The organism is Arthrobacter sp. OAP107 (genome assembly GCF_040546765.1).
In the GTDB taxonomy this organism is placed as follows: Bacteria; Actinomycetota; Actinomycetes; order Actinomycetales; family Micrococcaceae; genus Arthrobacter.
In genome coordinates this window covers 2,729,712-2,786,822 of sequence record NZ_JBEPOK010000001.1, presented here as the reverse complement: position 1 = coordinate 2,786,822, position 57,111 = coordinate 2,729,712, and the positions used below count along the sequence as shown (strand labels likewise).

General features: G+C 63.4%; 53 protein-coding genes and 1 pseudogene (2 of these 54 running past the window's edge). 36 read left to right on the top strand and 18 right to left on the bottom strand.

Features of this window, described 5'->3' with window-relative positions; genetic code table 11:
* Together ABIE00_RS13005 and ABIE00_RS13000 are read right to left on the bottom strand one after the other, a co-directional pair.
* Positions 1-277 carry the 5' portion of an MFS transporter gene (locus ABIE00_RS13005; RefSeq protein ID WP_354260841.1) on the bottom strand. 1,037 nt of this gene lie to the left of the window's left edge, so only the first 277 of its 1,314 coding nucleotides appear in the window; the start codon lies at positions 275-277; its stop codon lies beyond the left edge, outside the window.
* A 95-nt stretch (positions 278-372) separates the two neighbouring features.
* A complete protein-coding gene (locus ABIE00_RS13000) occupies positions 373-1,887 on the bottom strand; it encodes a xylulokinase (RefSeq protein WP_354260839.1) in 1,515 nt (504 codons plus the stop codon).
* Between the two features lie 144 nt (positions 1,888-2,031).
* Here ABIE00_RS13000 and ABIE00_RS12995 point away from each other — a divergent pair, with 144 nt between their 5' ends.
* From ABIE00_RS12995 to ABIE00_RS12965, 7 genes are all read left to right on the top strand, one after another.
* On the top strand, positions 2,032-2,874 hold the full coding sequence (locus ABIE00_RS12995) for a DeoR/GlpR family DNA-binding transcription regulator (protein WP_354260837.1): 843 nt from the start codon (positions 2,032-2,034) through the stop codon (positions 2,872-2,874).
* Between the two features lie 4 nt (positions 2,875-2,878).
* Positions 2,879-3,937, top strand: coding sequence for a zinc-dependent alcohol dehydrogenase (locus ABIE00_RS12990; protein ID WP_354260835.1), 1,059 nt, complete (start codon positions 2,879-2,881; stop codon positions 3,935-3,937).
* Complete coding sequence (locus ABIE00_RS12985; RefSeq protein WP_354260833.1) at positions 3,934-4,593, top strand: class II aldolase/adducin family protein; 660 nt, start codon at positions 3,934-3,936, stop codon at positions 4,591-4,593. Before ABIE00_RS12990 ends, ABIE00_RS12985 begins: the two co-directional genes overlap by 4 nt.
* Positions 4,594-4,770: 177 nt before the next feature.
* Positions 4,771-6,327, top strand: a complete 1,557-nt coding sequence (locus ABIE00_RS12980; protein ID WP_354260831.1) for a sugar ABC transporter ATP-binding protein — start codon at positions 4,771-4,773, stop codon at positions 6,325-6,327.
* A gap of 17 nt (positions 6,328-6,344) precedes the next feature.
* Positions 6,345-7,343, top strand: coding sequence for an ABC transporter permease (locus ABIE00_RS12975; protein WP_354260829.1), 999 nt, complete (start codon positions 6,345-6,347; stop codon positions 7,341-7,343).
* A 53-nt stretch (positions 7,344-7,396) separates the two neighbouring features.
* Positions 7,397-8,470: a substrate-binding domain-containing protein gene (locus tag ABIE00_RS12970; RefSeq protein ID WP_354260827.1), complete on the top strand. Its 1,074-nt coding sequence runs from the start codon at positions 7,397-7,399 to the stop codon at positions 8,468-8,470.
* Positions 8,471-8,701: 231 nt separating this feature from the next.
* The gene (locus tag ABIE00_RS12965) at positions 8,702-8,827 is read left to right on the top strand and encodes a hypothetical protein (protein ID WP_354260825.1); all 126 of its coding nucleotides are present in this window, start codon (positions 8,702-8,704) and stop codon (positions 8,825-8,827) included.
* 216 nt (positions 8,828-9,043) lie between these two features.
* Here the strand turns inward: ABIE00_RS12965 and ABIE00_RS12960 are convergent, their stop codons facing one another.
* Together ABIE00_RS12960 and ABIE00_RS12955 are read right to left on the bottom strand one after the other, a co-directional pair.
* Complete coding sequence (locus tag ABIE00_RS12960) at positions 9,044-9,562, bottom strand: nuclear transport factor 2 family protein (protein ID WP_354260823.1); 519 nt, start codon at positions 9,560-9,562, stop codon at positions 9,044-9,046.
* Positions 9,562-10,218 carry an EthD domain-containing protein gene (locus ABIE00_RS12955; protein ID WP_354260821.1) on the bottom strand — a complete coding sequence of 219 codons (657 nt, stop codon included), beginning with the start codon at positions 10,216-10,218 and terminating at the stop codon, positions 9,562-9,564. The genes ABIE00_RS12960 and ABIE00_RS12955 overlap by 1 nt, the downstream gene beginning before the upstream one ends.
* 82 nt (positions 10,219-10,300) lie before the next feature.
* Here ABIE00_RS12955 and ABIE00_RS12950 point away from each other — a divergent pair, with 82 nt between their 5' ends.
* The 4 genes from ABIE00_RS12950 (at position 10,301) to ABIE00_RS12935 (ending at position 13,529) form a co-directional block, all read left to right on the top strand.
* Positions 10,301-10,462: a MerR family DNA-binding transcriptional regulator gene (locus tag ABIE00_RS12950; protein ID WP_354260819.1), complete on the top strand. Its 162-nt coding sequence runs from the start codon at positions 10,301-10,303 to the stop codon at positions 10,460-10,462.
* A gap of 532 nt (positions 10,463-10,994) precedes the next feature.
* Complete coding sequence (locus ABIE00_RS12945) at positions 10,995-11,444, top strand: cupin domain-containing protein (RefSeq protein WP_354260817.1); 450 nt, start codon at positions 10,995-10,997, stop codon at positions 11,442-11,444.
* Positions 11,445-11,619: 175 nt separating this feature from the next.
* Positions 11,620-13,200 carry an acyl-CoA carboxylase subunit beta gene (locus ABIE00_RS12940; RefSeq protein WP_354260815.1) on the top strand — a complete coding sequence of 527 codons (1,581 nt, stop codon included), beginning with the start codon at positions 11,620-11,622 and terminating at the stop codon, positions 13,198-13,200.
* A gap of 11 nt (positions 13,201-13,211) precedes the next feature.
* Positions 13,212-13,529 (top strand): EthD family reductase, encoded by a 318-nt coding sequence (locus ABIE00_RS12935; protein ID WP_354260813.1) that lies wholly within the window; start codon positions 13,212-13,214, stop codon positions 13,527-13,529.
* Positions 13,530-13,785: 256 nt separating this feature from the next.
* Here ABIE00_RS12935 and ABIE00_RS12930 read toward each other — a convergent pair whose 3' ends face one another.
* Genes ABIE00_RS12930 through ABIE00_RS12920 form a run of 3 tightly spaced genes read right to left on the bottom strand, consistent with a single transcriptional unit; the run spans position 13,786 to position 16,740 of the window.
* Entirely contained in the window at positions 13,786-14,823 is a 1,038-nt protein-coding gene (locus ABIE00_RS12930; protein WP_354260811.1) for an MBL fold metallo-hydrolase, read from the bottom strand.
* Between the two features lie 4 nt (positions 14,824-14,827).
* A complete protein-coding gene (locus ABIE00_RS12925; protein ID WP_354260809.1) occupies positions 14,828-15,613 on the bottom strand; it encodes an SDR family NAD(P)-dependent oxidoreductase in 786 nt (261 codons plus the stop codon).
* 26 nt (positions 15,614-15,639) lie between these two features.
* A complete protein-coding gene (locus tag ABIE00_RS12920; protein ID WP_354260807.1) occupies positions 15,640-16,740 on the bottom strand; it encodes an alkene reductase in 1,101 nt (366 codons plus the stop codon).
* A 160-nt stretch (positions 16,741-16,900) separates the two neighbouring features.
* Here ABIE00_RS12920 and ABIE00_RS12915 point away from each other — a divergent pair, with 160 nt between their 5' ends.
* From ABIE00_RS12915 to ABIE00_RS12885, 7 genes are all read left to right on the top strand, one after another.
* Complete coding sequence (locus ABIE00_RS12915; protein ID WP_354260805.1) at positions 16,901-17,515, top strand: TetR/AcrR family transcriptional regulator; 615 nt, start codon at positions 16,901-16,903, stop codon at positions 17,513-17,515.
* Positions 17,516-17,635: 120 nt separating this feature from the next.
* Complete coding sequence (locus ABIE00_RS12910; RefSeq protein WP_354260803.1) at positions 17,636-19,171, top strand: class I adenylate-forming enzyme family protein; 1,536 nt, start codon at positions 17,636-17,638, stop codon at positions 19,169-19,171.
* On the top strand, positions 19,168-19,989 hold the full coding sequence (locus ABIE00_RS12905) for a fumarylacetoacetate hydrolase family protein (RefSeq protein WP_354260801.1): 822 nt from the start codon (positions 19,168-19,170) through the stop codon (positions 19,987-19,989). Before ABIE00_RS12910 ends, ABIE00_RS12905 begins: the two co-directional genes overlap by 4 nt.
* 45 nt (positions 19,990-20,034) lie before the next feature.
* Complete coding sequence (locus ABIE00_RS12900) at positions 20,035-21,801, top strand: acetyl/propionyl/methylcrotonyl-CoA carboxylase subunit alpha (RefSeq protein WP_354260799.1); 1,767 nt, start codon at positions 20,035-20,037, stop codon at positions 21,799-21,801.
* Entirely contained in the window at positions 21,801-22,670 is an 870-nt protein-coding gene (locus tag ABIE00_RS12895) for an HpcH/HpaI aldolase/citrate lyase family protein (RefSeq protein WP_354260797.1), read from the top strand. The genes ABIE00_RS12900 and ABIE00_RS12895 overlap by 1 nt, the downstream gene beginning before the upstream one ends.
* 44 nt (positions 22,671-22,714) lie before the next feature.
* The gene (locus tag ABIE00_RS12890) at positions 22,715-23,194 is read left to right on the top strand and encodes a MaoC family dehydratase (protein WP_102974557.1); all 480 of its coding nucleotides are present in this window, start codon (positions 22,715-22,717) and stop codon (positions 23,192-23,194) included.
* A 101-nt stretch (positions 23,195-23,295) separates the two neighbouring features.
* Entirely contained in the window at positions 23,296-24,687 is a 1,392-nt protein-coding gene (locus ABIE00_RS12885; RefSeq protein WP_354260795.1) for a class I adenylate-forming enzyme family protein, read from the top strand.
* Between the two features lie 9 nt (positions 24,688-24,696).
* Here ABIE00_RS12885 and ABIE00_RS12880 read toward each other — a convergent pair whose 3' ends face one another.
* The 3 genes from ABIE00_RS12880 to ABIE00_RS12870 form a co-directional block, all read right to left on the bottom strand.
* The gene (locus ABIE00_RS12880) at positions 24,697-25,311 is read right to left on the bottom strand and encodes a TetR/AcrR family transcriptional regulator (protein WP_354260793.1); all 615 of its coding nucleotides are present in this window, start codon (positions 25,309-25,311) and stop codon (positions 24,697-24,699) included.
* A gap of 122 nt (positions 25,312-25,433) precedes the next feature.
* The gene (locus tag ABIE00_RS12875; protein WP_354260789.1) at positions 25,434-26,624 is read right to left on the bottom strand and encodes an acyl-CoA dehydrogenase family protein; all 1,191 of its coding nucleotides are present in this window, start codon (positions 26,622-26,624) and stop codon (positions 25,434-25,436) included.
* A 38-nt stretch (positions 26,625-26,662) separates the two neighbouring features.
* The gene (locus ABIE00_RS12870) at positions 26,663-27,139 is read right to left on the bottom strand and encodes a MaoC/PaaZ C-terminal domain-containing protein (RefSeq protein WP_354260787.1); all 477 of its coding nucleotides are present in this window, start codon (positions 27,137-27,139) and stop codon (positions 26,663-26,665) included.
* A 359-nt stretch (positions 27,140-27,498) separates the two neighbouring features.
* On the opposite strand from ABIE00_RS12870, the gene ABIE00_RS12865 reads away from it, so the two are divergent.
* From ABIE00_RS12865 to ABIE00_RS12850, 4 genes are all read left to right on the top strand, one after another.
* A complete protein-coding gene (locus tag ABIE00_RS12865; RefSeq protein WP_354260785.1) occupies positions 27,499-28,851 on the top strand; it encodes an MFS transporter in 1,353 nt (450 codons plus the stop codon).
* 276 nt (positions 28,852-29,127) lie between these two features.
* Positions 29,128-30,966 (top strand): CocE/NonD family hydrolase, encoded by a 1,839-nt coding sequence (locus ABIE00_RS12860; RefSeq protein WP_354260783.1) that lies wholly within the window; start codon positions 29,128-29,130, stop codon positions 30,964-30,966.
* A gap of 384 nt (positions 30,967-31,350) precedes the next feature.
* Complete coding sequence (locus ABIE00_RS12855; protein WP_354260781.1) at positions 31,351-31,635, top strand: antibiotic biosynthesis monooxygenase family protein; 285 nt, start codon at positions 31,351-31,353, stop codon at positions 31,633-31,635.
* A 387-nt stretch (positions 31,636-32,022) separates the two neighbouring features.
* Positions 32,023-32,613, top strand: coding sequence for an NUDIX hydrolase (locus tag ABIE00_RS12850; RefSeq protein ID WP_354260779.1), 591 nt, complete (start codon positions 32,023-32,025; stop codon positions 32,611-32,613).
* Between the two features lie 99 nt (positions 32,614-32,712).
* On the opposite strand, the gene ABIE00_RS12845 is transcribed toward ABIE00_RS12850, so the two are convergent.
* Positions 32,713-33,066, bottom strand: a complete 354-nt coding sequence (locus ABIE00_RS12845; RefSeq protein ID WP_354260777.1) for an MmcQ/YjbR family DNA-binding protein — start codon at positions 33,064-33,066, stop codon at positions 32,713-32,715.
* Positions 33,063-33,449, bottom strand: coding sequence for an MmcQ/YjbR family DNA-binding protein (locus tag ABIE00_RS12840; RefSeq protein ID WP_354260775.1), 387 nt, complete (start codon positions 33,447-33,449; stop codon positions 33,063-33,065). Before ABIE00_RS12840 ends, ABIE00_RS12845 begins: the two co-directional genes overlap by 4 nt.
* Before the next feature lie 76 nt (positions 33,450-33,525).
* Between ABIE00_RS12840 and ABIE00_RS12835 the strand changes: the two genes are divergently transcribed.
* Positions 33,526-34,116 (top strand): TetR/AcrR family transcriptional regulator, encoded by a 591-nt coding sequence (locus ABIE00_RS12835; protein ID WP_354260773.1) that lies wholly within the window; start codon positions 33,526-33,528, stop codon positions 34,114-34,116.
* Positions 34,117-34,640: 524 nt separating this feature from the next.
* Here ABIE00_RS12835 and ABIE00_RS12830 read toward each other — a convergent pair.
* The 3 genes and pseudogenes from ABIE00_RS12830 to ABIE00_RS12820 all read right to left on the bottom strand — a co-directional run.
* On the bottom strand, positions 34,641-35,957 hold the full coding sequence (locus ABIE00_RS12830; protein ID WP_354260771.1) for an IS110 family RNA-guided transposase: 1,317 nt from the start codon (positions 35,955-35,957) through the stop codon (positions 34,641-34,643).
* A 443-nt stretch (positions 35,958-36,400) separates the two neighbouring features.
* Positions 36,401-36,598, bottom strand: coding sequence for a hypothetical protein (locus ABIE00_RS12825; protein WP_354260769.1), 198 nt, complete (start codon positions 36,596-36,598; stop codon positions 36,401-36,403).
* Positions 36,599-37,141: 543 nt separating this feature from the next.
* Positions 37,142-37,504, bottom strand: a pseudogene (locus ABIE00_RS12820) (AAA family ATPase); the annotation flags it as partial.
* Between the two features lie 186 nt (positions 37,505-37,690).
* Between ABIE00_RS12820 and ABIE00_RS12815 the strand changes: the two are divergent.
* The 3 genes from ABIE00_RS12815 (at position 37,691) to ABIE00_RS12805 (ending at position 41,660) form a co-directional block, all read left to right on the top strand.
* On the top strand, positions 37,691-38,584 hold the full coding sequence (locus ABIE00_RS12815) for a VOC family protein (protein WP_354260767.1): 894 nt from the start codon (positions 37,691-37,693) through the stop codon (positions 38,582-38,584).
* 219 nt (positions 38,585-38,803) lie between these two features.
* On the top strand, positions 38,804-40,168 hold the full coding sequence (locus ABIE00_RS12810; protein ID WP_354260765.1) for an MFS transporter: 1,365 nt from the start codon (positions 38,804-38,806) through the stop codon (positions 40,166-40,168).
* A 184-nt stretch (positions 40,169-40,352) separates the two neighbouring features.
* Complete coding sequence (locus tag ABIE00_RS12805; RefSeq protein ID WP_354260763.1) at positions 40,353-41,660, top strand: NtaA/DmoA family FMN-dependent monooxygenase; 1,308 nt, start codon at positions 40,353-40,355, stop codon at positions 41,658-41,660.
* Here ABIE00_RS12805 and ABIE00_RS12800 read toward each other — a convergent pair.
* A complete protein-coding gene (locus ABIE00_RS12800) occupies positions 41,657-42,592 on the bottom strand; it encodes a LysR family transcriptional regulator (RefSeq protein WP_354260761.1) in 936 nt (311 codons plus the stop codon). The two genes, ABIE00_RS12805 and ABIE00_RS12800, sit on opposite strands and share 4 nt — an antisense overlap.
* Positions 42,593-42,738: 146 nt before the next feature.
* Here ABIE00_RS12800 and ABIE00_RS12795 point away from each other — a divergent pair, with 146 nt between their 5' ends.
* The 5 genes from ABIE00_RS12795 (at position 42,739) to ABIE00_RS12775 (ending at position 48,168) form a co-directional block, all read left to right on the top strand.
* Positions 42,739-44,355 carry an FAD-binding oxidoreductase gene (locus ABIE00_RS12795; protein WP_354260759.1) on the top strand — a complete coding sequence of 539 codons (1,617 nt, stop codon included), beginning with the start codon at positions 42,739-42,741 and terminating at the stop codon, positions 44,353-44,355.
* A 280-nt stretch (positions 44,356-44,635) separates the two neighbouring features.
* Positions 44,636-45,646, top strand: a complete 1,011-nt coding sequence (locus ABIE00_RS12790; protein ID WP_354260757.1) for an ABC transporter substrate-binding protein — start codon at positions 44,636-44,638, stop codon at positions 45,644-45,646.
* A gap of 38 nt (positions 45,647-45,684) precedes the next feature.
* The gene (locus ABIE00_RS12785; protein WP_354260755.1) at positions 45,685-46,464 is read left to right on the top strand and encodes an ABC transporter permease; all 780 of its coding nucleotides are present in this window, start codon (positions 45,685-45,687) and stop codon (positions 46,462-46,464) included.
* The gene (locus ABIE00_RS12780) at positions 46,457-47,326 is read left to right on the top strand and encodes an ABC transporter permease (protein WP_354260753.1); all 870 of its coding nucleotides are present in this window, start codon (positions 46,457-46,459) and stop codon (positions 47,324-47,326) included. The genes ABIE00_RS12785 and ABIE00_RS12780 overlap by 8 nt, the downstream gene beginning before the upstream one ends.
* A 35-nt stretch (positions 47,327-47,361) precedes the next feature.
* Positions 47,362-48,168, top strand: a complete 807-nt coding sequence (locus tag ABIE00_RS12775) for an ABC transporter ATP-binding protein (RefSeq protein ID WP_354260751.1) — start codon at positions 47,362-47,364, stop codon at positions 48,166-48,168.
* A 112-nt stretch (positions 48,169-48,280) separates the two neighbouring features.
* Here ABIE00_RS12775 and ABIE00_RS12770 read toward each other — a convergent pair whose 3' ends face one another.
* On the bottom strand, positions 48,281-48,994 hold the full coding sequence (locus ABIE00_RS12770) for a GntR family transcriptional regulator (RefSeq protein ID WP_354260749.1): 714 nt from the start codon (positions 48,992-48,994) through the stop codon (positions 48,281-48,283).
* Positions 48,995-49,133: 139 nt separating this feature from the next.
* On the opposite strand from ABIE00_RS12770, the gene ABIE00_RS12765 reads away from it, so the two are divergent.
* The 5 genes from ABIE00_RS12765 (at position 49,134) to ABIE00_RS12745 (ending at position 56,877) form a co-directional block, all read left to right on the top strand.
* Positions 49,134-51,128, top strand: a complete 1,995-nt coding sequence (locus ABIE00_RS12765) for a flavin-containing monooxygenase (protein WP_354260747.1) — start codon at positions 49,134-49,136, stop codon at positions 51,126-51,128.
* On the top strand, positions 51,125-52,612 hold the full coding sequence (locus ABIE00_RS12760; RefSeq protein ID WP_354260745.1) for a carboxylesterase family protein: 1,488 nt from the start codon (positions 51,125-51,127) through the stop codon (positions 52,610-52,612). The genes ABIE00_RS12765 and ABIE00_RS12760 overlap by 4 nt, the downstream gene beginning before the upstream one ends.
* A 153-nt stretch (positions 52,613-52,765) precedes the next feature.
* Positions 52,766-54,265 (top strand): 4-hydroxyphenylacetate 3-hydroxylase N-terminal domain-containing protein, encoded by a 1,500-nt coding sequence (locus ABIE00_RS12755; RefSeq protein ID WP_354260743.1) that lies wholly within the window; start codon positions 52,766-52,768, stop codon positions 54,263-54,265.
* Positions 54,266-54,274: 9 nt separating this feature from the next.
* On the top strand, positions 54,275-55,729 hold the full coding sequence (locus ABIE00_RS12750) for an MmgE/PrpD family protein (protein ID WP_354260741.1): 1,455 nt from the start codon (positions 54,275-54,277) through the stop codon (positions 55,727-55,729).
* Positions 55,726-56,877: a flavin reductase gene (locus ABIE00_RS12745; RefSeq protein ID WP_354260739.1), complete on the top strand. Its 1,152-nt coding sequence runs from the start codon at positions 55,726-55,728 to the stop codon at positions 56,875-56,877. The genes ABIE00_RS12750 and ABIE00_RS12745 overlap by 4 nt, the downstream gene beginning before the upstream one ends.
* A 200-nt stretch (positions 56,878-57,077) precedes the next feature.
* Here ABIE00_RS12745 and ABIE00_RS12740 read toward each other — a convergent pair whose 3' ends face one another.
* On the bottom strand, positions 57,078-57,111 hold the 3' end of the coding sequence (locus ABIE00_RS12740) for an FAD-dependent monooxygenase (RefSeq protein WP_354260737.1). Its footprint extends 1,574 nt past the window's final position; the window shows 34 of its 1,608 coding nt (coding positions 1,575-1,608); the start codon falls outside the window, past its right edge; the stop codon is at positions 57,078-57,080.

Below are 57,111 nucleotides of genomic sequence, written 5' to 3'. Positions count from 1 at the left end.
CGATCAGCATGACGCGTTTGGGTCCCCAAAGGTCCGAGAACGCGGCGGCGAGCCAGGATGAGACGGCGACGACGATTCCGTAGACGGTCACCAGGAGGCCCACTCGCTGCACGTCCATGCCGTTGTGGTCCTGGAGGAACGGGGTGAGGTAGTTCGACTCGACGCCGTCTCCGATCATGAACAGGAGGACGCCGACGTAGCCGAGGATCAGGGGTTTAGGGATGCCCAGGCGCTCCCAGAGAGGGTGCGCCGCTTTGGCGGCAGTGGAAACGGACACGTTTCTTCCTTCGTGGTGGGGGCTAGACATGCGGGGCCGAGGGTTCGTGTGAGCACGCCCCGCATGTTGTGGCCTTGGGTGATTGTCTGTTGCGGTCAGTGGGGGACCGCGTCCAGTGCGTTGTACACCGGGGCGAGGGTTTCGTAGAGGTGCTGGTAGACCTTCCACAGCTGCGCATATTTTGCTTCGGCGGCCGGATCCGGACGTACGGTGTCACCTCGCCGGGACATGGCGGCTGCAGCTGCCGGCAGGTCGGCGTGGATTCCCACGGCCACTGCAGCGAACATGGCGGCGCCCAGCGCTGTCGTCTCCGGAGCCTTGCACAGGATGAGGTCTCTGCCCAGGACGTCGGCGACAATCTGGGCCCAGATAGGGCTTCTGGAACCGCCTCCGGTGACGAGGAGTTCGGTTGGTTTATCAGCCACTGCCCGGGAAAGTCCTTCCACCTGCAGCTTCACCTCGAAGGCGACACCTTCGAGGATGGCCCTGTAGAAGTGGGCCTTGGTGTGGGTTCCCGTCCAGCCGATGACCGCCCCGCGGGCGGCGCTGTCCCAGTACGGGGTTTGGGCGCCATGCCAGTACGGAAGGGCGAGGAGCCCCTCGGCTCCCGGACCGATCTCGGTGAGGGCGGCTTCCAAATCAGCAATCTGTTCAGATGCCGGCGTACCCGTCCCAAAGCCGTCCAGGAACCAATTGACAAGGTATGTTCCGGATGAAAGAAACGCCTCAAGGAGATACCCGTTGCCGCTTGCGGCTACGACGGTCCTGTAGTCGCGGTCCCACACGTAGTCCTCGGAGATGGTGCCGCACACCTCAGCGGTACCCATGTTCAGATAGACGCTTCCGGGGGCGATGACACCTGCTCCGACGGCCGCGCATTGGCCGTCTCCTGCGGCCGCGATGACTGGGAGCCCTGCGGGCAGCCCAAGTTCAGCGGCGATCTCATCGGTGACCAGGCCAATTGCAGCGCCGGGGTCGACGATTCGGGGCAGCTTTTCGATCGGCACGCCCACTGAGGCGCACAGCTCCCGGGACCAGGTCCCGAGCACCATGTCAAGCATGCCGGTACAGTCGGCGCTGGCCCGGCTGGAGGCCCACTGCCCTGTCAGGCGCAGGTTCAGGTACGCGGAGACATCGCCGATCCTGTCTGCGGAGTCCAGGGTCACGGCTTCGTGGCGGCGCAGCCAGGCCAGCTTGTAGTAGCTCGGGGTGGTGTCGGCCGGGCGGCCGGAAATCGCATGTACCCGGTCGTTGCCCAGGTCGCGGACCTCGTTTTTTGCCCGGGAGTCCATCCAGACCATGGCTGGCCGGATCGGCTGTTCACCACTGAGGCAGACGAAGGTCTCACGCTGGCAGGTAATGGCCAAGGCGCGGATTCTCGTGGAGCCCAGGAGGGCAGTCACGGCCTTGATGGCCTGTTCGGTGGCTTTCCACCATTCTTCGGCGGATTGCTCGTATTCGCCCGGTGCGGGGTTGCTGAGTGTGAGGTTGCCACGTCCTGTGGCGATCGTGTTGCCTTGCGCATCGACTGCGACCGCCTTGCTGGCTGTCGTGGAGCAGTCAATCGCGATGACCACCTCGTGCTGTTCAGCGGTGGTTGGGGGGAGCATGGTGAAGCCTCGCCTTCGAATGCATGTCGCTCTCGCGAAAGTAGTGACTTACATCATGGCTCCAACAAACTTAACAAGTCAAGTGTTGTATTTGTGATGTTTTTGAGGTTTGCTTGTTTCAACGAAATTCGACGAGGAGTTGAGATGGGACCTGATATTCCGAGCCGGCGCCGCGAGCAGATCGCCCTGTACGTGAGGGAGGCCGGGGCGGTACGCAACGAAGAACTGGCCGAACGATTTGGCGTAAGCCTGATGACCATTCACCGCGACCTGGACGCCCTGTCCAATGAAGGGTGGCTGGAAAAGACCCGGGGCGGTGCCCGTGCCGGTGGTCTGCGTCTTCACGAGCGCAACGTGGCCCTGCGTTACCGCCAAAACACTGCGCAAAAACGTGCCATCGCCAGGGGCGTGATGGCTTACCTGCGCCCGGGCATGACGATCGCGATGGAGGACTCCACGACGACGGCTGCTTTGCTGCCGTATTTCGGGAGCCTTCACCCGATGACTCTCATCACGAATTTCCTGCCGGCCATCAACGCAGCGGCCGCTGATCCCGACATCGATCTCGTGTCCCTGGGCGGGCAGTATGACCGGAATCTTGACTCGTTCGACGGTCCGGCGGTCATAGACCAGCTCGCGCTTCTGAACGCGGACGTGTCCATCCTCTCCGCTGCTTCGGTGCACAAGGGATGGCTGCTGCATCCCTCGCCCGATACGGCCCGGCGCAAGAAGATGCTTTCCGAAATCGGCGAGACCCGCATCCTCATGATCGATTCATCGAAGTTCGACCAGCGGGCGTCATACCGCGTCGGTTCCATCGACAATTTCGACGTCGTCGTCACCGACAGCGGCATCTCGGAGGTGCACCTGGAAGAACTTCGGCAGCTTTCCCCGGAAATTAACGTCGTCGACGTTCTCCCGGAGGACATCACGGCCCCGCCTTTGCTGGGGCTTCCCAACACCTATCCCGTCAGTCAGGAGAACTAACACCATGAACACCATGCGCGCGGCAATCTTCCGCGGCCCAGGGGAACTCGCGATCGAGGAAATCGAGCGCCCAACACCCGGACCGGGCGAAATCTCGGTCAACGTCAAGGCCGCAGCCACTTGTGGAACAGACCTCAAGTCCTACCGCCGGGGCCACCCCAAGCTCTTCCCGGTCCTCCCGGCCCGCTTCGGCCATGAGTTCGCCGGGGTCGTGGAAGCCGTCGGCGCCGGCGTCGAAGGCTTCGAAGTCGGCCAGCGCGTCGTCGCCGCCAACACAGCACCGTGCGGGCGCTGCTGGGCATGCACGAAGCAGCGCCCCAGCCTGTGCGAAAACCTTGAGTTCCTCAACGGTGCCTTCGCTGAGCAGGTGGTCATTCCCGCAGCCATCGTCGCACGGAACACCTTCCACCTTCCCGACTCGGTAAGCTTCGCCTCCGCTGCCCCCCTGGAGCCGCTCGCCACCGTCGTCCACGGCATGGCTGAAACCGGAATGCAGCTCGGAGACACGATCGTCGTCAACGGCTGCGGGCCCATCGGACTCATGTTCATCCGGCTTTCCCGACTGCGGGGAGCAAACGTAATCGCCACCGACCGTTCCGCTGTGCGCCTGCAGCAGGCCAAGGAAGCCGGGGCCGGCCAGGTCCTGGACCTCACAGATCTCGCCACCACGGCTGACCGTTCGGCTGCCGTCCGCGAGCTCACCGACGGCAAACGGGGAGTCGACGTCGCCATCGAGGCCGTCGGGCTTCCCGAAGTTTGGGAGCAGACCGTGGAATGCCTGCGCCCGGGCGGCACAGCCGTCCTGTTCGGCGGCCCGAAAGCAGGCTCCCGCTTCTCCGTGGACGCCGTGGCGATGCACTACAGCGAGTACACACTCAAGGGCGTCTTCCACCACACACCTGAATACACCAAGGTCGCCCTTGACCTCCTCAGCTCCGGGGACCTGGACGGTGAAACGCTCATCTCCGAGACGCGCCCGCTCGAAGCCCTCGTCGAGAGCCTCGAAGACATGGCCCAGGGTAAAGGCGCCAAGTACCTTCTCGACCCGGCGATGACGGCATGAGCGACGTAATGCTGGCCGAGGAGCGCCAGTCCGTAGTAGACCTTGCCCAACGCATGGTTCGCGACCGGCTCGTGGTCGGAACGTCGGGCAACATCTCCCGCAGGGTCGGCGACCACGTCCTGCTTACCCCCAGCGGAACCGACTACGACACCATGACCGCCGAAGACATTGTCGTCGTGAATTTGGAGGGCGATAGGGTTGACGGGCGCCTCAACCCCACCGTTGAGATGCCCCTGCACCTGATGTGCTACGCACGTCACGACGCGCAAGCGGTCGTCCACACCCACTCCACTGCGGCCACGGCCCTTTCACTGCTGCAAGACGAGGTCCCGCCGGTGCATTACCAGCTGGCGATGTTCGGAGGATCCGTTGCGGTGGCCCCGTACGCGACCTACGGCACCGAAGCCCTCGTGAACAATGTGTCCAACGCATTGAACGAAAGCAAGGGTGCTGTCATGAAGCACCACGGAACCATCTGCATCGGGGAGAACCTCCAGAAAGCCTACGACCGCGCCCGCCAGCTCGAATGGTTGTGCGACGTCTGGCTGAGAGCCCGGAGCGTCGGGGAGCCGGCGCTCCTCCCAGCAGATGAGATGGAGCGGGTCACGGCCGGCTTCCTCAACTACGGGAAGCAACCCACCGGCACCCAGGCCTAGCACCAAGAACTCCCGCTGGGGCAGGCCGCAAGGGCATGCCCCAGCGGAGAGCACGCTCCACGAGCGCCCTCTCCCTCAACGAGTGGCCCATCCGGGCCCCTCCATCCGGACCACACCGGAAATCACTGTGAAATGGATCAGCTCCGGGCAATGGTGCTTGGGGCGGAAAGAACCAAGATGACCAGCCCAACGACGAGTCACAGGTCAGACGAGGCCCCCGAGGCAGGCCTGAGCAGCCCCATAAGCCTGGAGTGCCTCAACATCAAGAAGTCCTTCGGCGGAGTACCCGTGCTGAAGGACGTGTCCCTGCAGCTCCTTCCCGGAACCATCACCGCCCTCGCCGGCGAAAACGGCGCCGGCAAGTCAACGCTGATGAAGATCGCCTCTGGACAGTACCGACCTGACGCCGGAAGAGTCCTCGTCCAGGGACAGGACCTTCCCGCCGGCAACGCCCAGGCCTCCCACAAGCTGGGCGTGAGCATCGTTCCACAGGAGCTGGCATCCGTCATGGATCTCAGCGTCTACGAAAACATCTTTATCGGTCGTGAAATCAGGGGTCCTTTCGGTCTCCAGCGCAAGAAGATGATCGACGAGGCCCGAAAGAACCTGGAAGTGTTCGGCCTGGACATCGATCCGGCCACCAGAATGGGCAGCCTGCCGGTTGGCATCCGCCAGATCATCGAAATCATCAAGGCCACCAACACCGGCGCCAGAGCCATCCTGCTGGACGAACCCTCCAGCGCCATCGCCGAACGCGAAGTCGAACGACTGATCTCAGTAATGCGCCACCTGCGCGACCGCGGGGTGGCGCTGCTCTTCACCACCCACAAAATGGAGGAAATCCGCGCGGTGGCCGATCGCGTAATCGTCCTCCGCGACGGCGGCCTGGTCCTTGACAAGCCCCTGGCCGAACTCAGCGACGACGACATCGTCACGGCCATGATCGGCCGCGAACTCGAAGACCTGTTTCCCGAACGCAACACCCCGGCTGAAGAAACCGTGCTTGAAGTTGACGGCCTGTCCGTCGATGGAGCAGGCGGTCCTGTCTCCGTTTCAGTCCGGCGCGGCGAAATCGTCGGCCTGGCCGGGCTCGTTGGGGCAGGACGGACCGAACTGCTCGAAACCATCTTCGGCATGCGCCGCACAATGGGCGGGGAGGTCCGGGTCCTGGGCAGGTCCGTCAAAAAGCACTCCCCGTCGGCTGCAATTGATGCAAGGATCGCCATCGTTCCCGAAGACCGGAAGGGATCCGGGGCGATCCTGTCCATGGACGTCCTGGACAACGGAAGCCTGCCCCGGCTTTCCCACTACTCCACAGCGGGGTTCTTGAAGCAGGGCGCCCGCCGCGCGGCAGTACAAAAGGCAACCGACTCCGTGCGCCTGCGCAGCCGGGGCCTGGGCCAGCCAATGGAAACCCTCTCCGGCGGCAATCAACAAAAAGTCGTGCTGGCACGCTGGCTGACCGGCCCCGTGGACGTCCTGCTCCTGGACGAGCCCACCAGAGGAGTCGATGTCGGAGCCCGCAGCGAGATCTACCGCATCATCGTAGAACTCGCCTCCCAGGGTATGGCCGTCCTGATGGCCTCCAGCGACATGCCCGAAGTGCTCAGCCTGTCCCACCGCGCCCTCGTCATGCGGGGCGGGGAAGTAGCCGGCGAACTCAGCCGTGAAGACCTTGACCGATCCGACGTGCAGGAAAAGATTTTCCGGCTCGCCAGCGGCCTGACCCAGTAATCCCAAGGAAAACAACGATGTCGACCACCACCACAGCTCCAGCCCCAGCAAATCCAACCACCCAGCGCTTCTCGCGTGAATGGTTCCAAAACCTGGCCATCCGCTACGCGATGGTCATCGTCATGCTGCTCGTGATCGCCTTCTTCCTCTACCGCAGTGCGCGGTTCGGCACGGTCGATAACGTCACAACGATCCTCATCGCGGCAGCCCCGTTCGCCCTGATCGCCCTGGGACAGACGCTCGTCATCCTCACCGGCGGCATCGATCTGTCCGTGGGCAGCGTCATCGCCGTCAGCGCAATGTCCGGAGCCCTGTTCGCCAAGTCCTTCCCGGACCAGGTCTGGCTCTCAGTCCTCGTCGCAGTACTCGTCGGGCTGATAGCCGGCAGCATCAACGGTGCAGTCATCTCACTGATCAACGTACCGCCCTTCATCGCCACACTGGGCATGCTGACCCTGGCCTCCGGTCTGGCCTTCGTCGTAGGTAACGGCGCCCCCATCAACGGACTTCCCACAGCCTTCGGGCAGATCGCCAACACCCAGATCCTGGGCCTGACCATTCCCGTTCTGCTCATGATCCTGGGCATCGTTGGCTTCGGGCTGATGATGCGACGCACCACCTACGGGCTGAGGATCTACGCCGTGGGCGGCAACAGGCTCGCCTCCGAGATCGCCGGCGTGAAAACCGGGCGCGTTCTCTTCAGCGTCTACGCCATCAGCGGCGCCCTGGCCGGGCTGTCAGGCATCATGCTCTCATCCCGCGTCATCAGCGGATCCCCGACCTTGGGCCAGGGCTACGAACTGGACGCCATCGCCGCCGTCGTCATCGGCGGGGCAAGCCTGATGGGCGGACGCGGCACGATCTGGGGCACAGTCCTGGGCCTCCTGCTCATCCAGACCCTGAACAACGGCCTGGACATCCTCACCGTCCCCGCTTACTGGCAGGACGTCATCAAAGGCCTACTCATCGTCACCGCAGTCGCGATCGACGTATGGGCCAGCAAACGCCGCACCTGACCACACCGCTACACCCCACCACCCACAGGCAATCCCTAAGGAGAAACCAATCAATGAAGATTAGCCAGCTCATTCGCCGCGGAACTGCCGTGGCCGCCACCGGAGTCCTCGCTTTGACCCTGGGAGCATGCGGCGCCGGTGACCCCAGCGCACAGAACGCCAGCGCGGTAGGCAAAAAACCAGTCAAAGTCGGCGTCAGCGTCTACAACATGTCCTCCTTCATCACCGCAGGAAAGGAAGGCATCGACCGGTACGCGAAAGAAAACAACATCGAAGTCCTCTGGAACTCAGCAAACAACGACGTCAGCACCCAGGCAAGCCAGATCGACCAGTACGTCAGTGCCAAGGTCGACGCCATCCTGATCGTCCCCGTCCAGCAGGACTCGCTCCAGCCACAGGTTGCTGCGGCAAAAGCCGCGAATATTCCCATCCTGGACGTCAACGCCAGCCTCAACAACAAGGACCTCTCAGGCAGCGTACAGCCCGACGATGTCGCAGCCGGCGCCCAGGAAGCCGAAATGATGATGAAAAAACTGGGCAACAAAGGCAAGGTCGTCATCCTCGAAGGACCCCTCGGACAGTCCGCACAGATTGACCGCTACTCGGGCATCGAATCTGTGCTGAAAAAGAATCCGGACGTCCAGGTTCTCGCCAAGGACACCGCCAATTGGAGCCGCGAAGAAGCCGTCAACAAAATGAAGAACTGGATCTCGGCCTTCGGAAAAGAAATCGACGGAGTGATCGCCGAGAACGACGATATGGGCCTCGGTGCTCTCCAGGCCCTTCGCGAGGCCGGTATCACCAACGTCCCCATCGTCGGCATAGACGGCATCCAGGACGGGCTCAACGCTGTCAAGAGCGGCGACTTCATCGGCACTTCCCTCCAAAACGGCACAGTCGAACTGGCCGCAGGAGTCGCTGTCGCAGCAAAGATTGCCCGCGGCGAAAAAGTCGATAACCACGGCACCTACAAGATGGCCGCCATCACCAAAGACAACGTCGACGCCGCCCTGGACCACGTGGTCAACAAGCGCGAAGAGTTCCTGAATGAACTGACCAACCTCATCGACAAGAATCTTGAGACCGGCAACCTCGCATACGAGGGATTGCCCGGCCAGAAGCAGTAAACAACGCTCCACGAGACTCCATCTCTTCTTTTCCTCACTCTCAGCAGTTAGCTCCCACAGGTTTCGTCCGTAACCTATGGGAGCTAACGCGGTTAAACCTCGGGTAATGCGCCGCCCGGCAACCGCAGCAAACAAGCATCCCCCACCTATTTTGAGGCGCCGATAACCGTAATTCCCCAATGCTCGGCTAGCTTCGAAGGCAGCGCAGAAGCGGCATCCAGTCTGCTTTCCATGGCTGTCCGGCCGACGGCGATTTTCGTTCCGCAGGACGTCAGCATCGTGGGATTTGACGACATCGGCGGTGCGGCCTGGTCCGTGATCGACCGCACCACCGTCAGGCAGGACCTGTGCGGGTAGTGCCGCCAGGCACTCCTAACGCTGCTCGAGCGCATTGACGGGTTCGAGGGCGCGGCCCGGTCCGTAATATCGCCGGCGACGCTGGTTTGTCCGCGGATCCACCGACAAGCCGCGCAACTGGCTTCCGAGCATGGGTTCGCCTCTTCGCACCCGCAGTTAGTTCCATTCCCCTATGAAGCCGCACGTCCAGGTCCGAGCCAGCAGTGAAGGGCGAATTTAGCCAATCTGGTGCGGGAGCTCCGAGGGAATCCATTCCGGGTCCGGGGCCAGGAAGTCCTGGTCGCGCAGTGAAAGCGACTCGTCCGTCAGGAGATCGATTCTTGTCCGGACGAGGCGCATGACTGAAATTCGCCACTGCCCGTCAAGCCGTCGGTATTCCTCCTCGTAGGTTCCGTATCCCCGGATCCCGTAGAGTCCGGGGACCTTGGCTCCGCGATAGTCCCTGCTGTCCCTGGGCCAGACCAGGTAGTCATGCATCGACCACAGGCCCCTAATCGTGTCGTTGTCAATTGACGTCATCCGGGGAATGAAGCCCTGATGGATCGAGTCGACGCCGTCCAGGAAGCTGGCGACGCCCTGGACGAATGCGTCGGCGTCTCCAGTCGCAAAGGGGAAGCCCGCGAACATGGCATTGTCATGGAAAAGGCGCCTGAGGTCCGCCCAACGCTTTGCGTCCAAGTGGCGGAAATAGTCGATCTTCAGGTTCCTGGCGACTTCAAAATCGATGCAGGCCATCAGATGAATACCAATTCCTCCGCAGAATATACGTGGATATTGTCTAGCATGCCTTGTATTTGGCCGAGCTCATCTGCGATAGTCGCCGCTGCGTCGGCCGCACACTGCCCGCTGGTGAAACCGAAGGCAATGGCAACTTGGGGAATACGTGGCTCGGACCGCAAGGCTTTGCGCGTTAGCAATAGACCATCTGGGTTCAAGTAATTGACGCTCGCGCTGAGGGCGCCCGACCATTCGGCCGCCCGGAGATTTGCCCATGCCGTCACTGCCTCATGGTCCGCGGACGCGTCGCTGCGCCAACGCGCGAGCAGCCACAACTTGTGTGGCGAGGATTCATACGGGTCATCGGCAGAAACCGGGCCGCCAGTGAGCCCGCTGAGGAAGTTTGGTTCGTCGGCGGCGAGTCGTCGGGCGACATCAGAGTCGAAGCCTGCGTCGACCACGCTCTCGTCGGCGAACCACAGCTCAACGATGCCGTCCACGGCGTAGGCATCGGCCGAAGGCGATGCCGATGGTGGCCGTACGTGATTCTGGCGGTAGGCGATCACTCCGGGTAAGTCGCGAGCTATCTCTGCATGCGTGGTCGACCAGTGGAGGCCGAAGTCATCCCGCGGCATCCCGTCGCGTTTCTCCAGGTACGTGATCCGTTTGGGCATCCTCAGACTCCTTTGGTTGGCGGCACGTCGATTGTGCACTGTGAAAGCAATCGTCGTCAATACAAGCGTTTGTTCGTAGCACATGAGTTGGAATAGGTACTGGCAGGAGCGCATGAAAATCGGGATCTTGGCCGAGTTGACTGGCGTAAGTGCACGCATGCTCCGGCATTACGAGGACCAGGGCCTGCTTCGCCCGGAAAGGCTGGGCAATGGATACAGGGATTATCCGAGGCCAGCGTCATGAGGGTCCTCCAGATCCGCGATCTTCTGACGGCCGGGTTGTCCACGCAAGCCCCATTACTGTCGAGCCGTGCGGTGACCAGGCTGACCATGGGGCCGGTGACAGCGACAACGAGCGCATAGACGCTCACCAGGACCCCAGTGCTGGCTGACGATACCCCGTAGGCTTCTGCAAGCTAAGGCAGAACACCAATCACCTCCATCCCGGTGATGACGGCGGCAAACACGCCCAATCCGAGCAGGTAAACCAGCAGGGTTCTGTTGTGCTTCACGGCGCGAGTCTCCAAACGATGATCTAGGTCAAGAAGAGGGCGGGTGCCATGCGGGCGCCACCAACGTAAACCTTGACGTTGATGTCAGGGTCAAGCCGATCGGGACGGACGTGGCGGAGATTACAGAGGGTGCGACTCGCGTCGCGAACAAACGTTCGTCTTGACCGAAGTGCGACTCGACTGGATACTTGCTAAAGGGGCGTCCGCCCGCTTGGTTGGACGATCCGTGAGCGTGCCACCGATGCCACTTTGAAAGGACCAGCGATGACAGACGTCGCTTTTGATATCAACAGGAACACCGACATCTTCCGTGTTCACCGTGCCGGCGATTTGCAGGTCGCCCCTGGTCAGACGCAGAATGCCCGGCGCATTTCGGGGGTGAGCAAGGAGAACAGTGCCGCCGACAAGCTGTGGTTCGGGAAGGTTTACACCGGCCCAGGTGAAATTTCAGATCCGCACCACCACGGGGAAGCGCAGACCGGTGGATATGTCTTCAAGGGCCGCGGTTTCATCCGTTACGGCGAGGGTTACAGCGAGATTGTCTACCTCGAAGAAGGCGACTTCGTCTTCGTGCCGCCGTTCATGCCTCATATTGAAGGCAATGCCAGCAAGACCGAGGAGTTGATCTGGATGACGACCCGGACTCCGGACAACATTGTTGTGAACCTGGCTGACCAGGACGTCGCCGACCTGGAGATCGACTACCGATCCTGACGGCTGCCGGCGGGAGGCTTGCCTGATGTGCATCAGGCGGGCCTCCCTTCGTTTTTTTCAGGACCGGAAACCCTGTCGCGCAGCCGGAGAATTAGTCCGGGGACTAGACGAGCGAGCGCTTGTTCGTATACTGGTTAAGCGTAAGTATTTATCTGCTTTTCAACTGGAGGCCTTTATGAGCACCACCACGATCACGGAAGCCGAGGCGCCGACGGCGGCAGCTGAGGCGCCCACCGTGCACGAACTTCTCCGGGAGAAGCTCGAGCAGGCAAAGATCGGCGGTTCAGAGAAGAACCGCAAGAAGATCGTCGAGTCCGGCAAGCTGCTGGTCCGCGAACGTCTTGCCCTGCTGTTTGATGACAACGAATACATTGAGGACGGGCTCCTGGCCCGCTTCGAAGACGGTCTGCCGGGCGACGCCGTCGTCATCGCTTTCGGGCGGGTGGACGGCCGGCAGGTCTGCGTGATCGCGAATGATTTCAGCGTCAAGGCCGGTACTTGGGGGAACAGGACGTTTGAGAAGATCACGGCGGCACAGGAGAAATCCAACGCGGCCGGGATCCCTCTGGTTTACTTGTTCGATTCCGCCGGGGCCCGCATCGACGAGCAGTTTGAGAGCTTCGCGGGCCGCCACGCCTGGGGAAACATCTTCTACAACCAGGTCCAGATTTCAGGACGTGTGCCGCAGGTGTGCGCGCTCTTCGGCCCGTCCCCGGCCGGCTCGGCCTATGTTCCGGCACTGTGCGACATGACCATCATGGTCCGTGGCCACGCGACGGCCTACCTTGGTTCCCCGCGCCTGGCGGAGATGGTGACGGGGGAAAAGGTCACGCTCGAGGAGATGGGCGGGGCCGAGATGCACTGTACGGTCTCGGGTCTTGGCGATGTCCTCGTGGAAGACGACGCGGAAGCAATTGCCGCCATCCGCGTGTGGCTGAGCTTCCTGCCCGCCAGCTGGGAGCAGCCCGCCCCCGTTGCCCCCGCACTGGAGCCACGCCCCGGCCGCATGCTGGAGGAGATCGTTCCGCTGCGCGAGGCCGAAGTGTTCGACATGGAAGAGTTCGTCGAATCGTTGGTCGATGAAGGGAGCTGGTTCCCGTACAAGGAGCTCTTCGCCCCCGAAATGCTGACCGGGTTTGCCCGGATCGGAGGCCGGCCTGTGGGACTCGTCGGCAATCAGCCCAAGCACATGGGCGGGTCGATCTTCCCTGATTCCTCCGACAAGGCAGCGCGGTTCATCTGGATCTGCAACGCCTACAACATCCCGATTATCTTCCTGGTAGACATCGCCGGGTACATGATCGGTTCGGCTGTGGAGCGCCAGGGCATCATCCGGCACGGCGCCAAGATGATCTTTGCCGTCTCGGAATGCAGGGTCCCCCGCATCACGGTGCTGGTACGCAAGGCCTACGGCGGCGGCTACCTGGCGATGTCCGGCGCCCCGATGAATCCTGACGCGGTGATTGCCCTTCCCACCGCCCGGCCTGCGCTCATGGGTCCGGATGCGGCGGTCAACGGCATCTACTACAACCAGATCCACGAGATCGAGGATCCTCAGGAACGCCAGAAGTTCATCATGGAGAAGCACGCCGAGTACGCCGAAGGGATCGATGTCTTCAAGATCGCCAATGCCAACGCGGTGGAAGCCGTTGTTCCCGCCAATGAACTGCGGGCGGATCTGATGGTACGCCTGGATCTCTACGGCCGGCGCAAAGCCGTCCCCGTCGAGCGCCGCCAGGCCGTGACTCCGGCATAACGGGACTACCGATGATCAAGGTTGTTGCTGTCCTGACCGCCAAAGACGGCTTGAGCCGGGACGAATTCCTCCACAAGTGGAACGTCGAACACCCCGTACTTGTCCGCAGGCTGCCCGGATTGCGGCGCTACCGGCAAAACCCTGCCATCGAGCACCCGAAGCAATGGCCGTTCAATGGCATGGCTGAACTCTGGTTCGACAGCGTCGCCGACGTGAAGACCGCCTATGCGGGGGAGGAAGCAAAACTCCTCTTCGAGCACGAGCACGAATTCCTCGCCGACATGCGCTGGTTCCTGGCAGAGGAGAGGGAAATCGACCTTAACTCCTAGAACCTCAGACGGGCCGGACCCGCTGTGAAACTGCTCACAGGGTCCGGCCCTTTGACGTTTACGGCATACTCCCGCTGCCCCGAGCGTGCCGCGGCCGCCGGGCCCGGAAGGCGGCCGAGAGTGAGACCTTCGCTCCCTCCCTGAGCGCGGCCATCAGGCCGTTGCCGGCAGGGGAGCGGCGCTCCGGCAGAAGGGCCGTGTAGCAAGGAAAGGGCCGGACCCGTGGTGGTCCGGCCCTTTTGCCTTTGAAATGCCGTCAGCTGCGGATGAGGGTGACCGCTTCGGGAAGGCCGTCGATATCGTGCCGGTAGCCCGATGTCCGCAGGTATTGCAGGTGCGCGGCGGTCTCGCTCAGGGCCAGACGCAGCTGCAGGTTCGACAGGGAGGCGAATCCCCGTGACCAGCTCAGCCTGGCGGCGATGGTCCACACCATGGGATTTTTCTGCGCGATGAGTTCCTGCACCACTTCTTCCGACCGTTCCAGCGCCACGGCCTTCAGCTGCCGGACCCGGTCCCGCAGGCCCCTGAACCGGTATTCATGGGCAGGGAGCACCTCGAAATGGGTGTCTGCGTCGAGCCGGTCAAGGGACTCCAGGCAGCTGCGCAAGGGATCGGTGTCCCCGCGGATTTCCAGGGAAACGTTCGGTGAGATGCGCGGAAGGACGTGGTCGCCGCTGATGAAGACCTCGCGGCCGGCATCCCGGAGGCAGATGTGTCCGGGTGTGTGGCCCGGTGTTTCCACCACGGTGAGCCGGTCGAATCCGGGCAGGGGAACGGTGTCCCCGCTGCCCAGCCGCAGGTCAGCGTCGGCCAGCTGCCTCAGGTGCATGAGGCCGTCAACGCTCATCGCTGCCTCGCTGATGCGCTCTTCCGGCACGCCCCATGTGCGCATCCTGGCGCGGTCGGCCGCGCTTTCGTCCAAGGGATCCTCAAACGCGGAGATGTATCGCTTCTCCGCGCTGCCCAGGGCAACACCGGACTGTCCCCTGAGCCAGCCGGCCATGCCCAGATGGTCGGTGTGAAAGTGCGTTGCCAGGATGCCGGTGACGTCCCGGATCCCGAGCCCGGCGTCCCGAAGGCCGGCTTGGAGATCCAGCCGTCCCTGGGGGCTGTCAAAGCCCGGGTCGATGACGAGGCAGTCCGCTCCGGCGGCAAGAACATAGGCGAGGGTGTAGCGCATCGGGTTGCCGGGAAATGCCACGGGCACCGACCACAGGCCCTCTGACAGGCATTCAACCGGCGGCATGACCTTCTTCAGCCATGCCTGGCGCTGGACTGTACCGGTGATTTCCACGAGGTCAGCCCCGGGCCGGTTCGAACAGCCGGAAGACCTGGGTCGCTCCGCCGTCAATGACGAGGTCTGCCCCGTTGATGCTTCGTGCGTCGTCGGTCAGGAGGAAGGCGATGGCGGCACCGATCTCGTCGGGGTCCACGATCCTTCCTGTGGGCACCTTGTTGGGGACCTGGTCACGCACTTCCTGGATGACCATCGGAGTGTCCACGACGCCCGGGCAGATCGAGTTGACCGTGATCCCGGTGCCCCAGAAATCCACGAGCAACGAGCGTGTGAGATTTGAGAGGCCGGCCTTGGAAGCTGCGTAGCTGGGATAGGGATAGCCGGTCGTCCCTGCGATGGAAGAAACATTGACGATCCGGCCCCAGTTGGCGGCGATGAGGTCCTCCGCGAAGGCCCTGATCAGGGCGAACGGACCCACCAGATTGATGTTGATCGCGCGCGAGAAGGAATCCACGTCGTGATCCAGAAGCATCTTGCGGTCCAGGATTCCTGCCGCATTGATGAGGGCATGAACGTCGCCCACCATGTCCTTGACGTCGGCCCGAAGGCGCGAGACGTCGTCGGGCCGGGTAACGTCGGCTGCGAAGGCGTGCGCTGTTATCCCTTCGGCACGCAGCTCCTCAACTGCGGCCTGACAGCGCGCGAGGTCCAGGTCGACGCACAGCAGCGTGTGTCCGGCCAGGCCGAGTCTCCTGTTGATTCCGCGGCACATGCCGCCCGCGGCTCCGGTTACCAGCACGTTCAGACCCCGAGGGGCGTCCAGGCCGCTTGTGTGTTGCTCCGCCATGTTCTGGCTCCTTGATCGTCCGGTTCTCAATTCGAAGACTGCAGTTCGGGGTAATCGGTGTACCCTGCAGGACCCCCGCCGTAGAGGCCTTCGTGGCGGAGGCCGGCGAGTTCCGCGCCGGTCCTGATCCTGCGGGGCAGGTCCGGGTTGGCAATGAACAGCCGCCCAAAACCGACAAGATCAGCATCGCCCGCACTGACCGCCGCCGCCGCAGTGTCAGGAGTATGGCCTCCAGTGACGATGACTGGCCCGTCGAAGAGCCCGCCCAGTTCAGCGCTTTCAATCGTCTCGGCATCGGGGCGGGCATCAAGGGAACCGGCGATGCCGGGTTCGACGAGGTGAAGGTAGGCCAGTCCCCGTTCGCTGACGCCGCGCACCAGGGCCGAGTAAAGGCCCCGCTTGTCCGGATCAAACACGTCCATCCAGGTTGACGAGGGTGAAATGCGCACGCCTATCCGGCTGGCGGGAATGACTGCACTGACGGCGTCAATGACCTCATGGAGGAACCGCAGGCGGTTCTCCATGGACCCGCCGTAGCGGTCCGAACGCCGGTTGGCACTGGAGTTCAGGAACTGATCGAACAGGTACCCGTTCGCGGCATGAAGTTCCACGCCGTCAAAACCGGCGGACACCGCATTTCGTGCTGCGGTGGCGAACTGGGCGACGATCTCGGCGATGCCCTCTTCACTGAGCTGCCGGGGGACCTCGAAGGGAATACGACCGTGGGGGCTGCGGTACTGCCAGCCTGTGATGGCCACGGGCGAGGGCGCCCAGGGCGCGGTGCCGTCAGGCTGGACGGATGAGTGGGCCTGTCGGCCGACATGCCACAGCTGTGCGTAGACCGCCGCTCCGCGGGACCTGGCGGCTGCGACTACGGGGCGCCAGCCGGCGACCTGCTCAGCTGAATACAGCCCCGGGACCCGGGCATACGAGGCCCCCTGCGGGGAAACCACGGTCCCTTCGCTGATCACCAGGCCGGCGCCCGCCCTCTGCCGGTAGTACTCGACCATGAGGGGTGTCGGCACGCCGTCCTCCTGGGCCCGGCTCCGCGTCAGGGGCGGAAGCACCAGGCGATTGGGAAGGGTCTGCCCGCCAAGGACCAGCGGTTGGAAAAGTTGATCGAACAAGACACACCTCACATAAAAAGGAGTACGATCGTTCGTACGTTCGCATTTCAGTGAACGAGTTTGCGGCGCGAAAGTCAACACGTGAACCGGCGGGCGCCGGCGCCAAAGGGGCGCGCAGGTCCAGGAATGAACACGACGCGCAAACGGAAAGGTGCAGGCAATGACGGTGTTGATCGAACGGAACAGTGCTGACGTCATCCGCACTGAGGCGGCCAGGCTGTTTTTCGAGCGGGGCTATGACGCGACGAGCCTTCGCCAGGTGGCGGCTGCCTCGGGACTCAAGGTGGGCAGCCTCTATAACCACATCGACAGCAAGGAACATTTGCTGCTGCAGATCATGGGCGGGATCATGGATGACCTCATGGGCTCCATCCGGCGCGCGGTCCAGACGGACGGTGACGCCGTGGACAGGCTCCGTGCCGCCCTGGCCGCGCATTTGCGCTTCCATGCCGAGCGGGCCCGGGAAGTGTTCATCGGCAACACCGAACTCCGGTCACTCTCCGAGGGTGCCCGCAAAGTCGTGATCGAAAAACGCCACGAATACGAACTTCTCCTGCAGAAACTCATCGAAGAAGCCGGCAAGAACGGCCTCGCCGAAGTCATCGACGCCAGGATCCACGTCTACAGCTTCGTCGCCCAGGCCACCCACATCGCGTCCTGGTTCAAACCCGGCGGACGCATGTCCCTGGACGAAATCGTCGCCGTCTACACCAAACTCGCCCTCCGCGAACTGAACATCCCCGCGGTCCCGGACGTACCCCACCGACCGGGTTGAGGAAGCCGCACGGCGTGGAGCGTTGCGCATCCGCGCGTTCGGACGTACGCTTGTTCGTATTGCAGGAGCCGCCAGCGTGGGTAGCTTCTGGCAGCTGAATTTCGTTCCAGAGAGGCAACGATGCGAACTATTGGAGACTGGATTCGCCTGAACAGCCGGCGCAATCCTTCACGGGAAGCGTTCGTCGGCGTGGACGGCAGAGTCACGTTTGGCGAAGCCGCGGAAAGGGCCTGGCAACTGGCCAGGGGGCTGCGCGGTTCCGGAGTCGGTCCGGGGGCGGGGGTAGGTGTCCTGGCCGGCAACTCGGTGTTCAACGCCGAAGCGTTCCTGGGGGTAGCAGCCGCCGGCGGCGTGTACATCGCCTACAACTGGCGGTGGGCCCCGGCCGAACTCGCGGCCGGTATCCGGGAGACAGAAGCCAAAGTCATTTTGGTGGAAGAGGCCCAATTGCCGTTGCTTGAGCAGGCCCTGGACATCGTCGCCGAAAGCGGACAATCCCTGCCGCTCGTTATCCGGCAAGGCGCCGAAATCGATGCCCTCCGCATCGGGACAGGCCCGGCAGAGGACACGGCAACACCCGAGTCGCCGCTGTGCATCATCTACACGGGCGGAAGCACCGGCACCCCCAAGGGCGTCGTCCTGTCCCACAGGTCAGCCTTGGCAAACGCCATCAACGAGATGTACGACTGCGGCGTCGGCAGCCGGCCCAACGAACGCGGACTTATCGTCACGCCCCTGTTCCACTCCGCGGCCCTGCTGTGCTGGCTGGTCCCGCATTTCATCGCCGGGGCCACAAGCGTCATCGCGGAAAAGTTCAGCGACGAGTCAGTCGTGGACCTGGTGGGCCGGGAACGGATCACCAATACGTTCATGATCCCCAACATGATGCGCCGGCTCATGGACCGCGGCGTGCTCCAGGACCCGGCAATCCGCAAGAACCTCAAAAGCGTCCACACCGGGGCAGGCCTGCTCCGGATGCCGGACAAGGAACTCTTCACCGAGATGCTTCCCGGGGCCGACCTCTACTTCCGCTACGGGCTTACCGAAGCGGGACCCATGGTCAGCCGCCTCAAGCCTGCCGACATGCTTGACCCCGCCGTGGACGGATCCATCGGCACCGAATACCTTCTGGTCGAGGCCCAGCTGCAGGACCCGGACGGGCAGGAAGTCCCCGCCGGGGAACTGGGGGAGATCTGCGTACGGGGACCCGGCGTCATGACCGGATACTACGGGCGCCCTGACGCAACAGCTGAGGCTCTGCGCGGAGGATGGCTGCACACCGGCGACCTCGCCACCCGCGATGACCGCGGCTACCTCTACTTCCGCGACCGGCTCAAGGAAATGATCAAGACCGGCGGCGAGAACGTGTATTCCGCCGAGATTGAGCAGGTCCTGCACCTTCACCCCTCTGTCCTGGAAGCCGTCGTGGTCGGCGTACCAGACCCCAAATGGGACGAGGAAGTCCGGGCCGTCGTCGTACTTCGCAACGGAGTCCAGACCGACGCGGCCGAACTTTCCGGCTTCCTTCGCCAGCACCTCGCCGGCTACAAGATCCCCAAGAAAATGGTGTTCATGCGACCCGAGGAACTGCCCCGATCGGCTGCAGGGAAGCTCGTCAAGAGCCAGCTGAAAGTGAATCTGGGGTGGAACGCATGAAAATCGCAACCATCCGCACCGGGAGTGGAACGCGCGCCGCTGCCATCGACGGCGGCAAACTGATGCCGCTGGACTTTACCGATGTAGGGGCCTGGCTGCAGGCCGGATCCCCGGAGTGGTCCAGCCACGTTGCCGGCGCGCCCGTCAGCATCGACGAGGCCGATTTTGCCCCCGTGGTCACCAGCCCCGGCAAGATCATCTGCGTTGGCCTGAACTACCGGGACCACATCCTGGAAATGGGCAGGGACCTGCCCGAATACCCCACCCTGTTTGCCAAGTTCTCAGACTCGCTGATCGGGGCCCACGACGATATCGTGCTCCCACCCGGCTCCGGCAGCGTCGACTGGGAAGGCGAGCTGGCAGTCATCATCGGCTCCGCCGTCTGCCACGCCGACGACAGCGCGGCACGCAACGCCATCGCCGGATTTGCTGTGGCGAACGATGTTTCGGCACGCGACTTCCAGCGCCGCACCCCCGAATGGCTCCAAGGGAAGACCTTTGACAGGACGACGCCTCTCGGCCCCTACCTCGTCACCGTCGATGAAACTGGACCCGAGCCCGACCTGGACATCAGCTGCGCCGTGGACGGCAACACCAAACAGCACTCCCGCACCTCGGAACTGGTCTTCGGGCCCGTGGCACTCATCCGGTACATCTCGGCGATCACCACTCTGCGGCCCGGAGACGTCATCCTCACCGGAACCCCGGGCGGTGTCGGGGACGGACGCAACCCCAAGGAATTCCTCGAACCGGATTCCGTGCTTGAAACCAGCATCAACACCCTCGGTGCCACCGCCAACCGCTGCGTCGCCCGCTAACCACCGGCGCTGCCGACTCTTTCTTACTCATGACAAGGAACCACCATGTTTAGCAAAATCCTGATCGCCAACCGGGGCGAAATCGCTGTCCGCGTTATTCGCAGCTGCCGGTCCCTCGGCATCCAGTCAGTAGCCGTTCACTCCGAAGCCGATTCGGCATCCCTGCACGTCCGCGAATCCGATAATGCGGTGGATCTCGGCGCCGGCCCGGCAAGCGAAAACTACCTGAACATCGACCGCATCATTGCCGCTGCACTCGAAACCGGCGCCGAGGCAATTCATCCCGGATACGGCTTCCTCTCCGAGAACGCCGTCTTCGCCCGGGCCGTCGTGGATGCCGGGCTCGCCTTCATCGGACCGAGCCCTGAGGCGATTTCGACCATGGGCGAGAAAGTTGCCGCCAGGGCAGTGGCGGTCGCTGCCGAGGTGCCGCTCGCCCCGGGCTCCAAGAACGCCATCACCGGCGCCGGAGACGTCATCGACTTCGGCGCCGAACACGGGTATCCGATCCTGGTGAAGGCCTCTGCCGGCGGCGGCGGCCGCGGCATGCGCCTGGTCGAATCCGAAGCGCAGGCAGAGGAAGCCGTCGCGGCCGCGGTCCGCGAAGCGACGGCGGCATTCGGCAATGGCGAGGTCTACCTGGAGCGTTACCTCACCAGTGCACGGCACGTGGAAGTCCAGGTTTTCGCCGACAAGCTCGGCAATACGGTCTATGTGGGTGACAGGGACTGCTCCGTCCAGCGCCGCCACCAGAAGCTGATCGAAGAGTCCCCGGCCCCGGGCCTGTCCCCGGAGCTGCGGGCATCCATGGGTGCGGCCGCTGTCCGGCTGGCACAGCACGTCGGCTACGCCGGTGCCGGGACTGTGGAATTCCTGGTGGAGGGCGAGAACTTCTACTTCCTCGAAATGAACACCCGCATCCAGGTGGAACACCCGGTCACCGAAATGGTCCACGGGGTGGACCTCATCGCCGAGCAGATCCGGGTGGCAGCCGGCGAGGAGCTCAGCATCCGGGACCGCCTGACGCCGCACGGCGCGGCCATCGAAGCCCGCATCAACGCCGAAGACGTGGCCGGGGGCCGCTTCCTTCCGGCGCCCGGCCTCATCGAGGAACTCACGCCCCCCGAAGGCGAAGGCCTCCGCTTCGACGCCGGCTACCACAGCGGGGATGAAGTGCTTCCGTTCTACGACAGCCTCATCGGCAAACTCATCGCCTACGGGCCGGACCGCGAAACCGCCCTGGCCAGGCTCGAAGACGGCCTCGAACGGCTCGTCGTACGTGGCGTCCCCACCACCGTCCCTGCCTCCCTGCAGGTCGTGCGCCACGAAGACTTCCAGTCAGCCCGTTTCACGACCCGCTGGCTCGAAGAAACCGTCGACTTCTCGGACGAACCCGAAGACGAACCCCTGGCCCGCAACGAGGTCGAAGTCGGCGGACGCTTCTACATCATTCCGCAGTTCTCCGACCGCCCCGGCGCAAACACCAGCACCGTCGCCGCCGTCGCTGCTGCACCCATGGACGAAGCAGCAGCCGGCGGCCAGCGCCCGCGAAGCACCCGTGCCCGCGGCAAGGGCAAAGCCAGCGACGGCAGCGTCAAGGCACCCATGCAGGGAACCATCATCAAGGTCAACGTCGAAGAAGGCCAGGCCGTCACCACCGGAGACATCCTGTTCGTCCTGGAAGCAATGAAGATGGAGAACCCGATTCAGGCGCCGGCCGCCGGCATCGTCGGTCCCATTCACGCCGGTGTCGGCGACTCGATGGCAGCCGGAACCCTGCTGACCCAGCTCGTCCTGGAAGGGGCCAACTGATGAAACCCTACCGTTCACTCCTTTTCGTCCCCGGCCACAAGAGAAGCTGGATCGACAAGGCCCTTGCCTCCGAGGCTGACGCCATCATTATCGACCTGGAGGACTCCGTCCCGGAGGCGGACAAGGCACTGGCCCGGGCCAACGCCCGCGACGCCCTCAGCGTCCACACCGGGGACAAGGGTGTCCTCATCCGTCCCAATGCCCTCGACACCGTTCACTTCGGCGCTGACATCGCAGAAACCACGCACGCGAACCTGACCGGTTTCCTGCTGCCCAAGCTGTTCTCACGCGATGACGTCGTCCGCTTCGACGCCCTTGTCACCGCCGCCGAAATCGCCCACGGGATATCCAGGGGAACGGTGGAGCTGATTCCGTCCCTGGAAACGGCGGCATCCATCAGCAAGGTCGACGAGATCCTGGCCGGGCCCCGGGTCGGCGGAGTGATGGCGGCGGCAGCCAAAGACGCCGACGTTTCCCGCGAAGTGGGCTTCAGCTGGACCGCAGAAGGAACAGAGACGCTCTACCTGCGCAGCAAGGTCGTGCTGGCGGCCCGGGCAGCAGGTCTGCGCAGCATCGTCCTTGGCCTCTGGCAGGAGGTCAGCAACCTGGAAGGCCTCCGCCGCTTCGCCGCAGCCAACCACGGCCTTGGCTACACCGGCCAGGTGCTGATCCATCCCACCCACGCCCCGGTCGCCAACGAGTCCTACGGCCTGTCCCCGGCAATGCGCGATTACTACCAGGGGCTCGTCGAAGCCTTCGACGACGGCCAGAGCCGAGGGCACGGCGCCGTCTCCTACCGCGGAGACCACATCGACCTTGCCCATGCCAACCACGCCCGCCAGGCACTGGCCTTCGCCGGCAGCAACTAAGAATCAACCAAGCCACCAGGCCCACACCAAACAGGAGACACACCATGGCCGGAATGTATTACGAAGACTTCCAGGTAGGCGAAGTGATCCGCCACGAAGTCACACGGACCGTCACCGAGACGGACAACCTGCTGATCACGGCGTTGACCATGAACGTGCAGCCGCTGCACCTGGACGCCGAATTCTCGGCACAGAGCATGTACGGCAAGCAGATCGTCAACAGCATCTTCACCCTGGGACTCGTCACGGGGATTCCCGTCCAGGACACAACGCTCGGGACCACCCTGGGAAACCTCGGCTTCCGGGACATCGAATTCCCCAAGCCCGTCTTCTTCGGTGACACCCTGCGGGTGGAGACCGAGGCGCTGGACAAGCGCGTCTCCAATTCCAGGCCGGAGACCGGGATCGTCGGCATCGAACACCGCGGCTACAACCAGCACGGCGACGTGGTCTGCGTGGTACGCCGCACCGCGCTGATGAAGAGGAACCAGAACGCCGAAGCTGAGGTTCCCTCCAACGCCTAGGCCCTTGTCCGAACACCAAAGCCCAAGCTCGTGAACAGGGCAGGCCGGTCAGCAGCAATGCGGCCGGCCCGCCCGTTCCACGACGAGAGCGGACGATACCCATGCCTTTCCTGAACAGACTCCGGACGTGGGCAGAACTGCGTCCCGACGGCACGGCCGTCGCCGTGGACGGCCGGGGACTCACCTGGGCGGAACTGCAGACAGCCGCCGAGCAACTGCTCCCCGACACCCCCGAAACCTGCGTCCTGTCCGCACCGAACTCGACGCAGTTCGCGGCCGGTTACTGCGCTGGCGTCGCCAAGGGGCGGCAGGTTGCCGTTCTCGACCCGGATTGGACCGCCCAGGCACGGGAAGAGATCAGCCGCAGACTTCCCCCGCCGTCCAGGGCCGAAGGTACGATCCTGGAAGACGGGGAACCCGACTCTGCTTTCCTCATAGGTTTCACCGCCGGGACCACATCCACACCAAAGGCCTTCACCCGGTCGCGCCGGTCCTGGGCGGCGTCCTTTGAAGCCTCCATCCGGTTTTTCGATCTCAGGCCCAATGATAAGACCCTTGCCCCCGGACCACTCTCGGCGAGCCTGAACCTCTACGCCCTGTCCGAGTGTCTGTACGCCGGGACCGAATTCCACACACTGGGAAAGTTCGATATCGCAGCAGCGCACGAGGTCATCGCGCACCATGGCATCACGCGGCTGGTTCTTGTCCCCACCCTGCTCCGGCTCCTCAGTGAGCGCGGCCTGACGGGTTGCGTGGACGGCTCCGCCATCCGCACCATCATCTGTGCCGGATCGAAACTCGACGCCCGCACCCTGGCAGCCGCCCGGCGCTGGGCACCCAATGCCACGATTTTCGAGTACTACGGCGCTGCCGAACTGAGCTTCGTGTCCGGCCGCGGCCTCGCCCCGGGAATGTCACTCGACGCCGCCGGGACCGCCGTCGGGTCCCCTTTCCCCGGCGTGCAGGTGCAGATCCTCGACACTGACGGGACCCCCGTGCCGGACGGAACCCCCGGAAATATCAGCATCAAAAGCCCGATGGTGTGCCGGGGGTACGTCTGGGGCGATGACGGCAACGCCTTCCGCCGCCTCGGCGACCATCACACCGTCGGCGATCGAGGGTACCTCCACGGCTCCAGCCTCCACATACTCGGCCGGAGTTCAGACATGATCATCACCTCAGGCAAAAACGTTTACCCTCATGAGGTGGAACTGGCCCTGGCATCGATTCCCGGCGTCGAGACGGCCGTCGCGGCCGGCATGCCGGACGATATGCGGGGCAGCCGGATCGTGGCAGGAATTGTTCCCTCCTGCGGAGGCCTCACCGCCACCTGGCTCAGTTCGGGGCTGGACGAAGTCATGACCCGGGACAGGAAGCCACTGCGCTACTATCTCCTGGACGAACTGCCCCTGACCGGCCGGGGCAAGATCAGTCGCCGGATGTTTCTGGACTGGATCGGCAACGGTGACCCCAGAATCCGCCCCCTGCCCTAGGCAGGCGCGTCAGCGGCGCCGGTCGACCCGTGCGTCGGCGTCCGCGACGTTGAGTTCCCGGAGGGCGAGTTTGGTGTAGACGGCGACGATGTCGTCCAGGGACATGCGTCCGCCGGGTTTGAACCAGGACGCGATGTGGGTGGCCTGGGCGACCATGCTGTACATGTGGATGCGGGCGTCGATGACCTCGGCGAGGCCTGCCCGGCCGGTTTCTTCGATCAGGTCCTGCAGGAACAGTTCGTACTCGTGCCGCTTTCCGATGACGACTTTGCGGGCGTCATCGGAAAGGGAGCGCAGTTCGGCGTTGCCGATGAATACTTCCTGGGCACGCTCGGCATGGAACCGCAGGTGGGCGTCGAGGGCGGCCTGCAGCCTGTCCACGGCGTCGCCGTCAACCTCGGCGGCCTTTCGCGCACTGTCCATGAGGTCATCGATGATGCCGCCCATGATCTGCAGCAGCAGGTGTTCTTTGCTCTCGATGTGGTTGTAGAGGCTGCCCACCATGATGCCGACGGCGGAGGCCACCTGCCTCAGGCTGGTCCCGTCGTATCCGCGCTCGAAGAACAGTTTTGCCGCTTCATCACGGATGGCTTGCGCCGTTCCGCGTTCCGCCGTTGCAACCATGTACGCCACCTATCGTCGTCAGTGACCCAAGTTTAACGCACGGACACTTGTTTGCCTGCTTGGGGCGGCAAGTGCGGGGCCGCGCCAGGCAGGGGGCCGGGTGACTCGACGGAAGCCGGGGGTCAGTAGGAGCGGGGAAGCCCCAGGTGCTGTTCCCCGATGTAGTTGCGGATCATGTCGTCTGTGAGCGGGGCGAAGGTGTAGAGCCGGGCGTCCCGGAAGTAGCGTTGCATGGGCAGTTGGCGCAGGAAACCCCAGCCGCCCATGGCCCGCATCCCGACGTCGGTGGCCGTGGTTGCGGCGTCGGCGGCGGCGAGTTTCGCCATGGCCGAGAGGGTTTCGTCCGCTCCGGCATGATCGTCTGAGGTCGCGGCAGCTTTTTCCAGGAGCAAACGGGCGCTTTCCACCTTGACGCTGCAGTCGACGAGCTTGTGCTGGAGGGCCTGGAAGGCGCCGATGGGCCGGCCGAAGGCGTTTCGTTCCTTCACGTATCCCACGGCGTAGTCCAGTGCGCCGCGGGCAATGCCGAGCGCGACGGCGGCCCCGTTCAGTCGCTCTCCGTTGAGGGTGCCCAGGACGTGGCGGAAGCCTTTGTCGACGTCGCCAAGCACCAGGTCGGCCGGGACCCGGACGTCGGTGAAGGTGATGTCGCACTGTTCCAGAGCGCGGATCCCCATCGTGTCGATGGGGGTTGTTTCAATGCCGGGGGTGCCGCGGGGAACGATGAACATGGTGATTCCGTCAATCGAGGACCGGCTGATGTCACTGGTGCGTGCCAGAACGATGAGGTAGTCGGCGTCGGAGGCCCCGCCGATCCACTTCTTGGCGCCATTGATCAGGAAGGAGCCGTCGGGCTGCTCGACGGCCCAGGTAGTCATGGCCCGTGCCACGTCGGTCCCGCCGGCCGGCTCACTCAACGCGAAAGACATCTTGGCGTCGCCGGCAAAAAGCGGGGCAAGGAATCGTTCCTGCTGGTCGAGGCTGCCGAACGAATGCAGCAGCTCGACGCCCATGTATTGGACCACGAAGCTGACCCCCATCGAGGTGGCGCGGGCGCCGAGTTCCTCCAAAACCATCGTCTGGCTGCGGTGCCTGGCTTTGGCGCCACCGATCGTTGACTCAAGCTGAACGAATCCGGCTTTTGCCAGCGCGCGGAAAAGCTCGACGTCGTAGGTCTCGCCCTCATCGTGGGCCGTCAGCCGCTCCTCGGTGACGTGTTCATTCAGAAGCTGAACAAGTCGGGTTCGCAGATCCTCCGGGGACGGGGAGCCACCAGCCGTGGTGTAAGTCTGATTGTGTGTAGTGATGCTCATGGGAAGCTCCTTTGCTTTTTGGTCCGACGGCGAAGCGCTTAGCGGCGCTTGATCAGGAAGCTGCTGGAGAACGTCATGACCGTGCTGCCATCCTGCTTCACCACCGTGTAGTCGATGGTCCACAGCCCGGCGCCGGGCTTGCTGGTTGCCCGGGCCTCGCTGACCAGGGCTTCCACCCGGATCGTCTCGCCAATGAAAACCGGTTTCACTGCCCGAACGGATTCCAGGCCCAGCCAGGCGATGACATTGCTGAAATAGCCCGTTTGGGTCATCAATCCCAGTGCGACCGAAAGTGTCAGGGGGCCGTGTCCAATCCGCTGGCCAAAGGGCGTCTGGGCCGCGTACTCCTCGTCCAGGTGTAGCGACACCCAGTCGCCGGTGAGCCCGGCCCACTGGACCAGGTGTGCCTCCGTGATCGTGATGCCAGGGCTCTGCAGCCGGTCACCTGTCACCAGATCGTCCCAAAAGTGATCGGGGCGCCCCTTAACGAGTCTTTCCTGGACTTGCTCGCTCATTTGTTCTCCTTTGGTGGGCTTTGGTTCGAACCAGGGTCCGGCCGCATCCCGCAGCCGCCTCTACTCCCAGCATAGACTAACGGGCGTTTGTACGGATAGGCCTCTGCCCGCTCCGGTGAGATCCGGCGGGCCGGGGCCGGTCAACAGTAGGACGCTTCAACTCAAGCACCCGCCCCACTTGCGTGCGATCCACATCACACTCTAAACTTCCAGAACGAACGCTTGTTCTTTAATTTCTCTAATCGCCGAGCATCGAAGAGGACTGGAGTGCTGTCAAGGTCTCCTGAGTGATCCGGAGCCCCACGTCGCCGGTGACGGCCAGCTCTCTAGACTCTTAATAACCCAAGGAATGAGTTCCAATGTCGGAATTGACTAATCCTGTTCAATCTCCCCCAACTGCTGTTGCGGAAGCGCCAACGTTCGATCCGCGGATCGCGCGGCGGGCCGTAATGAGCGGTACCTTCGGCACCGCCCTGGAGTGGTTCGACTTCGCCGTATACGGCACCCTCTCGGCAACCCTGTTCCCGCAACTCTTCTTCCCGAGCTTCGACGCGAACACGGCAATCCTGGCCTCCTTCGCAACCTTCGGAGCCGGCATGGTCGCCCGCCCCCTTGGCGGAATCGTCTTCGGTGCCCTGGGCGACAAGATCGGCCGGCGGAACGTTCTCATGTTCACCCTTGTACTCATGGGTGCATCGTCGGTGCTGATCGGCCTGCTTCCCAGCTACGCAGTGGCGGGGATCCTCGCGCCCACGCTCCTGGTTGCCCTGCGCTTCCTGCAGGGTTTCGCGCTCGGCGGCGAAGCCTCCGGCGTCCAGGTACTCGTCGTCGAGCACGCCCCCACCGACCGCCGCGGCCTCTTCGGCGGCATCCTGGCGACCGGTTCGCCTCTCGCCCAGACCTTTGCGTCCCTCACGCTCACCGGGCTCGCTACTTTCCTGTCGAAAGACGACTTTGCCTCCTGGGGATGGCGGGTTCCCTTCCTGATGGGCGTACTCCTGCTCGTCGTCGGGATGTTCATTCGTCGGCGGGTTGAAGAAACCCCCGCCTTCAAGGAGAGCCAGAAGAAGGCCGCCGAATCGGCTATCCCGCAGGAGCGTGCCCTGGCAGTGATCATTAAGAAGCCCGGCACCGTCATCAAGCTGGTGCTGTCCTGGGCCGCGTCCACAGGACTGTTCTGGATCAGTGTCACCTACGCCGTGAGCTACCTGACCAAGCAACTCCACTACGACAACTCCATCACCTTCGGGCTCCTGCTCATGGCAAACCTCATTTCCATTCCCGCTGCATTTTTTGGCGGCCGGCTCAGCGACCGCATCGGCCGCAAGAAAACCTTCCTCATCGGCCTGGCCATGCAAGGCATCGCCGCAGGAACCATGTTCCCGATCATGAACTCCATGAACTACCCGGCAAGCGCCGCCATCATCGCCTTCGCACTGTGCGGGATCCAGGTCACGGCAGGGACCCAGGCCGCCTTCTTCTCGGAATCGCTGCCGACGACCATGCGATACACGGGCTCAGCCCTCGGCATGACCATGGCAGGCCTGATTTTCGGAGCCCCCATCCCGTTCGTCGCCGCATGGATCTTCCAGAACACCAGCAATGGCACGCTCGCCCTGACCTGCATCGGCCTCGGCCTGGTACTGATCTCCGTCATTGCCACCCTGTCGCTGCCTGAGCGCTACAAGCAGTCCCTTCACCAGCAACACTGACCGTCCCAACCAATCCAACAATCCGGGTTCGCCGACCCTCCCTTGCCATCCCTGGCCCCCGGGCCGCGCCCAAGAAGGCGCGGCCCGCGGTTGAATCCTGCGCCAAAACAATCCTGACGATCCCAGTGGGGCCGGGAGCGAATGGGCTGCCGCCGCGCACAGGTGCCGGCTCCGTCGTTCAACCGGGACAGGAGGCGGTGGAACGCAGTGAAAGCAAACTCCCCGGTCGGGTGAACCACGGCGAAAAAAGCCGCATCACGAAAGGTCGATTACCGCATGAACGGAACAATGACGTACCGGGCATCACGACAATTAACACGTCTTGCCGTGCTGCTGTCGGCGTGCCTCGTCTCCACAACAGCGGTGGCGACCCAACCCGCCGTCGCTGCCGAACCGAAGTCCTATGGATCCGTCGCCACGACTGACATCGAAATAAGAATGGGTGACGGGGTTACTCTGGTCGGCGATGTCATGTACCCCGCGGACCCCGCTACGGGGAAGCGAATCGCAGCTGACTTCCCCGTCATCCTGTCGCAGACGCCGTACGGCTGCGACTCTTCACAAACGAACTCAGGATTCAAGAACGCCCCGTTCTTTGCCGAAAACGGATACATCCTCGCCTCCGTCTGCGTACGGGGCAGCGGCCGGTCAGGAGGGAACTTCACCCTCTTCGGTGAGCGCGAACAAGAAGACGGCGCCGAGCTCGTGCACTGGGCCGCCGACCAACTTGATGGCTCCAACGGCTCGGTGGGCCTCCTCGGCGGCTCCTACCTGGGACTAAACCAGATCTTCAGCCAAGGCCGCATCGGCGCCAAGACCCCGGTCAAGGCAATGATCCCGGAGTGCGCGGGCGCCGAGTTCTACCGCGAAACCTACTTCTCCGGTGGAATGCCGACCCAAACAGCGAACTTCCCCCGCAACCTGGGATCCATCGTGGGGCCCCGGGCAGGAGCGTTTGGCGCACCGCTCGCCGAGGACATCCAGAAAGGAGGGGACGCGGCCTACGACCGCGACTTCTGGAAGTCGCGCACCGCAGGTAATTATGCCGAGGCTATCGCCGATGCCGGCGTTCCCGCCCTGCTGTGGACGAGCTGGGATGACATCTACACCGAGAGCGCACAGAGCATGTACGCCTCACTGCAGAATGCCTATTTCGACCGGCCAACGCATGCGCCGATGAAACCCGGGCAGCCCACCACCAACCGATACCAGATCATCGTCTCGCCTGGCGGCCATTGCGCCGGCGTCAACACAGCCACGGAGCTGGAATGGATGGACACCTGGCTGAAGGGCAAGTCCACCCGCTTCTCAGAGGCTGATGCGACGCCCATGCACCTCTACCAGCAGGGCAGCGGGACCTGGATCAACACGTCAAACTATCCAATGGTGGAGCACTACACGCCCTATTACCTGAACGCCGGTGGCAAGATGAGCAAGTCACGGCCGGGCCGGCACGCGGGCAGCGACAGCCTGCAGTTCACCCAACCGTCCGAATCCGGCGGCACCCTCACGTACACCACTGGGCCGCTCAAGCACGGCGCGACCATCGCCGGACCGATCAGTGCAACAATTCACGCGAGTTCTACCAGTACCAACCTCAACCTGATCGCCCGCCTCGAGAGCGTGGCACCGGACGGAACTGCCACGAGGATCAGTTCCGGGAGCCTGGTGGCCAGCCTGCGCAAACTGGACGCGGGGAGATCCTGGGTCGACAAGTCAGGAACCCCCGTGCGCCCCTACGGAACCTTCACGGGTGACGACTACCTCACCCCAGGAAATGCGTACGAACTCGATGTTGCCATGTCGCCGGATGTCACCCAGATCCTGCCCGGCCATTTGTTGCGCCTCGTGCTGAGCTCCCAGATGCAGCCGAGCGTGTGCTCCGCAGGCCTTGGAAAAGACCCCTGCTTCCCGACGGATCCGCAGTCGAAGACGCTTCCGGGGGAGTACACGATTGCGCACAACGCATCGAACCCGTCGGCCATCAACCTCCCGCTTCTTCCGTACGAGTGCTTTGCCCCGAGCGGAGGGACAGCACAACAGCCGGCAAGCCTCACCGGCGATCCCGGCCAAGGGAGTCACGGAAATCCGTGTGACAACCGCCTGACGCCCTAACGCCACATCCCGAGCCACAAACCCTGGTTGCCGCGCCCGGCGATGTTGCCGCGGACACAGGGGAAGGCGACTGGCCCATTCGGCCAGCCCCCTTCCGCTGTGTCCAGCCCTTTCTCACCGCCCACGCGTGTCCGGCTGACCGGATTCCGGACACCAGTTACCCCAGGGATGAAGGGCCTCAATTGCCACTGATTGGCAGCAAGTCACTGTTCCAGCCTGTCCGCCTTGGAACCATGGCACCGCGGATGGGAATGGGCCACCGTACTAAAGCTTGTGCTTCCAGCGGTGCGGGTCCTTACTGGTGGGGGAGGCGAAGCCCCCGAGCTGGGCGCCACTCCTTCCGTGGTGTGCCGGCTTTACCAGCGACTATCGGAGGTTTGACAAATGTTCGCTCGCGTCAGCACTTACCGGCCCGCTCCCGACAGCACCGGCGAGCCTTCAGCCGACACAGTCCGTCAGGTATTAGCCCTGCCCGGGTGCCAGGGAATCTATTATCTTCGTGGTAAAGACGACAAGTCCCTCTCACTCACCCTTTGGGACGACGAGGACGCACTGACCGCCAGCCGTCCGGCGGTGGACCGTATCCGTGAGGAAACGACTGCGGAACAACACATGGAAATCCTCGGGGTGGATGAATTTGAAGTGCTGACCCACCAGCTCAGGGAGTAGCATTCAGCGCACTGTCCCTGGCGCCGTTCAATGTCGATGAGTGCGTTCCACCCCGGTGCCGCCGCGAGCGACGGAAGAGCGGATTTGTGAATGCCCTCCCGGGTAAATGATGATAAGCGGCGGCGAGAGTCAAGTGGGTTCCCCGCGGGCTTGCAAGAGCTACGCAGCATTTCAGTCCACTCAATAAGCACCGGCCAAGCCGAAGTGATGATGCCCGCTCGGCCAAAAGCCGCCGCAGCCGCGAAACAGGAGGGAATCATGCCACACTCTCACGCCGACGAAGGACGAGGGTCAGGTGATCAACAGCCCGTACTTGCCGCAAGTGTCGTCCTGCTTCGGGACTCGCGGGTTGGACCGGAGGTGTTTGTCCAGCACCGTGTGTCGACCATGGATTTCGCCGCCGGCATGGTCGTGTTTCCGGGTGGCCGCGTTGACGACGCTGACTCCTCAGGTTGGACGTTCGGCGATGAACTGCTGGAGGCACACGCGGAGGCATGGAGCGGGACCAGCGTCTCGAACGATGCGGCGCGGGCCAGACATAATGCGGGGAGGGTGCTCGCTGCTGCCGTGCGCGAACTTGCCGAGGAGTGCGGCATCTCCATAAGACCGGACTCACTGATGCCTTGGGCCAACTGGGTCACGCCCGAAGGACAGCCCAAACGTTTCGACACCTACTTTTTTGTCACGGCAGTGGGGCCCGGCGTCGAACCACGCCATCAAACAACCGAGGCATGGCAGTCTCACTGGCTGCCCATGCGCCGCATCCTCCAAGATGAGTCCGCCGGTACGATCAGGCTCCTACCCCCAACACTGACAATCCTGGACGAGCTCGTTGAAATAGGCACAACAGCCGCCATCCGCCAAACAAAGAGGGTGATCGAAAGCATGCGTCCTCGTCCGGGTGACATGGAAGAATATTTCCGCCTGCGCCGCCAGGGCCAGAAGTGGGACATGCGCACACCGCGGCCACAGAGCTGAAACTGGCATCAGAATCCCGGTCCTCTCGAAACTGTGGGTCGGCAAGGGGCCGGGAGGAATCGTCCACGTCGAACAGCGACAGCGGTTCCTCGCTCACGATCACTGCTCCGGGTGGTGGCCGGAGGCGAGGTCGTAGGAATCCTGCACCAGGTTCTCGATGAACCGCTTCGTCACGCCGCGGCCGGGTCCGACAGAGATCCAGTGCTGTTTGTCGAGGTAGTGCCCGTGGGTGATCGAGTCGTGGTCGCGGCGGAGCGCGTCGCCGCGGTCCGGGTCGACCTTGACGGTGATGATCTGCTGTTCCGGGTCATCCTCGGTGACGATGAGGAACACCTTGTCGCGCACCTTCCACACGTCCAGGTGCGGTGTGAACGGCCGGCCATTGCTGACGTCCTCGAGCCCGGCCGCGGTGTCGCGGGCGGTCTGTTGCAACCGCTCACCGGAAAGGGTCACCGGTCTGACCTGCCAAACACAGCGGGGTCCACGGGACGCTTAGCCCGGGGCAGGTTCTCGACGACGAGCAGGTACGACTCGGTGACCAGGTCATCCACGAGGTTCTTCTGCAGAGTTCCGCCGGGGTGCAGCGTGATCCAGTGCTGCTTGTTCATGTGGTAGCCAGGGGTGATGTCCTCGTGCTCCTCGCGGAGTGCTTTCCCGTCTTCCGGGTCTGCCTTGACGATCACGATGGGTTGGCCGGTGACCTCGGTCATCAGCATGAAGACCTTGTCCCGCACCTTGAACACATCCCAGTCGGGTCCGAACGGGTGCTCGAGCCCGGCGCCCGGCAGTTCCTCGACGCGGTCCCTGGCGTGCTGTTGCAGCGTGTCACCGTGCACGTGTCCTCCCTCGTCGCGTTGCCCTAAGTCGAAGTTCATACAACTGTACGCACTTGGCCTGGCAGAGGAGGGACCGGTGCGGAAAGGCAAGCCGAATGATCCGGAGCGCCGTGCGCGGATCCTGCGCGCAACGCTCGAAATCATCGGCGCAGAAGGAGTGCACGCCGCCTCGTACCGGCGCATCGCCGCGCAGGCTGGAGTGCCGCTGGGGTCGGCGACGTACTACTTCTCCGACCTGCCGGCCCTGATCGTCAGCGCGTTCGAGACGCTGCGGGATGGTCTCGAACCCCGGTACGCGGCCCCACTGCGTGCCGCCCGGGACAGCACCGAAGCAGTTGAGGCGCTCGTTGCGGCCACGTGCCGCACACCGAGCCCGACCCTCAATGACATCCGTCTGTACGAGGAGATGCGCCACTACGGCGCACGAAGCTCTCAGGTGGCGGCCCTCCTCCGCGACTTCCATGAAGAATCCCTCGTGATCCTCCGCCGCTCCTTCTCCGACGGCTTCGCCCGAGCCGTCGACGCGCTCATGTGGGGCTGGTGGAGCTACCGCCTCTTCCACGAAGACCTGCCGCTCGACCAGAACATGGTCCGCCGCGCGTACCAAGCCCTCGTCGACCTCGCCGCCACCGAACCCGAAGCAGCCCAAGAGACCCGCTGTGTCTGACATCATGCACGGGATAGACCGACGCACTCTTCTAGCGAACGCCGATAATTGCGATTCCGTCATGCAGGGGAAGCGAGCTGGGCCTCTTGGCCGTTCGATGCCCCGATGGGGCGAGGTTCGGTCATGCCCTCTTCTATTTGTTCGCCCATGAGAAAGATGTTCGAAGGAGGCCCAATACTGTGACGCTCGTTGATTCCCAGCCTGACGCTTGGCCCGCACGTCGGTGCTCCGTCGAGGTCGCGCGCCGGGCCCGGCTAACGCGTCCGAGCGTGATGACAGCGGAACGAACGACGACGAGCAAAGTCAGTTGTTCGTCCAGCCGAAGGGCTGGGGAGCTTGGCCCGCCCATGGACGTCATCAAATCGACCAAAAAGAGGGTGTGGACAGTGATGCTCCTATTGTCGTCAAGGGGCTCGGCGCCCCGAGCGTCGTTGAGGTTACCGGGGCTGAAAGCTCCGGCGTCAAGGGTCTGTCGATCGCTGCGCGACGGCCTGCGGCCGCTCTTGACCCCAGAGCTTCCCCGGTCATGACGGCAGGGATGGCGGGGGCGCCGAGCCTGTCGCCTGTTCCCCGACGCCAGATTGTCTGCGGGTCAGATCCGCAAGGCAGAGGCCCGTCCCGGCGGTTTCTGCCGATGGAGAGCTGAGCCACTGCTTGTAGCGTTGGTAGAACTCGTCGTGGCGGGTTAGTCCGCGTTCGAGCCGGGATAGTGATGTGGGCCAGACATGGAGGCGATCTGCGGCGGCTTGGAGGGTGATGTTCTTGCTCTTTCGCAATATGCGGAGGGCTCCGGCGTCTGGTGCCGGTTGTGGGTGGATGAGCTGGTCGTAGATTTCGCGGGCGATGTAGCGTTTGAGGCAGCGGATTGCTTCCTTGGTGCTTTTGCCTTCGGCCCGGCGTCTGGCGACGTAGTTCCTGGTGCGGGTGTCGGTTTTCATCCGGACCAGGGCAACGTGGTGGATGGCTTTGTTGGCCTGCCTGTCGCCGCCGCGGCTGAGCCGGTGCCGTCTCGTTTTCCCCGATGATGCCGGTATCGGCGCGACCCCGACGAGGGCGGCGAATTTCGCTTCCGTGGTGACCCGTTCGGGGTTGTCGCCGACGGTGACCAGCAGTTGGCTGGCGACGTCCGTTCCTACGCCCCTGACGTCGCGGAGCATCGGGGCATGGATTGTGATGATCGCGTCGAGTTCGGCGTCGATCACGGCCACTTCCTGGTTCAAGGCGCGGTAACGGATGGCGAGGCGTTTGAGCACGGCCGCGGTGGCGTTCACCGGTTCTGTCAGGTCCCCTGCGGGGCGGGTTTTCTCCAGCGCGGTCATCATCGCGGCGCGGGTCAGGTGCCGGTATTTGGCCCGGAGCGCCTCGGGGGCTGCGGTGAGGATGCTTTTGATCTGGGTCATGACCGCTACCCGGGCGCGCATGGCCGTGGCCCGTTCGGCGCGCAGGACCCGCAGGGATTCCACGGCGCCGTTCCGGGATTTTGGTGTTGCGACGTTCCGGCCGGCCAGCGCGGCTTCTGCCGCCTGGTAGGCATCCAGAGGATCGGATTTGCCCCTGAGCCGGCGGCCCTGCCGGTTCGGGCGCATGACTTCCAGGACCCGGATGCCTTCCCCGGTCAGGACGCGGGCGAGTTCGGCGCCATAACTGCCGGTGCCTTCCACTCCGGCGGCAATGACCGGGCCGAATCCGGTGATGAAGGCCGCGATGTTCCGGTAGCCGGCACCCACGGCGAGAAACTCTTTGTCGGTGATGTGTCTGCCGGTCTCGTCGATGATTGCGACGTGGTGGGTGTCGGCGTGTGTGTCGATCCCGGCGATGACTTTCAGATGTTGGTTTGTCATGATGAAACTGGCCCTGCCTTCCGTTGCGTGCGGTGGGACATTAGGGGCACGCCGGCCGGGTGGGCAGACAAGACAGTAATGGGATTCTTCGAGCAGGCTCCTATGAGGTCATGTCCACCTGGCCGCCGCGTTTAGTGCAGCCTGCGCCGCGGCGGACAGATCATTGTCAAGACAAACCCTTCGCAGGGCGTCAGTCACACCCAGAGTCACACCGCAACACAAGCCAATTCCATCATTACTGATGCACACCCTGGGCTTCGGATTCGGTTGTACTGGCATCGGACTGGGCCGGATTGGGGAGGTTTTTGGGGGAGTGGCGGGTTTTCAAGGGTTGGCGCCCGGTTCGAGTCCCACCTCGGGCACGTGTTTTCCCTGTTCAGGGGCTTTTTAGCCTCTGAGTGTGGACAAATGGTGTTGTGAAAGGGCCCCTTCGGGGGCCTTTTTCATTGTTTGCCGCTGGTGTGGCCTGCTGCCTCTTCCGTTCCTTGCTCGGTGGTCTTGGTGCTTGTTACCTGTTCATGGACGTAACTGGCCGGGGCAACATGCCCTGAGAAAATTTCCGGCGGGGTTTCCTTTCTTGGCCGTTGGGTGTTCACCAGGTTTCTCCTTCTCTCTTCGTGTTGGCTTTGCTGCTTGTTCATGGTGGGTCGGGGGGAGGACGGCATGACATGTACCGAGTTGTTCGAGAATCGGTTCCGCCGGACTCCCGCAGAGGCTCTGGGGCGCATTACCGTGGCCGACTGAGAGATTGCATTTCCGTTCATTTGGCTCATGAAGCTCACGCTGCCTTTCACTCCTGCATCTCTGGTTTTCGTGTCGTTGTCTGTTCATGGGTACCTTCGGCGTCTACTGCATGATGTGGTGGAGGTTTTTTGGGCGCGGCGTCCGGAAATGAGGTTTCCGCCTGGCTGGTCTTTCATATTCCTTCATGGCCAACTCGCTGGATGACTGCATGACGGAACAGTGATTCACCGACACAGCCTCAGTGACCCAAACCCACACCTGAGTCCCGCCGTAGCTGGCTGACGTCAGGTTGGGGTGTGCCTCAATTGGGCAGACAGAGCATCCGTTCTGGATCAGCCGGTCGTCAAGCAACATGAAGGCGCCACAGCGGTACCTCCTCGCCCGATCGGTTAGAGTGGCTGACGCTCCTGCGTCTGCTCGCTGCGTGGTGCGTGGTCCTGTCATTCGGCTGTTTGTTCCAAATACACGCAGCCCAGGGCGTCGGTGTCCTCCGGAAGTCTTGGTGGACTTCGGCGCTGATGGTGGTCCGGGTTTCGGCGATGGCGTCGAGGTAGTCCCTGGGTGGAGGGCCCCTTCCGCACCGCCTCCCGGACCGAAACTGTGCCGCCTGACGCCAGCCCGCCGTCGTCGCACACCGCTTTTTCCAGTGCCCGCTGGGAGGCCCGGGCCGCGTATTCAATGTCGCCGGGGGAGAAGCCTTGCGTGCGTTCCACAAGCAGTTCCACGTCCACGGCGTCCACCACGGGCGTCGGGATGAAGCGCTGCCACATTGCTTCCCGGACCTGCCGGTCCGGCAGCCCGATGACCCCGTCCAGGTCTAATGAGTGGAACTGCCTGATTCGCCAGTTGGTCATACTGTCTCGCCTACAAGATGAGCCGCTTTTTATATTTTTTCCTAGATTATTTATTCTATGTACGATAGTGTTTTATCGTGAACAAAGCGGGTACAACCCTATCCGTTAGAGCCGTGCAACGAGTAGGAGACAAGGATGTCCTGGGGATTGATTAGCGCCATGGGCCACGTGAGCATTCAGACGACGGACCTGGCCAACTCGGTATTTGACGCAACCCAGCTCCTTGGGCTCCGTGAAACGGAACGGACGTCCGATGCCGTGTACCTCGCTGCCGGTAACGTCCACCACGAACTGGTCTACGTCGAGTCTGATGTCAATGGCGTGGATGGCTTCGGCCTGGTCGCTGCCAACGGCGATGCCCTGCGGGAGATCCGGCGGCGCGTGGAGAACGAGAACTTGGCGATCCTCAGCAACAAGCCCCGAGGTGCTGGTATTGAGGATGGTTTTTCCTTCATCGGGCCCGAGGGCTTCGTGTTCGAAGTCTACGTGGGCATGCAGGAGAACATCGCCCTCCAGCAGTCCTTCGGCCCGGACCGGTACGGTCACTTCAACTTCCACCCCCGAGACGTCGGCGGAATGATGCGCTTCCTGCACCGGGTGCTGGATTTCCGCCTTTCGGACGTCATCGGGGATGACTTTGCCTATTTCATGCGCTGCAACGCTGACCACCACGGCATTGCCCTGGTACGCGGCGACGGGACCCTGCACCATCACGCATGGCAGACGCAGAGCATTTCCGATCTCGGAAAGCTCGGCGACCGGCTGAACAAACTGGGCCGGGAGCTGATCTGGGGCCCGGTCCGGCACGGTGCCGGTCACAACATCGCCGCATACTACGTGGAGACCTCCGGGGCCGTCGTAGAGCTTTACACGGACCTGGAACAGATCTACGACGACTCCCGCCCCCCGGTCGTATGGGGCGAGGACGAGAACTGGTACAACATGTGGGGCGCCTACCGCCCCCTGGACTTCCGCAAGTTTGGGCTCGCCCCCGTGGATCGCCGGTCCCTCAGCAGCCTCCACCGGTAGACGCTCCGGACTGCCATCACCGTGATTTAGGCACAACCCAGCTTCCACGCTTCCGCACCTTCGCCTGTCTCGGAATTAAATACTTTCACCACGGTTATGCGTTAAATTGGTCATCTGCTGTGATCTGGGTCATGCTTGGTAGAGCGCATGAAGGGGTTGCTTCGGAATAGGTCCGCATCGCCGTCGGTCACCGAACTCTCACAGCTTCGAAAAGAGATCATGTTGGAACCGAAAACCTCCCACGAGAGAAGCCAGAAGCCGGTGGACCTGTCATCGAGCAGGAAGCCATCCCCGGCTGACTCCCTGAACACCAAGGACATGCGCCGCATTCTGGGCTCCAGCCTCATCGGCAGCATCATCGAGTACTACGACTTCATTCTTTACGCCACCGCTGCATCGCTGGTGTTTGACCGGGTCTTCTTTGCCAACCTCGGCCCCGGCCTCTCCCTGTTTGCCTCCTTCGCGACCCTTGCAGCCGGATACGTCGCCAGGCCGCTCGGCGGCATCGTTTTCGGCCACTTCGGTGATCGCCTCGGCCGAAAAAAGATGCTGGTGCTGTCGATGCTCATGATGGGCGGCGCCACCGTCCTGATCGGGGTCCTGCCCACCACGGCGCAAGTCGGTGTTGCGGCGCCGATCATCTTGGTCCTCCTGCGAGTCATCCAAGGCATTTCAGTTGGCGGCGAGTGGGGCGGCGCCACCCTGATGGCCCTGGAGCACGCTCCTGCAAAAAAGCGCGGCCTCGCTGCAGCATTTGCCAACGCCGGCGGACCGGCCGGGGGACTACTGGCCACGCTTGTGGTTTCCGCCGTTTCCGCCCTGACCGGGGACCAGTTCCTGGTCTGGGGCTGGCGAATACCGTTCCTGCTCAGCGCCGTCCTGATCCTTATCGGCATGATCATCCGTCTGCGGGTGGCAGAAACACCCGTCTTCCAGAAGCTCGACGCCGAAGCCGCCAAAGTCAAGCACCCGCCTCTGCTGGAGGTGCTCCGCCATCATCCGCGCCTCGTCGTGGTCACCCTCGTTGCAACCTTGGGATTCTACGCCTGCCAGGGACTACTGACTGTGTGGGGCGTCTCCATGGCTGTGGGAAGCGGCGTGGATCGCTCCGGCGTCCTGAACTGGAAGGGAGCTGCCGCCGTGGTAACGGTGGCAGTCTGCTTCTACTCTGCACGGCTCAGTGACCGGCTTGGCCGGCGCGCTGTCCTCACCGGCGCGGGCATTGGAGCCATCGTCCTCGCCTTTCCCCTGATAATGCTGCTAACTAACGGGACCCTGTGGGGCTTCGCGGTGGCAGTGGTGATCGGCAACGGACTGGTCCAGGGCGCCCTCGCCGGACCCATCGGCGCCTATATTTCAGAGCAATTCCCCACCGGCGTCCGTTACACAGGGGCGTCGCTGTCGTACCAGGGCGCTTCGATGATCGGTGCAGGCTTCACCCCCATGATCGCCACCGGCCTGGTTCTCGTAGCTGACGGCGGCGTTTGGATGGTTGCAGTGTTCTGGATCCTCATCCTGGCGGCCGGTCTCGCCGCAGTGCGCTTCACGCGCGAGGGTTCACTTCTCAAGCTCGACGCCGTCTAAACATTCCACAGTGCTCGCCAGCGGGTGGCCGTGCGCTCCGGCTCGCGGCGTCCTCTTACCCAGCATTGTCAGTTTTATTGAACTATCTGCTAAGAAACTTCTGCATTTACGCAAGATTGGACGACTGCCATGCTGGAGGCTGAGAGGCGTCTGGACTGGCGCACATGACGAAAGGAATCAGGCGATGAAGCCTAAGAATCACATGGTGCTTACCACCTTCATGCTGCCCGCTGGCTACCACAAGGACAGCTGGCGGATGGAAGGAAGCCGGGCCGAAGAGTTGGGCAACCTGGACTTCGTTGCAGACCTGACCGCCATGGCCGAGGCCGCCAAGCTTGACGCCGTCTTCTTCGGGGACATCGTTCACGCCAACACCGTCATGCGGGGCGACATCAAGATGAACGGGTTCTACGAACCCATGACCGTGCTCGCTGCCCTGGCCGCCAGGACGAAGAACATCGGCCTCATCGGAACCATGTCCACCTCATTCTCCGAGCCGTACAACCTCGCCCGTCAGATGTGCGGACTGGACCACATGTCCAACGGCAGGGCCGGCTGGAACATCGTCACGTCGTCGGACGGCTTCAGCAATTACGGGGTGGAGGACGTTCCCGACCCGGCCGTTCGTTACCGGCGGGCCACCGAATTCGTGGATGTGGTGCAACGGCTCTGGGACAGCTGGTCCGATGACGCCATCATCGTGGACCGGGCCTCCGGCGAGTACGTGGACCGGAGCAAGCTCAAGGCCATCCGGCACAAGGGCGAGTTCTTTGAAGTCGAGGGGCCCATCAACATGCCCCGGTCGCCGCAGGGGCGCCCCGTGCTGGTCCAGGCAGGATCCTCGGGCCCCGGCATGGACCTGGGTTCGTCGGCGGCCGACGGGATCTACACCGCCCAGCCGTTCAAGGAACCGTCCATCGAGTTCTACACCAAATTCAAGAACATGGTGGCCGAGAAGGGCCGGAATCCCGACGACGTCAAAATCATCCCGGGCATCCTGCCTATTCTCGGGGACACCGAGAAGGAAGCACAGGACCTCGCCAATGAGCTGGCCGGCTACGTGCACCTCGGCAACGGCCGCAAGCAGGTGGGCGCCGACCTCAAGATGGACCTTTCCGAGCTGGAGTTCGATGAATCGATCCCGGCCGACTGGTTTTCCGACGACGCTAGGCTGGGCAGCCGCTACCAGATCTACCGCAAGAAGAGTGTGGACATGGGCATGACACTGCGCGAACTAATCGTGGACCTGGCCCGCTCCACCGGACACCAGTGGATGGCCGGCACCCCGTCCCAGGTGGCGGACCGCATGGTGGACTGGTTCGAATCAAAGGCCTGCGACGGCTTCAACCTGAATGCGCCCTTCAACCCGGGCGGCTTCAAACTCATCTGCGACAAGCTGGTCCCGGAACTCCAAAACCGTGGCTACTTCCGGTCCGAATACGAGGGCACCACCCTGCGTGACAACCTCGGACTCTCGCGCCCCGCGGCTTAGGAACCGGCAGAACCAAAGCGTTCGACGGCGACACCCACCCACGCCTGGGCGCGGGCATTCAACCGCATGCTCCGCGTCCAGGCCAGCGACACGGTGGCCTGGGCGCGGGTGTGAACACGGGGTTCTGCAACCCGTTTGAGGACAACTTTCAGCTCCTCGTAGGGCGCGTCCAGCATGGGTTGCTGGAAGAGCACCGCAACGCCACGGCCGCTCGCCACGAGCGACCGGACCGTGGCATAGCTGCGTGAGCGGTGCCGGATGTCTGGGGTCAGCCCGACATCGCGGTACATCTCCAGGATGCGCGTGGAAATGGGCGGAGCGTCGAAGAAAATGAGCGGACTGGCAGCCACGTCGCGGAGCGAAACCACCTCGACCTCGCGCAAGGGATGGTCCGCCGGAAGCAGGATGTACGGCTCCACGGACAGCAGCGGTGCCGTCTTGAGGGCTGGGGAAATGTCCATGTCATAGACGAAGGCGGCGTCGATGGAACCGTTGAGCAGACGCTCCTGCAGATCCTCGTGGTACCCCTCAATGAAATCAACCTCAACGTGCGGGCATTGGTCCGCGAAATCGGCCAGCATCGGCGGAATGATGGTGGGTCCCAGCGGCATGAAGCACCCGACGGTCAACGGACCCCGGATATCCGTCCTGTCCCGTTGTGAAAGTGACGCGATCTCGTCAGCAAGGTCAAGCAATTGGCGTGCCTGGCGGAAAACGACGATGCCCGTTGACGTCAGGGTGAGCCCTTTCGACTTGCGCTTGATGCACAGCTGAGCTCCGACAATCCGCTCCAGTTCCGCGATGGACATGGAGATGGCCGACGGCGCCATGTGCAGCCGGCGGGCCGCCTCGCTCATGGTGCCGGTTTCGGCTGCAACCACAAAGTGGAGAACCTGGCGAAGCGTGATCGAAGGGTTGAGGGTGATATTCACATTGTCAATTCTACTGACAAGCATGAGCGAAAATACGCGGTTTACTTGAACAGTTCAGCTTGTCATCATGAAAGAAACGGCGCTGACGACCGCGCCCCAGTATCGCCGCAGCGCCGGCACCCCTCCCCGAAAGCGACGTGACGTAAATGGACGCCCAAGCAAGTTTCCTCGACCAGGCAGAAGCTATTGTCGGAGCGGACAATGTTGTCCGTGCCACGCCCAAAGACGGATACATCGATCCGTACCCGCTGAATTCCGGACGGGCCAAGTGGCCGGGCGTGCGTCCCGGGAGCGTGGAGGAGGTGCAGGCGGTCGTCCGGCTGGCCAATAGGACCGGCGTACCGCTGTGGTCCTTTTCGAAAGGCAAGAACCTGGGCTACGGCGGACCTGAACCGCGCACCCGGGGCATGGTTGCCCTGGACCTGAGCCGCCTCAACAGGATCATCGAGGTGAACGACCATCTCAACTACGCCGTCATCGAGCCCGGCGTCAGCTTCTTCGACCTGTTCGAACACATCCAGGGAAAGGGACTGAAGCTGTGGATGTCGGTTCCCGCCCTTGGCTGGGGGTCGATCCTGGGCAATGCGCTGGACCGCGGCTACGGGATGACCCCAATGGGGGACCACGTGCAGTCCATTTGCGGCATGGAGGTTATCCTGCCGGACGGCAAGTTGGTACGGACCGGAATGTGGGCCATGGACGGAACGGAACTCGGGCCCATCTTCAAAGGTGGCTTCGGCCCCACCCTTGACGGTATTTTTACCCAGTCAAATCTGGGGATAGTCACCAAGATCGGCCTGTGGCTTATGCCGTGGCCGGACGTGTACATCAACGGCGATGTCGTGGTGGAGCGGGAGGAGGACATGCCCCGGCTGGTGGACATCCTGACCCAGCTCAGGCGCGAGGACGTCATCCAGAACAACGCCCTCTGCGGCAATGTGGTGCGCGCAGCCACGATGAACGGTCCGCGATCTCGCTGGTACCAGGGGGAGGGCTCCATTCCGGATGATCGCCTGGAAGAAATGCGGCAGGAGATGGGCATCGGCCAGTGGAATGCAAAGTTCGCCATCTATGGCGACAAAGGGCTCGCCCAGCGTCGGCTTGAGATCATCCGGGAACGCTTCGCCGGACTTGAAGGGTTCACAGTCAAGGCCCGCCTCTATGAAGGGGCTGAAGGTGTGCAGGTGGCCTATGACGACATTGCGGACACGGACCGCACTCAAATGGCAGGCGTGCCCACTCTCAAGCCCCTGTCCACCGTGGCTTGGGCGGCGGAAAACGGCGGACATATTGACGCGGCCCCCATCATTCCGGCGCGCGGGGAGGAGGTGTGGGCGTTCTACCGGGAAGCCAAGGAACTGTACCGGCGGTTCGGCTTCGACCTTTACATTGGCTACCACCTGTACCCGCGCCACATGGTGCACGTGACCATGATCTTCTTCGAAAACGACAACCAGGAACAGCTGGCGCGCGCACGCGCACTCTACTCCGCCTTACTGGCGGCCGCCCGCAGCCATGGTTACGCGCCCTACCGCAGCCACGTCGACTACATGGACGTGATCGCCGACGGTTTCGACTACAACAACAACGCCGTCCGCCGACTCCAGGAAACGCTGAAGGACGCACTGGATCCCAACGGCATCCTCTCACCCGGAAAGCAAGGCGTCTGGCCGCGCCGTTACCGCCAGGTCAACACCGCTCAGGACGCTCCGCGTGCCGGTGGCGCCGCCGAACGCGCAAGCGCCAGCGCCGCCCGGCTCTAGTCACGGGGCGAACCCATCGACGAGTTCCCCGACACAGGAGAGCAGGCAAGGCCCTAAATATATTCCGTGAAGCTTGCCACAATATTTTCAAGAGGATATATTTTAAAAATATTATGCATTTACGGCTCACTGAAGGTGCGAAAGCGACCAGCTCAGACCTGGCCAACGCATCATTACGTTGACGCCGAGCAACTCTGCCCAATACCAGCAACACAGTGGCACCCCCCGGTTCGGCACAACCTTCCGCCGACTGCGCCACTGCTCAAAGAGGAGATTCTGGATGGAAAAGCCCACGTTTTACTCCCGCTTCAAGCAGGCTCTGATCCCGGCTGTTGCCGGATTTGCCCTGCTCTTGCTAGCGGCCTGCGGATCTCCCGGCGAGGCGGCCGCGGGCAGCCAGTCGGGTGGCAAGTCCGCCATCAAGGTTGTGGTGGCACCCATCCACTTCGAGACGGCCTACGTCGCTGAGGAGCAGGGCTACTTCAAAGAAGCCGGCCTGAACGTCGAGATCATTCCCGGTGCGGATCCTTCTGCCAACCTGGCGCAGACCGTCAGTGGACAGGCGGACATCACCACGGCGCCGTGGGGTGTCATGACCACCGCCACCGCCAAGGGAATGCCTGTCAGAATCATCTCCGGAAACGGCGTGGTTGACCCGAAAGCGGATAACTCCGGCATCGTCATCCCTAAGAACAGCCCTATCAAGACGGTGGCTGACCTGAAGGGCAAGAACGTCGCCGTCAACGGCGTAAACACCGGCGGAGATATCCCAATGCTCCAGGCCGCAAGGGCGGCAGGGATCGACCCGAAATCCCTGACGGAAATCGCCGTACCCTACCCAGGAATGCAGGCCGCCCTCGAGCAAGGCACTGTGGACGCAGCATTCGTCGCGGACAGCTACTACCACCAGCTTGTCGATGCCGGGTTCAAGAGCATCGCCAGCCCGGTCCGCGAATTCCAGGGCAACATGCCGGTGACTGTCTGGGCCGCAACCGAACCCTGGCTCAAGAGCAACCCGGGCACGGCCAAGAAATTCAACGAAGCCATGGAAAAGGCGGCCAAGTTCTACTCGGATCCGGCCAACTCTGCCGCCATCGTGAAAATCTCAGCCCGGGTCAAGCAGGTTGACGCCGCCAAGATCAACCCTAAAGCCTACGTTCCGGTCAACACCTCCATCAACCTCAAGTCCGGGCAGGCAGGCATTGACGCGATGGTGGAGCTTGGATTCGTAAAGAACCCACTGACTGCGGAGGGCATGCTCTGGACCGGCGCCCCGCGCTTTTCGAAATAGCAGCGGGGCCGGCCAAGAAACCTGACTGAGAGACGAAGATGAAGACACAAATACGAGCCCTGGATGTGGGGCTGACAAGCCAGCGGCTGCTGGCAGTCGCGGTACTCCTCATGGTATGGCAATTGGTGATCTGGAGCGGCTCGCTGCCCTCTATGACTCCGGGGGTACCCGCAATAGCAACAGCCATTGCGAACGCACTCACTTCCACCCTGTTCTGGACGTCGCTGGCGCAGACCATGACCGCTGCCGTCAGCGGCTGGCTGATCGCCGTTAGTGCGGGCACGGTGCTGGGCCTGGTGATCGGCTCAGTCCCAACGCTGGACCGTTCCGCATCCATCCTCATAGACTTCGGCCGGTCCTTCCCCGTCCTCGCACTCATGCCTGTTGTCATCATGGTCCTCGGAGCCACCGCACAGATGGAAATCTGTGTCGTCTCGCTTTCCTGCCTCTGGCCCGTGCTGGTACAGACGATTTACGGAGCACGGCGAATGGACACGGCGGTGGTGGACACCGCGCGGACGTTCCAGATTCCCAGGCTGCTCTGGTTCCGCCGGATCCTGCTTCCCAGCGCCACCCCGTTCATCTCTACCGGTGTCCGGATCTCCGCCTCCATCGCCATCCTGGTGTCGGTGGGTGTCGAAGTGCTCAGCCAGGCGCCGGGCATTGGACGGCAAATCACCCTGGCCCAGCAGGCACAGCGATGGGATCAGGCATTTGCCTACCTTTTCTTCGCCGGCATCGTGGGCTGGGGCATCGCCGGCCTCCTGAATCTGGCCGAAGGCAAGCTCCTCAAGTGGAACAGGCGGACCAATGACTGACACGGCACTGCGCACACCCCCAAGGATGTCTGCGGGCGCGGATGCGCCGAAGACACGGAGTGTACGTCAGCCCGGCGGGATCCGCGAACGTAGCCGTGTCGTCAAGGCGCTCCTGAACGTCCTGCAGAGAACCTGGCTGATCGCCGTGGTCTTCGCCATCTGGTGGACCACTTCCGCCAACAGCACCAACATCTTTATTCCGTCCCTTGAGGACATCCTGCTCAGCCTGCGCCGGGACCTCGCCAACGGAGTCATCGGATCCGGGGCAAGCTACAGCCTGACCAACCTGGGCGCGGGACTCCTGCTGGCAGTAGTGGTGGGCATCGCTGGTGGGCTGGTTCTTGGTGAGACGCGGAGGCTGCGGGAAATTGTTGACCCGGTCATCCACTTTTTCCGTTCGGTGCCGCAGGCCGCACTGGTGCCCCTCATCATCGGCGCGTTCGGCATCGGGCAAGGGCCCAAGATCTACACCATTGCCTTCGCCTGCATGTGGCCTGTGCTGCTGAATACGATCGACGGCGTTCTCAGCGTGGAGCCGACCATCCGGAAGTTTTCCAGGGTCTACCGCATCCCGGCGGGCCTGCATTTCCGCCGTGTGGTACTGCCTGCCGCCCTTCCACAGATCGTTGCCGGCATCCGCGTAGCCCTGCCTATTGGCATCACCGTCATGGTGGTCAGCGAGCTGTTTGCCGCCAACAAGGGCCTGGGCTTTTACATCCTCAATTCATCCGCCACGTTCCAGGTACCCGAAACCTGGGCCGGCGCACTGCTGGTCGGCGTCATCGGTTACATCCTCTCGCTGCTGTTCATCGTCTTCGAACGCAGGATCCTGAGCTGGTACTTCAAATCGGGCGCGAAATGACACCCACGATCCAACATCTGAAAGAAGGAGCCACCATGGCTGTTCAGGCAGTACCCGATCAGGAGCAGGCAGTGACGGCGCCACTGCTCGAAGTCCAAGGACTGACCATGAGCTACGGCTTTGGCGACGCCGAGAACAAGATTCTCGACGACCTCAACCTGGAGGTCAACGACGGCGAGTTCGTTTCGATCGTGGGGCCATCCGGCGTCGGCAAGACGACCCTGCTCCGGGTCCTGTCCGGTCTCATCAGGCCCAAGGGCGGCACGGTGAGCGTTGGCGGGGAGGCCATCAGCGGCCCGCACCGGGACCTTGCCGTAGTGTTCCAGGACTACAGCCGGTCCCTGATGCCGTGGATGACAACGCTGGAAAACGTCGCCTTCCCGCTCCAGGGCCGCGGAATCGGCAAGAAGGAGCGGAACGAAACGGCCGCGAAGAACCTGGCCGCGGTGGGGCTGGCCGGGCAGGGACACAAATATCCCTGGGAGATGTCCGGCGGCATGCAGCAGCGCGTCGCGATCGCCAGGGCGCTGGCCTACAACGCCAAGGTCCTGCTCATGGACGAGCCCTTTGCCTCAGTGGACGCGCAGACCCGGTTTGATCTTGAGGATCTCGTGATCGACCTTCAGTCAAACCTGGGTGTGACCATCATCCTGGTAACCCATGACATCGACGAGGCCCTGTACCTCGCCGACAAGGTCGTCGTGCTCGCGGAAAAGCCCGCCACTGTGGTGGACGTGATCGAGACAGGCTTTGGTGACCACCGCGACCAAGTGGAAACCAAGGCGGATCCGCGCTTCGCGGAGGCACGGGCGCGCATCCTGCACCGCCTCCGCAACCACTGACCAGCCAGTCAGGCAAACCACCTAGCGCCATCGTGCTGCCGGAGCTGCGGTTGCACAAACAAGCCCGCCGGGAACCTCCTTGAGGTTCCCGGCGGGCTTTGCGTTAAGCAGATCAGACCTTTGCAGGAGCCTTGCCGTGCTGTCCCGCGCCATCGTCAATGCCGGACTTCAGGATGGCATTGAGCGTTATTTCGTAGTGTTCCCGGATGAGGCGGGAGGCGCGCTTAGCGTCGCGCTGCAAGGCGGCGGCGAGGATGTCCCGGTGCTCTTGGGCAATATCGCGCTTTGTGAACCGGGTGGCAGTGCCGGCCCAGCGGCCGTACAGCTGGGACAGATCGGACAGGGTGGAGCAAAGATCGATCAGGACGGGCACGCCGCAGGCCTCCAGCAGCTTGGCATGGAACGCCTGGTGGGCGCGGTTCCAGGCTTCCGTCAGCTGCGCGTCGCTGGTGGATTCGCGGTAAGGGGTCCGCTCCAGGGTGTGGTGGGCGGCGATGAGCTCAGATTCCCACGCGAGGTCCCCGCGCTCGATGGCTAGCCCGATACCAAATTCCTCTGATCGGCACCGGAGCTCGTTGATGTCCTTGAGCTCGGAGAGGGAGAGTGTGGGTACGAAGAAGCCCCGGTTCGGTTTGAGAAGCACCAGGCGGTCACCCACCAGCCTGGTGAGGGCCTCACGGATCACGGTGCTGCTGGTCTCGTAGTGCTTTGATAGCACCGAGAGCTGCAGCTTCTCTCCCGGGGCCCACCGGCCGGACAGGATGTCATCGCGCAGGGAATCCCGGATGTGTTTGCTCAGCGTCTCAGAATCGGTACTTTTCGCCATGTGCATTATTGTAGCCGCCCCCAAAGAATATTTTCTTGATTGACTTATGCAAAACAGCTTATAGAATGGAGATAGCTCGCAGGAGAGACCCGGATCACGTCGGTCCTCTGCAGATCCCCCAATCACAAGGAGAACCGCCGTGACCAACTCCAGCACAGCAGCAGCAGCCCAGGGCACAGGGGAGGCGGTGGTGGATGACTTGTACTGGCGTGACCAGTACGAGGCCATCACCGAAGACGATGCCTTCCTCCGCGACATTGTGGAGGGCTCGGACCTGCCGGCCCTCATGGTCGCCCTGGCAGCCGTCACCCGGGACTTCTCGCTGCTGCGCGATGACCTCCGTCCGCCGCAGCCCCCTGCCGAAATCACGGGCATGCCCCATGGCGGCATGAGCGGCGAACAGCAGGTGCAGGCGCGGGAGTTGGCATTCGCGGCACTGAAGCGTGTTCGGGACGAGAAGCTGACCGGCGTCGGGACACTCACGGAGGCGCAAGCGCAGGACATCCTCACCTGGATCACAAATGCAGCCAACCCGGAGTACCACCCGATGCTCATGCATGACATGGCCCTGGTCGAGGGCCACGGCGGCAAGCCGAAGTGGAACTTCCGCGACATCGCTGTTGGCCGGGACTTCAGCGTCGCCGTCATCGGCTCAGGCGTCTCCGGTATGGCGGCCGCCTACCGCCTGAAGCAGGCGGGCGTGCCCTACACAGTGTTCGAGAAGGGCCACAGTGTGGGCGGCACCTGGTGGAAGAACACGTACCCCGGTGTGCGGTTGGATACGCCCAACTACGCCTACAGCTTCTCCTTCGCCCAGCGTGATGACTGGCCACAGCAGTTTTCCCAGGGCCCCGAAATCTTCGAGTACACGCGCCAGGTGGCCGAACGGGGCGGCATCCTGGACAACATCGAATTCAACACCGAGGTCACGTCCGCGGACTACGACGAAACCACCGGCCTCTGGAACGTTGACACCATCGACGCCGGTGGCCGCCCCGCGACGCGCCTGTTCAATGCCGTGATTACCGCCGTCGGGCAGCTTGACCGTCCCAAGTATCCGGACGTCCCGGGCCGTGAATCCTTTGCCGGTATTCAGATGCATTCGGCCGAGTGGGACAACAGCGTGGACGTGACCGGCAAACGGGTAGCCGTGATCGGAACCGGCGCCAGCGCCTACCAGATTGTTCCGGCCATCGTGGACCAGGTCTCCGCGCTGACGGTCTTCCAGCGCAGCTCGCCGTGGATGCTTCCGACGAAGGGCTACTACGACGACATGCCGGATTCGGTCCAGTGGCTGGTCCGGAAGCTCCCGCACTACGGGCAGTGGCTGCGGTTCTGGCAGCACTGGCTGGGCGTGGAGGGCCGCCAGCACACCGCTGTCGCCGAGCCGGGCTGGAACAGGCCGGGCAGCGTCTCTGCCGTGAACGAGAAAGTGCGCCGCGAACTGACCGAGCTGCTGGCCAGCCAGTACCAGGACCGCCCCGACCTGCTGGCCAAGGTCACGCCCAACTACATCGTGGGCGGCAAGCGGATGCTCCGGGACAACGGCGTGTGGGCCGAATCGCTCAAGAAGCCGCAGACCACGCTGGTCACCGAGGGGCTCGACCGTATGGTCCCCGAGGGTATCGTCACCAAGGACGGCGTGCTCCACGAAGTGGACATCATCGTCTACGCCACCGGGTTCCAGGCCTCTGACTTCCTCGAGCCGTTACAGATTACCGGCCGCAAGGGCGCGGACCTGCACGAATACTGGGGCGGCGATGCCAAGGCCTTCGCCGGGATCACGGTTCCCAACTTCCCCAACCTGTTCATGGTCGCCGGTCCCAACACGGGCCATGTGGTGAACGGCAGCCTGTACTCCATGATCGAATACGGTGTCGAATACATCCTCGAGGCCATCCGGATCATCGTCGAAAACGATCTGAAGGGCCTGGACCTCAAGCAGGAAGTGCTGGACGGCTTCATCGAAAAGCTGGATGCCGCCAGTGCCACCAAGGCCTGGGGCCATCCCTCCGTGCAGACCTGGTACAAGAACAGGTTCGGCCGCGTCTCGCAGATCTGGCCCTATAAGGTTGTGGACTTCTGGAACATCACCCGAACCGTGAACCTCGACGACTACAACCAGCTCGCATGAGCCCCCACCTCATCGCCGGGCCGCACGCCTTCTCCGCCGGTGACTCGGTGTACTGGGGAAAGACAGCCGACGGCGTCGTCCACGTTCCCGGGGTCCGCTACGGTGAGCGGCTGGACGCTGCCGACCGGTTCTCGCCGCTCGGCGATCCCTCGCCCGGGAGTGCCCAGGTCGGCCCCACCGTGTTTCCGCAGTCGCCAGGGTCCCTGGACTGGCTCATGGGCCCGGCACTTTCCCGCCTGCCGCAGGACGAGGACTCCTTCTTGCTGGACATCTGGGCACCCGAGGGCGCCCAGGACCTGCCCGTCCTCGTTTTCCTCCCCGGCGGAGCGTTCATCAGCGGCGCGGGAAACGTGGGCTGGTACGACGGCGCACGGCTCGCCACCGAGGGCAACGCCGTAGTGGTCACCCTCAGTTACCGGCTGGGCGCGCTGGCGCTACTGGGCGGATCCGGCGGGCCCCTCAACCTCGGTGCGCAGGACATCCTGCAGGCGCTCAGGTGGGTTTCGGTGAACATCCCCGCGTTCGGGGGAGACCCTGCGGCCGTCACCCTCGCCGGCCATTCGGCCGGGGCCTGGTACGCCTACATCCTTAGCCTCGCCCCCGCCGCGAAGGGACTTTTTAGCCGGACAGCGCTGTTCAGCCTGCCCTGGCAGCCGCCGCTCAGCCCCGCTGCCTATGAAGAACGCCGGGAACTGTTCAACGGTTTTCTCAATGACGCGCTTGCCAACGGCGGGTGCGGGGGCGGGGGACTGGCTGATGCTCCCATTCCCGCCATTCTTGAAGCCCAGGCTGCAGTCGGCAGGGCATATGCGGGGCGCGGACTTGGGCTGGTGCCGGCGGCGGACGGCGGGCTGGTTCCGGAGTGGGCGATGGACTTTCGCCGTGCTGCCTCCGCTCTGCATGTGGAGTCTTTGCTGCTCACCAGTACGGACAACGAGGCTGTAGCTTTCCTGCATGCTGTGCCGGTGCCTGCTGTGGGACCGGAGCAGGTGGCAGACTTCGTGGCCGCACACTTCGAGGAAGCCCGCGAAGTCCTGGACTTCCTCGACTCGCGGCTGCCGGAGGCAACCCCGCACGCCAAGCTCGTGGAGGCCATGAGCCTGCACCAGTTCGGCCTTGCCGCCACGGAACTGGCTGGCCGGGCTAACGCCGCAGGAGTGGAGTCGACGCTGCTGCGGTTCTCGGTTCCCAGCAAGCTTGAAGGGGCCGGAAGCCCGCATTGCTTTGACCTGCCGTTCCTCTTCGGCAACCGGGCGCACTGGCAGGACGCCCCGATGCTCCGCGGCTTTCCCGAGGACAGCTTCGATGAAGTTTCCGACCAGCTGCGGCCGCTGCTGCTCGGCTTTGTGGCTGACGGTCGGCCGCGTTCCTTATCCGGCGAGCCGCTGGGGCGGTTCACGGCGGAGCGCCCGCAGGTGCACACCGTGACCGCCGGCGGGATAGTACCGGGCAGCGTAGAGCCGGAACTCCGTCCGCGCCGTTAGCGCGGCCCTCCTGCGGCTGTAAGGCAGCTCACGGGTGCTTGGCGGACCATTGCCAAAGTTGTGCTGTTTATATAAAATCGAACAGGAATATATTTTCTATCCAAAAATGGTAGTCGGACCGCCAGTGTTGGATCCGGCTAGAAGGAGATCACAGTGACTGCACGCACCGGAGCAGAGTACAAGCGGGGCTTGGACGACGGCCGTGAGGTGTGGCTGGGGTCGGAGCGTATCTCTGTCCTTGACCACCCGGCCTTTAAGGGCTCCGTAGAAGGTATGGCCGGCTACTTCGACTACCAGCACAAGTACGCCGCGGACTGCCTGACCACTCATCCCGAGACCGGCGAAGCCATGAACGTAAGCCTCTCGCTCCCCAGGAACGCGGAGGACATCGCCCGGCGCCACCGCGCCTTCGACCGCCTGGCCCGCTACTCCAACGGCATGCTGGGCCGCACGCCGGACTACGTCAATGTGGTCCTGGCCGGGCACGTGTCCCGCCAGGACATCTTCGACCGCTCCGGGGACCCGGTGTACCACCAGCGCCTGGCGGCGTACCACCGCGAAGTGATCGAAAAGGACCTCGCGCTAACCCATACCATCGTGCACGCCGCGATCGACAAGAGCGTGGGGGAGCTGCAGGGCATGAACGAGGAACTCACCCTGCGCGTCGTGGAGCGGACCCAGGAGGGCCTGATCGTCAGGGGCGCGAAGATGCTCGCCACCCTCGGGCCGATCGCCGATGAGCTGTACGTCTACCCGGCGGTGCCTATCCAAAAGGGCTACGAGGAATACGCCCTTTCCTTCGCCATACCGGTGGCCACCCCGGGCGTCGTCGCCATCTGCCGCGACCACTACGGCGTGGACGCCGATGTTGCTGACAAGCCGTTCTCCGCCCGCTTCGACGAGCAGGACGCCGTCATCATCTTCGACGACGTGCTGGTGCCCTGGAACCGCGTGTTCATCGACGGCAACCTGGACGTCTATAACTCCATCAACGCCGGCACGGCCTCCGGCAACACCCAGCAGCAGACGGCCATCCGCGCCGCCGTGAAGCTGGAGTTCGCCTATGACCTCTGCACGCAGATCGCCAAGGTGACCGGAACCGAGAACAAGCCCGAGGTGGGCGCGATGCTCGGTGAGATCTACACCTACCTCCGCCTCACCCGCGCGGCCATCCACTCCGCGGAACTGCGGGCCTCGGACTGGGGCGGCGGAGCATTCTTCTGCCACGACGACATCAGCTCCCTGCGGGCCATCATGCCCGGCTGGATGATCCGGATCAACGAGATCATCAAGTCCATGGGCTCGCACAACCTGCTGGCAACTCCCACGGGCGGTGCCTTCAGCGATCCCCGGCTGGGCCCGCTGCTGCAGAAGTACCTGCCCGGCGCCAACGGCATCAGCGCCCAGGAACGCGCCCGCATCATGCGCACCGCCTGGGACTTCGCCGGCTCGGCACTGGGCAGCCGGATCGAGCTCTACGAGCGTTTCTACCTGGGCAGCATCGGCCGTGCCCGCGCCCTCGACCACCGCAAGGCCCAGGCAGCCGGGGAAACCGGTGCTTACCAGGCCATGTTCGAGGAAATTGACGGTACCCCTGCAGCGTCGGACAGCGTCACTGCAGGTGACCGGATCGCCGTCGGGGCCGGAAGCTAGGAAATCCCAATGACCGCGGAGACCGCCGAGGCGGCCGGCCTTGAAAACAGCCTGGACAACATGACGGGCACTGTGGCCGGGCATGTTGCGGGCACCGGCTTCGAAAACCTGGACGCCGACAGCGTCGCGCGGGCCAAGGTCCGGATCATCGACGCGCTGGGCAACATCGCCGCGGGCCACCGCGCCCAGGGCAACAACGCCCTCCTGCGCCTGGCACGCCGCTGGGGCGGGGCTCCGGAATCCCGGGTCCTGGTCCACGGCACGAGGCTGCCGGCGCACAACGCGGCGATGGTCAACGCGGTTATGATGCGGTCCTACGACTTCGAGCCGATCGGCGCGGAATACGAGGACCATACGCAGACCGCAGCCCACATCAGCGGGACCACCGTTCCGGTGGCTCTGGCTGTGGCCGAGCAGCAGCGCTCCTCAGGGAGGGAGCTGCTCACCGCATTGATCCTCGGGGACGACCTCACCGCGCGACTGGCTGCGGCGTCGGGCTTTGACGTCTACAGCGGTCAGGACAACACCGGCACTGTCAATGGCCTTGGCGGCACCGCAGTCGCAGCCAAACTGATGGGGCTCGGCTCGCACCAGGTCCGGAACGCGCTGGGCATCGCGGTGAACCAGCTGTCCGGAACCGTGGCCAACATCTTCGACCAGACCCTCGCGTTCAAACTGCCCATGGCCTTCGCCGCCCGCAACGCGATCGTGTCCGCGGAGCTTGCCCAGTCGGGCTTCACCGGGCCGGCGGATGCCATCGGTGGTCCGCACGGGTTCCTGGACATGTACTGTTCATCGCCGGCGCCGGAGAAGGTGACCCGCCGCCTTGGCGAGGCATTCTATGCGGACTGCGTGATCAAGCCGTGGTCCTCGTGCCGCGCCAGCCACCCCTCCCTGGACGCCTGCGTGCGGCTAGCCACGGAAAACAGGTTCAACGAGGACGAGATCGAGGAGGTTGTTATCCACGTGACGCCACGGACTCTGAACGGTTTCGTGGGCCAGCCCTTCGCGATCGGCGAGTGCCCGGAGGTGTCCGGTGCATTCAGCATCCGCTTCACGGCCGCCACGGCCCTGATGTACATGACGGTCCGGCCGGAACACCTCACGCTTGAGCACATGCAGGACCCGCGCCTGCAGCGGCTGCTGGACAAGATCCGGCTGGTTGATTCGCTGCCGCCCGCGGAATCGCTGACCGCCGAGGTGGAGTTGCGGCTCCGGGATGGTTCGGTGCTCAGGGCCAGGACGGACGTGCCCAAGGGGGACATCTACGCCAATCCGATGAGTGAGGCGGAGATCCTGGAGAAGTACTACGCCAACGCCGAGTTTGGCGGCAGGACCCCGCGCAGAAATGCCGAGGAAGCAGTAAAACTCGTCCAGCACCTTGAGGAACTGGACAGCCTGGCACCTCTCATCAGACTCTTCACACCCCATTTTTCAGCAATACATCCCAGGAGGATCAAGTGAATGCACATCAGGTTGTTCCCGCCGCGGAGATCGCCGTAGATCCCGCTGTTTTCCGTCACGTTGTGGGCCACTTCGCGAGCGGCGTCACGGTGATCACCACCGTTGTGGACGGCGCGTTTTACGGCACAACGGCGTCGGCAGTGTCCTCGCTGTCCATGGAGCCGCCCATGATGCTCGCCTGCCTTAACCGCTCCAGCTCCACGCACGACGCCGTGCTGAAGGCGGGAGTCTTCGGTATCAACATTTTGGCCGAGGACCAGAGCGACCTCGCCATGAAGTTCGGACGCAAGGGCGGAGACAAGTTCGACGGCGTCCCTGTCACCCTGTCGCCGGAGGGCGTTCCCATGCTGGACGGCGCCCTTGCCACCATCGTCTGCCGCGTCGCGGAAACCCCCACCGGGGGGACGCACACCGTATTCCTCGGCCAGGTCACGGACGCCGAAGCCAGCACGGGTGAGCCTCTGGCCTACTTCCGCGGTGCATTCGGACGGCTCGAAAGGGTCAAGGAGCTCGCCGCCTACGATGCAGTACGCGACTGGGTCCTGGGGCGTCGCACCCCGCTGCATTCCGCGCTGGATCCGGTGGAGATCGCAGCCCAATCCAAGTCCGATCCGCACAACGTTCACAATGCCCTGGTGAAGCTGACAGCCGAGTCCCTGGTCACCCGGGGGGACAGGGGGGAATTCCTTCCCGCTCCCATCACCCGCCAGTTGACGGACAGTGTCTATGACGGCCGCCTCACGATCGAACTCGGGGTCCTCGCCAGCCACTTCGACAAGTTCTCCGACGAGGACCTGGCAGAGCTGAGCCGCCTCACGGAGGAGCTTGCCGTGCTGCGCCAGGGTGACGAGGAAGCGCTGGACACCTTCCTCAAGACGAACGCGAAGTACCACAACCGGCTCGTGAGCGTGGCAGGCTCCGCCCAGCTCACTGATGCGTTCCGCCGCCTGGGCATCGGCACGGTCTGGCGCGAGGCTCTCAACAGCGAAGAGTGGGCCCGGAAGATGGACCACAGCCACATCGTCGAGCTCACGGCGGCACTGAGGGACCGTGACCACGAGCGGGCGGCCGAGGCTCTCCGCCTGCACACCTCCTTCGGCAAGCAGCTGGCCAGCGACGTCATCGAACGGCACGGCGGCGAGGTCTAAGCAACGGCTTCAAACGGCGACGGCGGGGCCGCACCCAGGGATTCCGATCCCGGTGGGTGCGGCCCCGCCGTCGTTCGAGCCTGTCCCCACTCGGTAGCAGCTCAGCGCTGGAAACGCCCTGCCGCTGGCACTAGTGGGCATGCACACAGCAAAAAGAGCGGGGAGGCCGTTCGGCCTCCCCGCTCCCTTCCCTCGGCCTGTCAGCGTATAGCCGGCACTGCAGCTGCGGCATTC

Coding starts and splice junctions, on each gene's coding strand:
- ABIE00_RS13000 (WP_354260839.1), bottom strand. CDS start 1,887: ATGCTCCCCCCAACCACCGCTGAACAGCACGAGGTGGTCATCGCGATT.
- ABIE00_RS12995 (WP_354260837.1), top strand. CDS start 2,032: ATGGGACCTGATATTCCGAGCCGGCGCCGCGAGCAGATCGCCCTGTAC.
- ABIE00_RS12990 (WP_354260835.1), top strand. CDS start 2,879: ATGAACACCATGCGCGCGGCAATCTTCCGCGGCCCAGGGGAACTCGCG.
- ABIE00_RS12985 (WP_354260833.1), top strand. CDS start 3,934: ATGAGCGACGTAATGCTGGCCGAGGAGCGCCAGTCCGTAGTAGACCTT.
- ABIE00_RS12980 (WP_354260831.1), top strand. CDS start 4,771: ATGACCAGCCCAACGACGAGTCACAGGTCAGACGAGGCCCCCGAGGCA.
- ABIE00_RS12975 (WP_354260829.1), top strand. CDS start 6,345: ATGTCGACCACCACCACAGCTCCAGCCCCAGCAAATCCAACCACCCAG.
- ABIE00_RS12970 (WP_354260827.1), top strand. CDS start 7,397: ATGAAGATTAGCCAGCTCATTCGCCGCGGAACTGCCGTGGCCGCCACC.
- ABIE00_RS12965 (WP_354260825.1), top strand. CDS start 8,702: ATGGCTGTCCGGCCGACGGCGATTTTCGTTCCGCAGGACGTCAGCATC.
- ABIE00_RS12960 (WP_354260823.1), bottom strand. CDS start 9,562: ATGGCCTGCATCGATTTTGAAGTCGCCAGGAACCTGAAGATCGACTAT.
- ABIE00_RS12955 (WP_354260821.1), bottom strand. CDS start 10,218: ATGCCCAAACGGATCACGTACCTGGAGAAACGCGACGGGATGCCGCGG.
- ABIE00_RS12950 (WP_354260819.1), top strand. CDS start 10,301: ATGAGTTGGAATAGGTACTGGCAGGAGCGCATGAAAATCGGGATCTTG.
- ABIE00_RS12945 (WP_354260817.1), top strand. CDS start 10,995: ATGACAGACGTCGCTTTTGATATCAACAGGAACACCGACATCTTCCGT.
- ABIE00_RS12940 (WP_354260815.1), top strand. CDS start 11,620: ATGAGCACCACCACGATCACGGAAGCCGAGGCGCCGACGGCGGCAGCT.
- ABIE00_RS12935 (WP_354260813.1), top strand. CDS start 13,212: ATGATCAAGGTTGTTGCTGTCCTGACCGCCAAAGACGGCTTGAGCCGG.
- ABIE00_RS12925 (WP_354260809.1), bottom strand. CDS start 15,613: ATGGCGGAGCAACACACAAGCGGCCTGGACGCCCCTCGGGGTCTGAAC.
- ABIE00_RS12915 (WP_354260805.1), top strand. CDS start 16,901: ATGACGGTGTTGATCGAACGGAACAGTGCTGACGTCATCCGCACTGAG.
- ABIE00_RS12910 (WP_354260803.1), top strand. CDS start 17,636: ATGCGAACTATTGGAGACTGGATTCGCCTGAACAGCCGGCGCAATCCT.
- ABIE00_RS12905 (WP_354260801.1), top strand. CDS start 19,168: ATGAAAATCGCAACCATCCGCACCGGGAGTGGAACGCGCGCCGCTGCC.
- ABIE00_RS12900 (WP_354260799.1), top strand. CDS start 20,035: ATGTTTAGCAAAATCCTGATCGCCAACCGGGGCGAAATCGCTGTCCGC.
- ABIE00_RS12895 (WP_354260797.1), top strand. CDS start 21,801: ATGAAACCCTACCGTTCACTCCTTTTCGTCCCCGGCCACAAGAGAAGC.
- ABIE00_RS12890 (WP_102974557.1), top strand. CDS start 22,715: ATGGCCGGAATGTATTACGAAGACTTCCAGGTAGGCGAAGTGATCCGC.
- ABIE00_RS12885 (WP_354260795.1), top strand. CDS start 23,296: ATGCCTTTCCTGAACAGACTCCGGACGTGGGCAGAACTGCGTCCCGAC.
- ABIE00_RS12880 (WP_354260793.1), bottom strand. CDS start 25,311: ATGGTTGCAACGGCGGAACGCGGAACGGCGCAAGCCATCCGTGATGAA.
- ABIE00_RS12875 (WP_354260789.1), bottom strand. CDS start 26,624: ATGAGCATCACTACACACAATCAGACTTACACCACGGCTGGTGGCTCC.
- ABIE00_RS12870 (WP_354260787.1), bottom strand. CDS start 27,139: ATGAGCGAGCAAGTCCAGGAAAGACTCGTTAAGGGGCGCCCCGATCAC.
- ABIE00_RS12865 (WP_354260785.1), top strand. CDS start 27,499: ATGTCGGAATTGACTAATCCTGTTCAATCTCCCCCAACTGCTGTTGCG.
- ABIE00_RS12860 (WP_354260783.1), top strand. CDS start 29,128: ATGAACGGAACAATGACGTACCGGGCATCACGACAATTAACACGTCTT.
- ABIE00_RS12855 (WP_354260781.1), top strand. CDS start 31,351: ATGTTCGCTCGCGTCAGCACTTACCGGCCCGCTCCCGACAGCACCGGC.
- ABIE00_RS12850 (WP_354260779.1), top strand. CDS start 32,023: ATGGATTTCGCCGCCGGCATGGTCGTGTTTCCGGGTGGCCGCGTTGAC.
- ABIE00_RS12830 (WP_354260771.1), bottom strand. CDS start 35,957: ATGACAAACCAACATCTGAAAGTCATCGCCGGGATCGACACACACGCC.
- ABIE00_RS12825 (WP_354260769.1), bottom strand. CDS start 36,598: ATGAACAAGCAGCAAAGCCAACACGAAGAGAGAAGGAGAAACCTGGTG.
- ABIE00_RS12815 (WP_354260767.1), top strand. CDS start 37,691: ATGTCCTGGGGATTGATTAGCGCCATGGGCCACGTGAGCATTCAGACG.
- ABIE00_RS12810 (WP_354260765.1), top strand. CDS start 38,804: ATGTTGGAACCGAAAACCTCCCACGAGAGAAGCCAGAAGCCGGTGGAC.
- ABIE00_RS12805 (WP_354260763.1), top strand. CDS start 40,353: ATGAAGCCTAAGAATCACATGGTGCTTACCACCTTCATGCTGCCCGCT.
- ABIE00_RS12795 (WP_354260759.1), top strand. CDS start 42,739: ATGGACGCCCAAGCAAGTTTCCTCGACCAGGCAGAAGCTATTGTCGGA.
- ABIE00_RS12790 (WP_354260757.1), top strand. CDS start 44,636: ATGGAAAAGCCCACGTTTTACTCCCGCTTCAAGCAGGCTCTGATCCCG.
- ABIE00_RS12785 (WP_354260755.1), top strand. CDS start 45,685: ATGAAGACACAAATACGAGCCCTGGATGTGGGGCTGACAAGCCAGCGG.
- ABIE00_RS12780 (WP_354260753.1), top strand. CDS start 46,457: ATGACTGACACGGCACTGCGCACACCCCCAAGGATGTCTGCGGGCGCG.
- ABIE00_RS12775 (WP_354260751.1), top strand. CDS start 47,362: ATGGCTGTTCAGGCAGTACCCGATCAGGAGCAGGCAGTGACGGCGCCA.
- ABIE00_RS12770 (WP_354260749.1), bottom strand. CDS start 48,994: ATGGCGAAAAGTACCGATTCTGAGACGCTGAGCAAACACATCCGGGAT.
- ABIE00_RS12760 (WP_354260745.1), top strand. CDS start 51,125: ATGAGCCCCCACCTCATCGCCGGGCCGCACGCCTTCTCCGCCGGTGAC.
- ABIE00_RS12750 (WP_354260741.1), top strand. CDS start 54,275: ATGACCGCGGAGACCGCCGAGGCGGCCGGCCTTGAAAACAGCCTGGAC.